The 57671-nt window shown below is 67.3% G+C and carries 46 protein-coding genes, 1 tRNA gene and 1 pseudogene (2 of these 48 only partly in view); 24 read left to right on the top strand and 24 right to left on the bottom strand.

Annotated features, from left to right (window positions below):
* Positions 1–934, top strand: partial view of a L,D-transpeptidase gene (locus LOK44_RS03950; RefSeq protein ID WP_372481167.1) — the 3' portion only. It extends 314 nt beyond the left edge of the window; the window shows 934 of its 1248 coding nt (coding positions 315–1248); the start codon falls outside the window, past its left edge; it ends in the stop codon at positions 932–934.
* Here the strand turns inward: LOK44_RS03950 and ripC are convergent.
* Positions 931–2016, bottom strand: coding sequence for a peptidoglycan hydrolase RipC (gene ripC / locus LOK44_RS03955; protein WP_237568727.1), 1086 nt, complete (start codon positions 2014–2016; stop codon positions 931–933). The two genes, LOK44_RS03950 and ripC, sit on opposite strands and share 4 nt — an antisense overlap.
* Before the next feature lie 311 nt (positions 2017–2327).
* On the opposite strand from ripC, the gene ctaE reads away from it, so the two are divergent.
* On the top strand, positions 2328–2921 hold the full coding sequence (gene ctaE / locus LOK44_RS03960; protein WP_163924497.1) for an aa3-type cytochrome oxidase subunit III: 594 nt from the start codon (positions 2328–2330) through the stop codon (positions 2919–2921).
* 367 nt (positions 2922–3288) lie between these two features.
* Here the strand turns inward: ctaE and LOK44_RS03965 are convergent.
* The 3 genes and pseudogenes from LOK44_RS03965 to LOK44_RS03975 all read right to left on the bottom strand — a co-directional run.
* Positions 3289–3743, bottom strand: a pseudogene (locus LOK44_RS03965) (hypothetical protein); the annotation flags it as partial.
* 140 nt (positions 3744–3883) lie between these two features.
* Positions 3884–4189, bottom strand: a complete 306-nt coding sequence (locus LOK44_RS30060) for a hypothetical protein (protein ID WP_372481168.1) — start codon at positions 4187–4189, stop codon at positions 3884–3886.
* A 601-nt stretch (positions 4190–4790) separates the two neighbouring features.
* Positions 4791–5183 carry a hypothetical protein gene (locus LOK44_RS03975; protein ID WP_237568728.1) on the bottom strand — a complete coding sequence of 131 codons (393 nt, stop codon included), beginning with the start codon at positions 5181–5183 and terminating at the stop codon, positions 4791–4793.
* Positions 5184–5505: 322 nt separating this feature from the next.
* On the opposite strand from LOK44_RS03975, the gene mobF reads away from it, so the two are divergent.
* From mobF to LOK44_RS04000, 5 genes are all read left to right on the top strand, one after another.
* Positions 5506–11358, top strand: coding sequence for a MobF family relaxase (mobF, locus tag LOK44_RS03980; RefSeq protein WP_237568967.1), 5853 nt, complete (start codon positions 5506–5508; stop codon positions 11356–11358).
* A 329-nt stretch (positions 11359–11687) separates the two neighbouring features.
* On the top strand, positions 11688–13208 hold the full coding sequence (locus tag LOK44_RS03985; RefSeq protein WP_237568729.1) for an AlbA family DNA-binding domain-containing protein: 1521 nt from the start codon (positions 11688–11690) through the stop codon (positions 13206–13208).
* A 190-nt stretch (positions 13209–13398) separates the two neighbouring features.
* Entirely contained in the window at positions 13399–13617 is a 219-nt protein-coding gene (locus LOK44_RS03990; RefSeq protein WP_237568730.1) for an immunoglobulin domain-containing protein, read from the top strand.
* A 1023-nt stretch (positions 13618–14640) separates the two neighbouring features.
* Positions 14641–14823 (top strand): helix-turn-helix domain-containing protein, encoded by a 183-nt coding sequence (locus LOK44_RS03995; RefSeq protein ID WP_232170627.1) that lies wholly within the window; start codon positions 14641–14643, stop codon positions 14821–14823.
* 156 nt (positions 14824–14979) lie between these two features.
* Positions 14980–16374, top strand: a complete 1395-nt coding sequence (locus LOK44_RS04000; RefSeq protein ID WP_237568731.1) for a site-specific integrase — start codon at positions 14980–14982, stop codon at positions 16372–16374.
* 329 nt (positions 16375–16703) lie between these two features.
* Here the strand turns inward: LOK44_RS04000 and LOK44_RS04005 are convergent, their stop codons facing one another.
* The 5 genes from LOK44_RS04005 to LOK44_RS04025 form a co-directional block, all read right to left on the bottom strand.
* A complete protein-coding gene (locus LOK44_RS04005) occupies positions 16704–17771 on the bottom strand; it encodes a Fic family protein (RefSeq protein WP_237568732.1) in 1068 nt (355 codons plus the stop codon).
* Between the two features lie 335 nt (positions 17772–18106).
* A tRNA-Val gene (locus tag LOK44_RS04010) sits at positions 18107–18181 on the bottom strand.
* 47 nt (positions 18182–18228) lie between these two features.
* Positions 18229–18693 carry a peroxiredoxin gene (locus tag LOK44_RS04015; protein ID WP_237568968.1) on the bottom strand — a complete coding sequence of 155 codons (465 nt, stop codon included), beginning with the start codon at positions 18691–18693 and terminating at the stop codon, positions 18229–18231.
* Positions 18694–18699: 6 nt separating this feature from the next.
* Positions 18700–19122 (bottom strand): DUF3052 domain-containing protein, encoded by a 423-nt coding sequence (locus tag LOK44_RS04020; RefSeq protein WP_163924489.1) that lies wholly within the window; start codon positions 19120–19122, stop codon positions 18700–18702.
* Between the two features lie 95 nt (positions 19123–19217).
* Positions 19218–19793: an Rv2240c family protein gene (locus tag LOK44_RS04025; RefSeq protein WP_237568733.1), complete on the bottom strand. Its 576-nt coding sequence runs from the start codon at positions 19791–19793 to the stop codon at positions 19218–19220.
* 149 nt (positions 19794–19942) lie between these two features.
* Here LOK44_RS04025 and aceE point away from each other — a divergent pair, with 149 nt between their 5' ends.
* From aceE to LOK44_RS04060, 7 genes are all read left to right on the top strand, one after another.
* Entirely contained in the window at positions 19943–22732 is a 2790-nt protein-coding gene (aceE, locus tag LOK44_RS04030; protein WP_237568734.1) for a pyruvate dehydrogenase (acetyl-transferring), homodimeric type, read from the top strand.
* A 61-nt stretch (positions 22733–22793) separates the two neighbouring features.
* Positions 22794–24077: a PucR family transcriptional regulator gene (locus LOK44_RS04035; protein WP_237568735.1), complete on the top strand. Its 1284-nt coding sequence runs from the start codon at positions 22794–22796 to the stop codon at positions 24075–24077.
* Positions 24078–24229: 152 nt separating this feature from the next.
* Positions 24230–25138, top strand: a complete 909-nt coding sequence (locus LOK44_RS04040; RefSeq protein ID WP_237568969.1) for an ACP S-malonyltransferase — start codon at positions 24230–24232, stop codon at positions 25136–25138.
* Between the two features lie 93 nt (positions 25139–25231).
* Positions 25232–25525 carry a meromycolate extension acyl carrier protein AcpM gene (acpM, locus tag LOK44_RS04045; protein ID WP_237568736.1) on the top strand — a complete coding sequence of 98 codons (294 nt, stop codon included), beginning with the start codon at positions 25232–25234 and terminating at the stop codon, positions 25523–25525.
* Entirely contained in the window at positions 25522–26772 is a 1251-nt protein-coding gene (gene kasA, locus LOK44_RS04050) for a 3-oxoacyl-ACP synthase KasA (protein WP_237568737.1), read from the top strand. The genes acpM and kasA overlap by 4 nt, the downstream gene beginning before the upstream one ends.
* Before the next feature lie 35 nt (positions 26773–26807).
* On the top strand, positions 26808–28058 hold the full coding sequence (locus tag LOK44_RS04055) for a KasA/KasB family beta-ketoacyl-ACP synthase (protein WP_237568738.1): 1251 nt from the start codon (positions 26808–26810) through the stop codon (positions 28056–28058).
* 64 nt (positions 28059–28122) lie between these two features.
* Complete coding sequence (locus LOK44_RS04060) at positions 28123–29556, top strand: acyl-CoA carboxylase subunit beta (RefSeq protein ID WP_237568739.1); 1434 nt, start codon at positions 28123–28125, stop codon at positions 29554–29556.
* Between the two features lie 89 nt (positions 29557–29645).
* On the opposite strand, the gene LOK44_RS04065 is transcribed toward LOK44_RS04060, so the two are convergent.
* Together LOK44_RS04065 and LOK44_RS04070 are read right to left on the bottom strand one after the other, a co-directional pair.
* Positions 29646–31181, bottom strand: a complete 1536-nt coding sequence (locus LOK44_RS04065; RefSeq protein ID WP_237568740.1) for a glycerol-3-phosphate dehydrogenase/oxidase — start codon at positions 31179–31181, stop codon at positions 29646–29648.
* Positions 31178–31762 carry a TetR/AcrR family transcriptional regulator gene (locus tag LOK44_RS04070; RefSeq protein ID WP_372481187.1) on the bottom strand — a complete coding sequence of 195 codons (585 nt, stop codon included), beginning with the start codon at positions 31760–31762 and terminating at the stop codon, positions 31178–31180. Before LOK44_RS04070 ends, LOK44_RS04065 begins: the two co-directional genes overlap by 4 nt.
* Before the next feature lie 50 nt (positions 31763–31812).
* Here LOK44_RS04070 and LOK44_RS04075 point away from each other — a divergent pair, with 50 nt between their 5' ends.
* Positions 31813–33393 (top strand): FAD-binding oxidoreductase, encoded by a 1581-nt coding sequence (locus LOK44_RS04075; protein ID WP_237568970.1) that lies wholly within the window; start codon positions 31813–31815, stop codon positions 33391–33393.
* Positions 33390–34283, top strand: coding sequence for a diacylglycerol kinase (locus tag LOK44_RS04080; RefSeq protein ID WP_237568742.1), 894 nt, complete (start codon positions 33390–33392; stop codon positions 34281–34283). Before LOK44_RS04075 ends, LOK44_RS04080 begins: the two co-directional genes overlap by 4 nt.
* Positions 34284–34318: 35 nt before the next feature.
* Here LOK44_RS04080 and LOK44_RS04085 read toward each other — a convergent pair whose 3' ends face one another.
* The 3 genes from LOK44_RS04085 to LOK44_RS04095 all read right to left on the bottom strand — a co-directional run bounded on the left by LOK44_RS04085 (position 34319) and on the right by LOK44_RS04095 (position 36846).
* Positions 34319–34831 (bottom strand): DUF3145 domain-containing protein, encoded by a 513-nt coding sequence (locus LOK44_RS04085; RefSeq protein ID WP_237568743.1) that lies wholly within the window; start codon positions 34829–34831, stop codon positions 34319–34321.
* Positions 34832–34941: 110 nt separating this feature from the next.
* On the bottom strand, positions 34942–35766 hold the full coding sequence (locus tag LOK44_RS04090) for a serine hydrolase domain-containing protein (protein WP_237568744.1): 825 nt from the start codon (positions 35764–35766) through the stop codon (positions 34942–34944).
* Between the two features lie 12 nt (positions 35767–35778).
* Positions 35779–36846: a class I SAM-dependent methyltransferase gene (locus tag LOK44_RS04095; protein WP_237568745.1), complete on the bottom strand. Its 1068-nt coding sequence runs from the start codon at positions 36844–36846 to the stop codon at positions 35779–35781.
* A 179-nt stretch (positions 36847–37025) separates the two neighbouring features.
* Here LOK44_RS04095 and LOK44_RS04100 point away from each other — a divergent pair, with 179 nt between their 5' ends.
* Both LOK44_RS04100 and LOK44_RS04105 read left to right on the top strand, forming a co-directional pair.
* The gene (locus LOK44_RS04100) at positions 37026–38111 is read left to right on the top strand and encodes an S-(hydroxymethyl)mycothiol dehydrogenase (protein WP_237568746.1); all 1086 of its coding nucleotides are present in this window, start codon (positions 37026–37028) and stop codon (positions 38109–38111) included.
* On the top strand, positions 38108–38731 hold the full coding sequence (locus LOK44_RS04105) for an MBL fold metallo-hydrolase (protein WP_237568747.1): 624 nt from the start codon (positions 38108–38110) through the stop codon (positions 38729–38731). Before LOK44_RS04100 ends, LOK44_RS04105 begins: the two co-directional genes overlap by 4 nt.
* Here the strand turns inward: LOK44_RS04105 and LOK44_RS04110 are convergent, their stop codons facing one another.
* Complete coding sequence (locus LOK44_RS04110; RefSeq protein ID WP_237568748.1) at positions 38732–39466, bottom strand: SHOCT domain-containing protein; 735 nt, start codon at positions 39464–39466, stop codon at positions 38732–38734.
* 45 nt (positions 39467–39511) lie between these two features.
* On the opposite strand from LOK44_RS04110, the gene LOK44_RS04115 reads away from it, so the two are divergent.
* Complete coding sequence (locus tag LOK44_RS04115; protein ID WP_237568749.1) at positions 39512–40594, top strand: class I SAM-dependent methyltransferase; 1083 nt, start codon at positions 39512–39514, stop codon at positions 40592–40594.
* Between the two features lie 3 nt (positions 40595–40597).
* On the opposite strand, the gene LOK44_RS04120 is transcribed toward LOK44_RS04115, so the two are convergent.
* The 6 genes from LOK44_RS04120 to LOK44_RS04145 form a co-directional block, all read right to left on the bottom strand.
* Positions 40598–41569, bottom strand: coding sequence for a GlxA family transcriptional regulator (locus tag LOK44_RS04120; RefSeq protein ID WP_237568750.1), 972 nt, complete (start codon positions 41567–41569; stop codon positions 40598–40600).
* Between the two features lie 55 nt (positions 41570–41624).
* Entirely contained in the window at positions 41625–43370 is a 1746-nt protein-coding gene (locus tag LOK44_RS04125; RefSeq protein ID WP_237568751.1) for an acyl-CoA dehydrogenase family protein, read from the bottom strand.
* 11 nt (positions 43371–43381) lie between these two features.
* Positions 43382–45163 (bottom strand): Hsp70 family protein, encoded by a 1782-nt coding sequence (locus LOK44_RS04130; protein WP_237568752.1) that lies wholly within the window; start codon positions 45161–45163, stop codon positions 43382–43384.
* 1 nt (position 45164) lies between these two features.
* On the bottom strand, positions 45165–46238 hold the full coding sequence (locus LOK44_RS04135; RefSeq protein WP_237568753.1) for an NAD(P)H-dependent amine dehydrogenase family protein: 1074 nt from the start codon (positions 46236–46238) through the stop codon (positions 45165–45167).
* On the bottom strand, positions 46235–46978 hold the full coding sequence (locus LOK44_RS04140) for a potassium channel family protein (RefSeq protein WP_237568754.1): 744 nt from the start codon (positions 46976–46978) through the stop codon (positions 46235–46237). Before LOK44_RS04140 ends, LOK44_RS04135 begins: the two co-directional genes overlap by 4 nt.
* An 86-nt stretch (positions 46979–47064) precedes the next feature.
* On the bottom strand, positions 47065–47601 hold the full coding sequence (locus tag LOK44_RS04145; protein ID WP_237568755.1) for a hypothetical protein: 537 nt from the start codon (positions 47599–47601) through the stop codon (positions 47065–47067).
* Between the two features lie 97 nt (positions 47602–47698).
* On the opposite strand from LOK44_RS04145, the gene LOK44_RS04150 reads away from it, so the two are divergent.
* Both LOK44_RS04150 and LOK44_RS04155 read left to right on the top strand, forming a co-directional pair.
* Positions 47699–48439 (top strand): SDR family NAD(P)-dependent oxidoreductase, encoded by a 741-nt coding sequence (locus tag LOK44_RS04150; protein WP_237568756.1) that lies wholly within the window; start codon positions 47699–47701, stop codon positions 48437–48439.
* A 90-nt stretch (positions 48440–48529) separates the two neighbouring features.
* The gene (locus tag LOK44_RS04155; RefSeq protein WP_237568757.1) at positions 48530–51037 is read left to right on the top strand and encodes a glycogen/starch/alpha-glucan phosphorylase; all 2508 of its coding nucleotides are present in this window, start codon (positions 48530–48532) and stop codon (positions 51035–51037) included.
* Here the strand turns inward: LOK44_RS04155 and LOK44_RS04160 are convergent.
* Together LOK44_RS04160 and LOK44_RS04165 are read right to left on the bottom strand one after the other, a co-directional pair.
* A complete protein-coding gene (locus LOK44_RS04160) occupies positions 51034–51930 on the bottom strand; it encodes an LLM class flavin-dependent oxidoreductase (protein ID WP_237568971.1) in 897 nt (298 codons plus the stop codon). The two genes, LOK44_RS04155 and LOK44_RS04160, sit on opposite strands and share 4 nt — an antisense overlap.
* A 49-nt stretch (positions 51931–51979) precedes the next feature.
* Positions 51980–52624, bottom strand: a complete 645-nt coding sequence (locus LOK44_RS04165; RefSeq protein ID WP_237568758.1) for a TetR/AcrR family transcriptional regulator — start codon at positions 52622–52624, stop codon at positions 51980–51982.
* Between the two features lie 134 nt (positions 52625–52758).
* On the opposite strand from LOK44_RS04165, the gene LOK44_RS04170 reads away from it, so the two are divergent.
* Positions 52759–53958, top strand: coding sequence for a cytochrome P450 (locus LOK44_RS04170; protein ID WP_237568759.1), 1200 nt, complete (start codon positions 52759–52761; stop codon positions 53956–53958).
* On the opposite strand, the gene LOK44_RS04175 is transcribed toward LOK44_RS04170, so the two are convergent.
* The gene (locus LOK44_RS04175) at positions 53959–54384 is read right to left on the bottom strand and encodes a DUF732 domain-containing protein (RefSeq protein ID WP_163924463.1); all 426 of its coding nucleotides are present in this window, start codon (positions 54382–54384) and stop codon (positions 53959–53961) included.
* 220 nt (positions 54385–54604) lie between these two features.
* On the opposite strand from LOK44_RS04175, the gene LOK44_RS04180 reads away from it, so the two are divergent.
* Positions 54605–55036 carry an MmpS family transport accessory protein gene (locus tag LOK44_RS04180; RefSeq protein WP_163924462.1) on the top strand — a complete coding sequence of 144 codons (432 nt, stop codon included), beginning with the start codon at positions 54605–54607 and terminating at the stop codon, positions 55034–55036.
* Positions 55033–57671: the 5' portion of an MMPL/RND family transporter gene (locus LOK44_RS04185; protein ID WP_237568760.1), read on the top strand. The gene runs 265 nt beyond the window's last position; only the first 2639 of its 2904 coding nucleotides appear in the window; the start codon lies at positions 55033–55035; the stop codon falls past the right edge of the window. Before LOK44_RS04180 ends, LOK44_RS04185 begins: the two co-directional genes overlap by 4 nt.

Raw genomic sequence — 57671 nt, forward strand, 5'->3', positions numbered from 1 at the left:
GGTCGCGGGCGAAGTGAGCGCCGACGGCGTCACGTGGCGCTCTGCGGAGCCACTGGGTTACAACCGGACCTACACGTTGAACGCCGAGGCGCTCGGGCTCAGTGGCATCGCGCGCAGCAGCGCCACGTTCGAGACGCACTCGCCACAGGACCTCACGATGCCCTACGTGTTGCCCAACGAAGGCGAAGTCGTCGGCGTCGGGCAGCCCATCGCCGTGCGCTTCGACGAAGACATCCCCGACCGGCTCGCCGCTCAAGATGCGATCACCGTCACGACGAATCCTCCGGTCGAGGGCGCCTTCTACTGGCTAAGCGACCGCGAAGTCCGATGGCGCCCAGCGCAGTACTGGAACCCGGGGACCACGGTAGAAGTCAACGTCAAGGCCTACGGCGTCGACATGGGAGAAGGACTCTTCGGTCAAGACGACGCCTCCACGCGGTTCACGATCGGTGACGAAGTCATCGCCACTGCCGATGACACCACCAAGACGATGACCGTGCGTGTCAACGGCAACGTCGTCAAGACGATGCCCATCTCCATGGGCAAGGACAAGACGCCCACCGACAACGGCACCTACGTCATCGGTGATCGATATTCGTTTCTGGTCATGGACTCCTCGACCTATGGCGTGCCGGTGAATTCCCCCGACGGCTACCGCACCGAGGTCAACTGGGCCACTCAGATGTCCTATAGCGGAATCTACGTGCATGCCGCCCCATGGTCGGTCGGCAGCCAGGGCCGCGACAATGTCAGTCACGGATGCCTCAACGCCAGCACCGAGAACGGCAAGTGGTTCTACGACAACACCAAACGAGGCGACATCGTGGAGGTCGTCAACACGGTGGGGCCCACCTTGTCCGGTACCGATGGACTCGGCGACTGGAACATCCCCTGGGATCAGTGGAAAGCGGGCAACGCTGCGGTAACCGGCTAATACCGGCGCACGTTGTAGATCGGCGCCGACGAGATCGGCGCCACCTTCACCGGCGTGCCATAGGTGGAGGCGTGCACCATGTTGCCGTTGCCGATGTAGATGCCCGCGTGTGAGGCGTCCGAATAGAAGGTGACGATGTCTCCGGGCTGCACTTCCGCGGTCGCCACGGGTTGTCCGCCCGCCGCAAGCGCCTGACTCGACCGCGGGAGCGACTTGCCGCTCTGCAGAAACGCCCACTTGATGAGCCCCGAGCAGTCGAAGGCATCCGGCCCTGTCGCACCCCACGAGTAAGGCGCACCCACTCGGGTCAGCGCCGCCTGCACCACCATCGCCCCCTCGGGTGAGTTAGGCGGACTCGGCGCCACCGGCGGTGTCGCTTCGGGCAACGCCACGATGACAGGGTCTGCCGGGGGCGGGGGGGCGGGCGGCATCGGCCCAGGGTCGGCAAGCGCTGCACGTTGACCCGGAGTCAACGCCCGATACAACGCCTCCACTTCGGCGACCTGCGCACGTAGGCGGCTCTGCTTGGATTGCAGGCTGGCGCGGACCGCTGACGCCTGTTCCGCGGCTGTGCGTGCTGCCATCGCCGACGATTGCGCCGCGCGCGCGGCCTCGTCGGCACGGTTGGACGCGTCGCGAAAGGCGACTACCCGGTCAGAAACGTGAGTGGCCATCACCCGGCTCGTCGTGAGTCCATCGAGCAGGCGTTGCGGAGACTGCGCGGTCAACGCAGCACCGACCATGCTGGTCGAGCCTCCCATATACGCCGCAGCCGCTACCTCGTTCACCGCGGCCTGATACCGACCAAGGTCGGCTCGCGCTGCGGTCATCGCCCCGAGTTCAGCGCGTTCGAGACCCTCGGCCGCGCGCTGTGCCGCGACTTTCGATTCGAGGTCCAGTTCGGCCGAATACACCGCTTCCGAAGTCCGCTCGGCTTCCCGAGAAAGCTCCGTCATTTTAGCCAAGGCATCAGCAGCCGGGTCGGCCCACGCTCTCTCCGCCGAGTCACCAAGCGACAGTGCCAACACGAACGCCACGACGAGAGCGCCCGCCGAACGGCATGCCCCGGCAGGGCGATTCATCCTCAAGACATCAGTCCTAACACCGCAGGGAGATCTATGGTCTAGCTACGTAGGTCACGGAAAGATTACGAGCAACGTCGTCCGATGTCCACGCCCCCGGCCATATCCATCGGCGCGTGCGCACCCGACACGAGTTCACCTTCCTGTCGAGGCCACGGAAAAATTGTGACTGCCGCTGCTGATTCAAGACTCCGGTTCAGCAGCGTCCCAGCGCCGCAGCGACCGCAATCCACGGTGTGCGATAGTAGGTAGCGACATAGTAGGTAGCGTCCTAGTAGATTGTCTGCGGGCTTGGCTCGACGAGGAACGACATGACAACCGGCACGGCAATCACGGCACGAGTTCATTCATTGAATCGGCCCAACATGGTCTCTGTCGGAACCATCGTGTGGTTGTCGAGCGAGCTGATGTTCTTCGCCGGTCTATTTGCGATGTACTTCACCGCTCGCGCCCAAGCCGACGAGTGGCCGCCGCCGCCCACCGAGCTGAACCTCGCCCTCGCGGTGCCGGTGACCCTGGTCCTCGTTGCGTCCTCATTCACCTGTCAGATGGGCGTCTTCGCCGCCGAACGCGGCGACGTGTTCGGCCTCCGCCGGTGGTATGTCGTCACCTTCCTGATGGGCCTGTTCTTCGTCCTCGGCCAGGGATACGAGTACGTGAGCCTGGTGCGTGAGGGAACCACGATCGCCGGCAGCGCATATGGATCGGTGTTCTACCTCGCTACGGGCTTTCACGGGTTGCACGTGATTGGTGGTCTCGTCGCCTTCGTCTTGCTGCTTGTGCGCACGCGTATGAGCAAGTTCACCCCCGCCCAAGCGACGGCGGCCATCGTGGTGTCCTACTACTGGCACTTCGTCGACATCGTGTGGATCGCGCTGTTCGCCGTTATCTACTTCGTGAGATGATCGATGCCACGCTGCGTTCCCCCGACTACGTTCGACGGCGAACCGCATGGGCTCCCGTCCTGCTGGCAGCCACCGCAGCACTGTTAGGACTTGCCTCCATCGCTGCGCCAGCTGCCGCGGCTGAACCGTCCTCGGTGCAGGGCACCTCCTCGACAGCCCCACCAAGCTCGGCCGACCCAACACCGACCACCCATTCCTACGACGACGCGCACACCGGCGAACAACCCGAAGGTGCCAGCCCCGCTCTGTGGATCCTGGCGGGCGCGGTCGCCGGGCTGATCGCAATCGCAGTCGTCATGCTGAGGGCGGGCAAACCCCCACGCCATCACCTCATTCGAGGTCCGTAACCAGTGCGCGAACCGCGCGATCAGCCGCCGAACAACAGATACAGGCCCAGGAAGGTGTGTCCGACCATCGTGAGCATCATTGCCAATTGGCCACTGATCTGATGCCGTCGCGTAAGCAGACGCAGCGCCCGGTCGTGCGCGGCAACGACGGCCACGATGTGTCCAAGGACGACGCAGGACACCTTGATCAACCACTTCACCGACGGATGGGCCGACAGCACGTACACCACGTCGGACCGGTCCAACCCCAGCAGATGCCACCCTCGCCCAGTGGATGGGCCAGACGGACGATCGTTTCCTGACCACGCTCAACCGACTACGACAAATGGTGGGCGAAGATGTAGCCCACCACTATTGGTATCGAAGAGTGCGTCAGCTCGCCGGGTAGCCGCTAACGGCTTTCTCGATCTACGCCGCCGGTAGCGCGTGCGGCGGCCCAGAACGCGACACCGACGACCGTCGCGAACACGACGAGTAGCTGTGACGGTACGCAAGAGCGACGCAGCCTAAGCCTCGCTCGGCACAGGTACCGATGGCGGCAGAGCCACCTACGGGGTCGCCTGGCCAATCCGCTGCCGCCACACCCAGCCTTCTACCCGTCCGCCAGAACGAGACTTACTCAGCGGTGGGCTGGTCGCGAAGCAGCGCCGCTTGCACCGCGGCGGCATCCCAGCCATCGCGCACCGCGTCGCGCAGCGCCACCGATCGTGCGCGCCGCACACCGCGACTGTCGAAGCGCCGCACCGCATGGCGGCCGCCGCCGCGACGCATCCGCGCCATCCGCTCCATGTTGTCGCCCTGGGAACCCGACACGACGTGCTGTCGCACGTCGGCATCGGCCGTGATCTTCACGCACACCGGGTTGTCGCATTCGTGCAAACCCAGCACCCCCGCAGCCACGGTTCCGCTTGCGATCGCCAACGCGTAACGGTGCGGCCGCACGCAGAACCCCACGCCGTCGCGCGTGAGGTAGAACCGGCCGTAGCCATCGGCGCCGATGGCACCGATCCAGATGTCGCAGTCCGAACGCGTTGGCCCGCAGACGACGTGACTGTCGAAGCGCGCGATCTCCGCGGCGTGCCGACGCCGATCAACGATTAGTTGGCCAGCGCTTCGCGTGGCCGCTGACCCTACGTCCGTGCACTGACGTTCAGCACGCCCCACGGCGGGCGTCGGCGCCCCGCCGCACGCGCGCCGCGGGGAGCTACTGGTTCGGCGTGGCATCTGATGTCCCGTCCAACAGTGCCTGTCGCCTCTCCAGCTCGCGCTCGATGATGGACCCCGCGCGCTCGACGTTGCGAGGGTCTGCGCGCACGTGGCGCAGCGCGTCGTCGGTGTGCGCGACGGCGAGCGGATCCCACTCGGGGGTGGTGAAACCCTCTTAGTCGTGCACCACGATCGGCGCCTCATGGCTCAATGGTCGCCCTCCGGTGGCCTCCTGCATCAGGCCGTGGCCGCATTCGGCTCGGCGTCACCGGGGTAGGCAACCCCCCGCGCTCGTCGCTCTTCTCGCCGACGTCGCCTAGTGCGCATGCGAACCGTTGCTGGGCATGGACTTCTCGTCTCTCGGAGCGTGCCGCAGCATGGTCCGAACGATTCCGATTCCGACGTCTGTCCGTGCGGCGATGGTCGTCAGCGTCTCACCACGGTCCTGCATGCGTGCGACCGCTGCGCCTGCCTTCGCCCGGTGCGTGGCCACTCGCTTGGCAGCGTCGGCGTCGACCTGCGCGCGCAGCTGGGCCAGGCGCTCGTTCTTCCAGACCTCGACCTCGGAGAGCTTGCCGACCTCGTAGAGGAAGTTCGTGGCGTCGTCGATGTTCGCCTTGTCCCGCGCCGCGCGCGCTTCATTGGCGCGCCGGTTCGCTTCCACGGCCCGTCGCCGGGCTTCCAACTTGGACGTTCCTGCTGCTGTCATGACCGGGACACTAAAACCGGTCGGGCTGGACGTGCCACCACCACAGCCACATTCGCCGTCCACCAATTTTTTCGTCGGCGCCCCTGCCGCAGCACCGCACCTCACTCACCCACCGCGCAGCCCGCCCGTTCACCAGCGCCGCACCGCCCGCTCAGCTCACCCCCTCACAGCCACCTCCCACGGCCCAACGACAGACCACACACCTCTTGCACTCAGGAAGCCCGGCAGTCTAAGAGTTTTCTAAGAACCTCCGGTTTGGTGGTGGCTTCGCCAACCCCGGAGTTCGTAGCGTGCGGCGCATGCGGACACCGGCGTGCGCGTCATGGTGATGACGCTGCACAAGCTGACCGCCGGGGACGGATACCTGTACCTGGTGCGGCAGGTCGCTGCCTCCGACAGCACCGAGCGGGGCCGCTCGACCCTGGCTGACTACTACTCCGCCAAGGGTGAATCGCCGGGACGCTGGATGGGACGCGGCCTGGCCGCTCTGTCCGACACCGGTCGCAGCGAGGTCAGTCCGCAAGCCCGCGAGGAACTTTGGACTGTCGACGAGGGATCGAGCGTCGATGAATCGCAGATGCGCAACCTCTACGGGGTGGGATTGCATCCCAACGCTGACCGCATCTCGACCTACGTCAACAGTCACGGATCGGGCGCGCCGCGGGCAGCCGGTCGGCTTGGGCGTAAGTTCCACGTCCGCGACGGCGAGCCAGAGTTCGCGCGCCGTTTGGCGGTGGCTTTCCGCGACCACAACGCCGAAGTCGGCGCGCATTGGAACGCCACCATCGGCCCCGAGATCCGCTCGCAGATCCGCACTCGGGTCGCCGTGGAGTTGTTCGGCGAGGAGTACGGTCGCCCGCCCGCCGATGACCGCGAACTATCCGGGTTCATCGCCCGCAACACCCGCGCGAAGACCACCGCTGTGGCCGGCTATGACCTGACGTTCTCGCCGGTGAAATCCGTCTCGGCACTGTGGGCCATAGCCCCGTTACCGGTGTCCGAGCAGATCGAAGCCGCTCACGATGCGGCCGTGGCCGACGTCCTGGAATGGCTGCAAGATCAGGCCGCATTCACCCGCACCGGCGCCGGTGGTATCGCCCAGGTCGACACCGAAGGGCTCATCGCCGCGGTGTTCACCCACCGCGATTCCCGCGCCGGGGATCCCGACCTGCACACCCACGTCGCGATCTCCAACAAGGTGTCCTATGTCGACGCCAACGGGGTGCGCCGCTGGCTCGCTTTGGACGGCCAACCCCTGCACCGCGTCACCGTCGCGGCCTCGGAGTTGTACAACACCCGACTGGAAGCCCATTTGATCTCCAGGCTGGGTGTGCGCTTCGCCGAACAGTCCCGTGGGCGGGGCAAGCGCCCGGTGCGTGAAATCGTCGGAATGTCAGCGAAATTGATGGAGCGATGGTCAAGTCGCCGTGCAGCGATCAAGGCCCGCACCGCCGAGCTGGCCAAGCAGTTTCAGACCGATCACGGACGCGAACCAACCAACGTCGAGATCATCGCACTGGCCCAGCAAGCAACCCTGGAATCGCGCGAGGCCAAGCACGAGCCGCGCTCACTCGGCGAACAGCGTCAGGAGTGGCACACCCAAGCCGTCGAGGTCCTTGGAGAACGCGGCGTGAACCAGATGCTGGCCGACACGTTGGCCGCACCGCAGACCACCCGCGAGACCGTCACGATCGACGAGGAATGGATCGCGTCGCGCGCTGGCGAACTCATCGCCACGGTGTCCGAAACCCGGGCCACCTGGCAGCGCCACCACGTGCGCGCCGAAGCGCTGCGCATGGCGCGCGGCCACGACGTGGCGCACGATGTCGCACTGGTCGAAAGACTCACCGATACCGCCCTCGGAGAGGGCTTCTCGGTACCGCACGCCCGCGTCGAAGACGCCGAGCTGGGTGAGCCTGTCGCATTGCGTCGCCGCGACGGTGCCAGCGTCTACCGCCGCCACGGCGTCGCGCTCTACACCAGCAAGGAAACACTGGCCGCCGAGCAGCGGATCCTGGACGCGGTGCACCGCGGCGACGGACGTGTCGCAAGCGCCGCCGACGTCGAACTGGCGCTCGCCGATTCGACGGCGCGAGGGCGCACACTCAACCCCGGCCAGGCCGCACTGGTCACCGAAATGGCCACCGCGGGGCGTCGTGTCGCACTCGCACTCGCCCCGGCCGGAACCGGCAAAACCACGGCCATGGCAGCGCTGGCGCACGCGTGGCGCAGCTCGGGCGGACACGTCATCGGATTGGCCCCCACCGCCGACGCGGCGATCGTGCTCGGGGAGGACCTGGGCGCCACCACTGACACCTTGAACAAGTACGTGTGGTCGGCCGATCCGGCCAGGGCCGCGACGTCCCGTGTGCCCGAATGGTTCACCCACGTTGGGCCCGACACGTTGATCGTGGTCGATGAGGCCGGCAAGGCCGCTACCGCCGGGCTGGACGCGATGATCACCGACGCGCTGCGCAAGGGCGCCAGCGTGCGCCTGATCGGTGATGACGGACAGCTCTCGTCGATCTCGGCCGGCGGCATTCTGCGCGACATTGCCGAGGCCACCGACGCCCTCACCCTGAGCGAAGTCGTGCGGTTCACGTCCCCGGCCGAAGCGGCCGCCGGCCTCGCGCTGCACGACGCCGACCCGGCCGGAATCGGCTTCTACATCGACCATCACCGCATCCACGTCGGCACCGACGAGACCGCCGCCGACATGGCCTATCAGGCCTGGCGCGCCGACCTCGCTGCCGGCGGGGATTCGATCCTGCTCGCCCCGACCAACGACGTCATCAACGAGCTCAACGCCCGCGCCCGCCTCGACCGTCTGGCCACCGACCCCGAGGCCGCCAAGGCGCCCACGGTCGTGCTGGCCGATCAGCTGCACGCCAGCGTCGGAGACACCATCCGCACCCGCAAGAACAACCGCCGAATCACGATCGGACGCAACGATTTCGTGCGCAACGGCTACCGCTACACCATCACCGAAGTCCTGCCCGAGGGCGGCGTGGAAGCCCGCCATCTGCGCAGCGGGCGCATCGTGACGCTGCCGGCGGACTACATCGCAGAACACGTCACGCTGGGATACGCGGCCACCATCGACTCCGCACAGGGTTTGACCGCCGGCGGCCGCGACACCAGGGGCACCTGCCACATCGTCGGCTCCGACATGCTGACCCGCCAACACCTCTACGTCGCGCTGACCCGCGGCACCGACGAAAACCACCTCTACCTGTCCACGGCCGAGGGCGACCCGCACCGACTGCTCTCCCCCAAGGCCACCCACCCCGAAACCGCGGTCGACGTGCTGACCAGGATCTTGGCCCGCGACGGCGCCCAGGTCTCGGCGACCACCGCCGCCCGCGAGGCCGCCGACCCCGCCATGCGTCTGCAGGCGGCGGCCGATATGTACTACGACGCACTCGGTGCCGCCGCCGAGAACCGTCTCGGCGTCGGTGCCCGTGATCGTCTCGATGCCATTGCCGACGCGGTGATCCCGCAGTTGAGCCAGCGTGAGGCCTGGCCAGTGCTGCGCCGCAACCTGTCCGTCCTGGCCCTGCGTGGGGCTGACCCGCGCGAGCTGCTCACCGAGGCGCTGGCCAAGGGCAGCGTCTCCGACGCCGCGGACCCCGCCGCGGTGCTCGATCACCGCATCGACCCCGCCGGAACGCATTCCTCCGGCATCGGGGTGCTGCGCTGGCTTCCCGCCGTCCCCCGAGCACTGGCCGACGACCCGCAGTGGGGCGGCTATCTGGCCCGCCGCGAGGCACTCGTGGAGAGTTTGGCCGAGGAGATCCGCGAGCGCGCACGCGGCTGGACCAATGCGACCGCCCCCGCCTGGGCGCGCCCCCTGATCACGGTGAACCCGGTCCTGACCGCAGAAATCGCGGTGTTCCGCGCCGCCACCGGAGTCGCCGAGGCCGAAACCCGCATCACCGGTGCCCGCCAATTCCCGGTGCGCACCCGCGGTGTGCAGGCCGCGCTGCAGCGCCAGGCCGCTACCGACATCGGCCGCCGCAGCGCCGATACCTCCCGCTGGAATGACGTCATCGACGGCATCGACCCGCGCTTGCGCGCGGATGCCTACTGGCCGCAACTGGCCGCTCAGCTGGTTCAGGCCGCCCGTATCACCCCGCACCTGCGCCAGATCATCACCACCGCGGCAGAGCAAGGGCCGCTGCCTGACGAGCTGCCCGTGGCCGCACTGTGGTGGCGTATCTCCGGCGCGCTGTCTCCGACCGCCACCTTGGCCACCACCCATTCGCGGCTTCGCCCGCCCTGGGTCACCGATATCGACGTCGTGTTCGGGACCGCGCTCGCCGAAACCATCACCTCTGACCCCGCCTGGCCCGGGCTGGTGGCCGCGATCAGTGCCGCTGACCCGCACAAGTGGACACCGCGGGATCTGTTGCACGTCGCCGCCGAGCAGCTCGCCGACGCCATTGACGAGGACCATCCGATCCCGCCCGGCGATTACGCCCGGCTCATCACCTACACCGTCGATTCGTTCACCCATCGCCTCCAGGCCCGCCTCGGCGTGGACTTCGAGGACCTGCCCACCCCCGAGGATGCGCCGCCGGACCCCGCCGAGGAAGCACTGTTTCCGCCCGACCCGCAAGCTCCCCACGTGCACGTCGAGGAGCACCCGCCCGTCGACGACTACTTCAACCTCGCTGCGCCCGAAGACGCCGACGCCGTCGAATACGGGTCAGAAGAATATGCCGGTCTGCAATTTGAAGACCTCTCAGCACATCGCCCTACACCCGAATGGGGCACGACTATGGACGCATTTGCCGCGCTGCGCGCCGAATACCGGAATGTCTGCGACGAAATCCAAACTCTTGCCGCCGCTATTCGCGCCGGAAATGGCCCGGCGCTGCGCGCCGCCGTCGACGAACTGGTGCGCATGCGCCGCCAGGTCGATGCCGATCGCCCCTACAGCCACGCCGTCACCGACGTGATGGAGCAGTGGGCCGACGCCGACGGCGCCTACAACGACACCCTGCGTCTGATCGAGCACTCGCGCACCCAGCTCGACCTCCTACTGACCAACCCCGACGCCGACGAACTCGACATCATCTCGGCCCGCCAGCAGATCGCCTTCTACACCGACCTGCTCCCCGACCAGCCACCCGCTCTGCAGTTCCAGCAGGCCCTGGCCAACGCCCAGGCCGCCCGCGCCGCGGCCGCCGGCGGCGCCGACAAGATCGTCAACGAGCGCGACATCGCCGCCGCCCGCCGCGACGCCGAACGCGCCGACCTTGCCACCCTCAACGCGCTGCGGGTACGGCGCCCGGTGCTGCGCCGCGAACTTGAACGCGCCGAGCGCGACATCGCCACCGCGTTCGCCGCCGCCCAGACCGCCACCTCCGACACCCTCGAACAGCTCCTCGACTCGGCACGCTCGGAAGTCGCTCTCCTCCAGGTCGCCGGCCACCTGGACCCCAAGCGCACTCCGCTGCTCATCCCCGACGCCGCACTGTCCGGCCTCGAACCCCAGACCGCCGACCGCCTCAAATCCGTGGCCGCGCAACCCTATCGACTCGCCGTCATCCGCGCCGACATCACCGACAGCGAAACCGCCGCAGCCCTCTACACCCTGCGCAACGCCGCCAACGCCGAAGACCGCAAGGTGCTGTGGCTCGCGCCCAACGACGCCAGCTCGACCCCCGCCCACGACGCCGAACTGGCTGACACCATCACCACCATCGAGCACGCCCACCAGCAGGTCAGTGAGCAGCAATGGGCACTGCCGCCCGGCGCCATCGTCGTCATCGAGGATCCCGCGGCGGCTGAGTCCGGCCAGCTCGTCGACCTCGCCCGCCACGCCGCGGCCGCAGATGCCCGACTCATCCTTCTCGAACCCCGCACCAGCCGCGGGCCCAGCTCGTCGGCGGTGCAGCTGCTCACGCGATCGCTGCCCTGGAACCACACCCTCACGACCACCACGTCAGCGCCGGAAGATCCGCTCCTGGCGTCGACGCCGGCAGTCATGCTGGCCGACCGCCTCGGCCGCGCACGCCTCAGCGAACCGTGGCAGCAGCTGCTCAGCCAGTACGACACCGCAGCCTCGGCGGTCCGCTCCGCCCAGCGTCGCCACCTCGCCCTGGGATGGCGTACCCAAGCCCGCTCGGCCGACCGCGACCCCGCCCTCGGCGCCAGCATCGACGACTAACAGCCACGAATCCGGCTCTGGTGGTCGACTTTTGCGCGCACCGCCCGCCAGCATCCCGTGGCGAGCCGCCCGACGGGACCCGCTGCCGCGTTCGAAGCTTCGGTAAGAAGGCCAGCACGACAGAGTTGCCCTGCCGGCGGGTTGACGGCGCTACCCGGGACATCGGCGAGCCCTCTTCTCGTTCGAATTAGAACTAGGCGAGGGTGGGTTGGCCGAACAAACCGACCCTCCCGATTGAGCGTCATGCCCCACTTGACACAGGCCTCATCCAGGTGTCGCCGGGTAGGCTCGCAGTGCAGTAAGCGGGGGCAGACGCAAGGGGGCTGCGAGTGATCGTTCCTGACGGCCGGACGGACTACGACAAGCTACTTGAACTGCTCGGCAACCCAGAAGAAACCCACCTCGACCTCAAGTCGAAGGTCGACATGTCGGATCAGCTGGATCGACTGAAGTTCATCAAAGACGCCGTGACAATGGCAAACCGACCGCCGGGCGGCTACATCTTGATCGGTGTCGACGACAGCGGCGACCCCTGCATGCCCATCGGCACGACCACCGACCGCAAGCAGTTTGACGGCGCTCGGTTGGGTAGTCGTACACGTGCCTACATCGAGGGCGAGATCCACGTCCTCGTTCAGGTTCATGAGCACGAAGGCAACGAAGTTGTGTTGATTTTCGTCGAGCACCCTCGCGACAAGCTGCCACTACCGATGAGCAAGGACGGCCAGTACAACGGAGACGACAACAGGTCGGCAACCGTCTTCCGAACGGGCGATACTTTCGTCAGAGAAGGCGCCGAGAACGTCCCTCTACGCCACGCGCACTGGCATGACATCCTGTCCGCCTACGCTGACCAAATTCGAAGCGATGCAAGCGGTTTCGCCCAACGGCTGCTGCAAGAATTCATCAGTTCCCGAGAGAATCCGACCGGCGCCGCCCGCGACGACGACGTACCGCTGTTGATGGACATGGACGAACCCACGTTCGCCGGCGCCGCCAGCGCTCTGCTGCGGACCGGCAATGACGTCAGAATCCGACAGTTTCTATCCACGCTGGGCCGATCGCTCGATCCCAACGGCACCGTGGCGGACTACGAAGCAGCACTGGACAAGTGGGTCGTATTGTGCGCGCAAGCAATCTATTTCGAGCGATCCGACATCGCTGAACTCGCAATCAAACGGGTCAGCGACGCCTACAACCAACTAGGCGTGCGGTCCGATGACACGCTCAGACGCCTGGCCGTCGTCGTCCGGATCTACGTGCTGGGAAGTCTCGCGGTCCGCCTGGAGGCATGGCGGACCGTCCACGCGCTGGCGCTCCGTCCGGCACCGGCGAACGTGCACGACACCGGATATGTTTATTCGTCGTGGATCCGTCACGGCCAGGTTGACGCCAGCCGCGCCGACCTCACCAACGACGATCGCCGCGGCTACCTAATCTCCGGCGCCCGCGAACTGATGGCGGCACACCCGACGATGCGACCAGACATCACCGACGACCAGATTCCCGCCGAGGTGACCGCCACCGACACGCTGCTCAACTCTACGTGCGAGTTCGACCTCGCGTACTGCTTCATCGTCTACGCCGAAGGCACTGACCACGGAGAAGCGTGGCCGTCGTCGATCGTCTTCGACGAAGATCGTTCCAAACCAATGGCACTGCGCATCGTCGCGGACCCCGACGTTCGCCGCGCAATGTTTCCCGACTCCGACGACGCGACCCTCGCCCAGGCGATGGCCGACGTGTACCACCGTGCAGTGACCGAGTCGGGCAGCAATTACGGCGCACGATGGTGGGGTATGCCTGGCTCCGTCGTCGCGTTCGTCAACGCCCACGGGTCTGCCGAATAGCCGAGCAGCGCAAGGGCTGACGGAACGCCGCCGTTCTCGGCGACCGCCTCTGTAGGTGCCATCCACCGGCGCTTTGCTACGCTATGGGGAGAACGGTGTGGTGACTGGTTGGTTTGTTGTCGGAACCGCGGCCGGGTGGGTGGCCGCCCGGAGCTTCACACCTGAATAAGCTGGAGCGGTCGGAACGTGGGTGGAAGCCCTCGCCACGATCGTTACTATCATTCGGGCCGTCCGATCGTTCCAGTCGCAAACGCCCGACGGCAGGGTGCCTTGGCTCGCAGCGAGCGATACCAGCGCGGCGTCGGCCCGCGACGCCGATCTGGCCGACGCCATCACCACGATCTGTCATGCCCACCGGCAGGTCAGCCAACACCAGCGGGCAATGCCGCCCGGGACCATCGTCGTGTAGACGACCCCGCGGCCGCCGAGCCCGACCAGCTCGCAGACGTCGCCCGCCACGCCGCAGACGCTCGGATAATCTCCTCGGCCACGGCGACAGCCGTGGGCCCAGCTCCCCCGCGCTGCGGCTCTCCACTCACTCGCTGCCCTGGAACTCGGCGCTCACGGTGGGCCCGTCCACGCTCGAAAGCCCACGCATGCGGTCGATTTCAGCAGTCATGCTGGCCGACCGCCTCGACCGCAGCCGCCTCAACGAATCGTGGGAACAACTACTCACCCACTACGACACCGCGGCTCGCAAGGTCCGGTCCGCCCAACGCCGCCACGTCGCCCTGGGATGGCGAACCCAAGTCCGATCGGCCCACCGTGACCCGCCCTCGGCGCCAGCAACGACTAACAGCCACCAGGGCGGCTCTAGTGGCGGACTTCCGCGACTGACTGGCCGTCATGAGATCCATACGAGCAAGACTCAACGTGTCAACAGGGTTTGCACACGGAAGCTAAATCAAACCGCTTCAGACGTACTTGGTGAAGTACTTCTACAAAGCTCGCCAGGCAGCGGACGCAAACAACCGCCCATGAGTGCACGTCGCGTTGCGCGCCACGGCTCGCGCAAGGCGTTAAGTCGCGTCCTGGGTATAGAGCGCGACACCCTGATGGCTGACGAAACATGCCGTCTAGATCCGAGGCGGCCCGACCGACTACCCATCCTGTGCGTCGGTCAGGCCGAAAGTCGTCGATCGATGACGACAACGGCGGACATGTGAAGAATTTGCCCTGACGGCCAATCCAATATGGCTCAGCTGGTGGACCTCATTCCGCCCGGAGTCATACGTTCACGTCATGCAATACCACGCCGGGGACCGTACGCCGGGTAGCGACCCGTTGGCCTGTGGCCAGGTCGCACCGTCGGTGATCGTTCTGATCGCACTGCGACAGTTGTCCACAAACCCTGCCATCACGCCGCTGTTTCAGCAGTACGTGGTCAACGTCCCCGAGCTACGACGCGCTTCAGATCGAGGAGGTGAAACAATTGAGCACCAACATCTTTGACGGTTTACCGCTGCTACTTGCAGTTCCTCAAGCCGCTGCAATCCTCGGCATCAGCCGGGCGGCAGCGTATCGGCTCGCCGCCTCGGGCGAACTGCCGGTGCGCCGACTTGGCGGCCGCGTCTACGTCGTTACCGCAGAGCTACAACAGCTGATTGCGTCGTAAGCCGCCGCGCCCTCCGATTGGCGTCGCGAGCGGTCCACGACGATTAGATTGAGCGTTAGGTGAGGCGAATCCAGTCCGCCGCGCGCACCTGTCGCAGGCCTGAGGCAACATTGGATGGAACCACTCGGGTGCAGACGGGTGTCGGCAGGAGGGCAGATGACTACCACTGACGAGCCAGGTACCAAACGCGCCCGTCGCGCGGAGCCGATCACCAGACACACCGCAATGAACGGCGCAGTCAGTTATAGGTTTCAGGTCGACGTCGGCATCCAGCCCAACGGCACCCGCGACAGGCAGCGATTCACCTTTCCCACGCTTGCGGAAGCGCGTCGCGAATACCGGAGAATCACCACCGAGGTGGCAGCCGGCGCATTCGTTAAACGCGATCCCACGACTGTCGCTGAGTATCTGATCCGGTGGCTCGACAGCAGACGCGACGTGCGTCCCAACACCCTCACCGGATACCGGCATTCTCTAAAGCCTGTCATCGACACTCTCGGGAGTATGGGTCTTCAACAGCTGCGCACCGCGGACATCGACGCTCTGGTGACGTTGCGACTGAGCGGCGCGCCGGTCACCCAGCGCGACAGAAGAGGCCGTCGCGCAGCAGAAGTCCTCACTTTCTTGCGAGGCCAGCCCGAAGGGGCGCAGTACAACGAGATCCTGGCGGCCCTCGGTGAACCAGGTATCAGGTCCCTTGACCGGCTTGTGACTTCGGGTGGCGTGGTGCGGAAAGGGCGCGGTCGCTACGTCGCCGCCGAACCAAGTGACCCACAGCGCCCCCGGGTTCGAGGCAGCGTCAGTCCGAGAACTGTGGTCACCATGCTGGTCGTGCTGTCGTCCGCCCTCGACGACGCGATGCGGGAAGGTCTGGTCGCGCGGAATGTGGCGCGCTTGGTAAAGCGCCCGACAGTCGAACACCACGAAATGCAAAGCTGGACCCCTGAACAGGCCGGCCAGTTCCGGCATCACGTGCGTGACGACCGTCTGAACGCCTGCTGGTTGTTGACCCTCGCCGGACTTCGCCGCTCGGAAGTACTCGGCCTCAGATGGTCTGACGTCGATTTCGATGCTGGCACCGTGTCCGTCGCTCAGGGCCGCGTGGTGGTCGAAGGCACAGGCACAGTCACCGGCGACCCAAAGTCAAAGCGCTCGCGCCGGGCGCTCCCGATGCCCGTCGACGTCCTTACAGCGCTCCGTACCTTCAGGCTTCGCCAAGCCGAGGAACGCCTCGCAATCGGTTCGCAGTATCCCGACACCGGACTCGTTGCCGTCAACGCGGACGGCTCCCCCGTCCGGCCGGAGACATACTCATCCCAGTTCGCTCAGCACGCGAAAGACGCTGGCGTGCCGGTCATTCGGCTACACGATGTGCGGCACACCGCCGCCACCATGCTGCTCGACGGCGGCACCACACCGTCGGCGACGGCAAAGTGGCTGGGCCACGATCCGGCGATCACGCTGCGGGTGTATGGACACGTCTATGACGATGCACTCGCCGCGGCGGGTGATGCGCTGATGGGACGGTCGCGCACTAGCGGCGAGCCGTAGGCGGGGCGGACGCCAGGGCTACACGCCGGTGTTACCGCGTGCCTCAACCCATTTGATTAGACGGCGGCGGCGTTCTGCGATGCGCTCGGGATTCTGCTCCGCGCCACGCTCGGCGGCGTCGGCTTCCTCCCACGCACGACGCATGTCAGCGTCACGGAACTCCAAAGTCTTCGCCATCACTCACCCTCTTCGGACGTCGCCAGCATAGCTGCGCTTCCCGACACAACACGTTAGGCATCTGCGACACCGTTCAAAGCGAAGCGCCTAGAGCCGCCTACTTCCGCCTTGGCGCGACAGCAACGGGACCGAGGAGCGAGTTGAGCGGTCGATTAACCGCGTCGGCCGGCGCGCGCGGCGAAAGCATCGAGCGCGGCGAGTACTTCTGGAGAACGCCACACTCTGTTGCGGGGCCCGTTGGTTGTCTCGACGAGAATTCCTGCTTTCGTGAGCGGGTTGAGATAGCGGTGAGCATTGGTCGACTCGACGCCCAGTTCTTGCGCCAGTAGTACGGCGTTCAGGACCGGGCGGCGAGTCAACAAGTCGGCGACCTTCCACACCGCGGAGTCGGACCGCGCGGAGATCACACCGTTCCAGTTTTCCCGGATCTCGCGAAGTTCGACGACCAGTTGTCGCCCGTTGGCGATCGCCAGAATGGTGGCTCGCGAGAAGCTCTCGACAATCGGCGCGGCGTCACCGTCGCGATAGCTCGTCAATGCGGCGAAGTACGCGCCGGTGTCGGCCAACAGCCCGGCTGAGACCGGCACCGTAACCTGCCGCGTCAATCCCTTATCGCGCAGCATCGCTTGCACTAATGCGCGCCCTGTCCGGCCGTTGCCGTCGGTAAAGGGGTGGATGGTCTCGAACTGTGCGTGACTCACCGCGATCTGCGGCAGCGCGGGCACGTCGGCCCGGTGGGCGAACGCGATCAGATCGCTGATCGCCCCAGGGATCAGCTCATGACGCGGGCCGACAAACGTCGCGCCGATCGGGGTGGACCCACTTCCGATCCACACTGGCTCGGTGCGGAACTCGCCTGGGGTGTGGCGGGGATCGTTGATCATCAAGGCGCGGTGCATCGTCCGGATAGTGTCCGCGTTCAAGGTGTCAGACAGGGCGACCGCTGCCTGCATCGCAGCGGTGTTGGCGACGACCATGGCCGCGTTTCGCTTGGACTTTCCACCGGGCAGCTCGGCCTCACCGATTGCGCGCGCCGAGGCGGTCAGGTTCTCAATCTGCGAACTCGCGGCGGATTCCGACCGCAGCAACACTGATGCGAACGGAGCGATCTCGCCGCCGAGTTCGGCGTCAAACCGTGCAATCTCGCGGCTGGCTGACTCAGCGTCGGCCAACACAAACGATGGCAGCTCCAAAACTAGTTCGGCAATGCTGGCGGGCACCGTGGGGTGATAGGTGCCGTACTTGGGTAGCGCTCGCCCCGCATGCCTCCTGCTCTGCGGCTCCCAACGGACGTCCTCGCGAGTCACAGAGCTAAGTGAAGTCACCACCGCAGTCTAACTTCACTTATTTGTCTAAGTGAAGTCCGAAGACGCATCTGACTTCAGTTAGCGGGATCGCCTGGGGTGTCTACAACCAACTGGCGCCTCCGCGTGTAAGTCAAGTCCAAGGCCCGTTGGGCTCACCCGTTCGAAATCTCTTGGCACACTCTTGGCACACCGGGGGTTTTGAAAAGCGCCCAGCTTCTGGGTTACAAGCCTCTGAGCTGGAGTTATAATGGTGGGCGCGGAGGGTTTCGAACCCCCGACCGCTGGTGTGTAAAACCAGAGCTCTACCACTGAGCTACACGCCCGTGCTCGGGGGAGGCTACACGGCGACGCGGCGTCACCGGAAATCCCCTCAGCGGGCAGGCAGGGCCGCGAGCGCCCCGGTCCACACCGCCCGATCGCGCAGTTCCCCCGGCTGCTTCATCTCCGCGAACGCGATCCTCCCGGACGCGTCGACGACGAACGTGCCGCGGTTCGGGTAGCCGGTCTGCGGGTTGAACACGCCGTAGTCCTCGGCCACCGCGCCGTGCGGCCAGAAGTCGGACAGCACCGGAAACGTGAACCCGTTCTGCGTGGCCCAGGCCCGGTGCGTGGGCGGTGGCCCGACCGAGATCGCCAGCGTCCGGGTGGCGTCGTTCTGGAAGTCGTCCAGATGGTCGCGTATCTCCCCCAGCTCGCCCTGGCAGACCGGGGTGAACGCCAAGGGAAAGAACACGAGCAGGACGTTGTGCAACCCGCGGAAGGCGCTCAGGGTGACGGGCTGGCCCGCCTGATCCTTCAGCGTGAAGTCCGGCGCGCCGGTGCCTGCCTCAAGCAGCGCCACTCACCTCCGGCTGGCGGCCTTCGACTTCGGCTGCACCAGTCGACTCGCGATCCAGTCGCCCAGATTCGCCGACGAGGTCTGCACCAACCCTGCGGTCGGTGCCGACTCGGCGATCTCCGCCGGCTGCACGTGCCCGGGTTTGCCGGTCTTGGGTGTCACCACCCAGATGACGCCGTCGTCCGCGAGCGGCGTGATGGCATCCATCAGCCGGTCGACGAGGTCACCGTCGTCGTCGCGCCACCACAGAAGCACGACGTCGACAACCTCGTCGGAGTCCTCATCGAGGAGTTCGCCGCCACAGGCGTCCTCGATGTCCGCCCGGATGTCGTCGTCGCTGTCTTCATCCCAGCCAAGCTCCTGGATGACATGGTCCTTTTCGATGCCCAGCCTCTGGGCGTAGTTCGGCGAGTCCGCCGCAACCACCCTGTCCTCCTTATGCCAGCGGGTCCGACACCCGCTTTCGTCGGCCCTATAGTTGCACGCTACGGCTCAACCCACGCGCCTGGCGCGCGAGTTGGTCAATATGCGGCGTCGCAAAGGTCCAACGCGGCGGTCTGCGAATCGTTCACCCGGGTGACCGCGGCGTTGAACTCGTCGACCCCCGCGTCCCCTTCGATCGCCGCGGCAAGTGCTCGCGCGGCATCCACCCATCCGAGGAGCGACGCCTGCAATTCCGGCGTCAACGGGTCCGCGACGCTGCCTTCCACCAGATCTGCGCTGCGGTTGAGCGCGTCGATCGCCGGGCCGGCCTTGACCACGACGTCTGGCGAGTCCTCGTTGTAGGCGCCGACGTAGACGTTCACGGCGGCGATGGCATCGACGCTGCTCGAGCTGAGGGCCTCGCACGCGGTGTGCACGGCCTCGGTCGATGCCGACGCCTGACGCTCGGATTCGCGCGCCACGGAACTCGACACCGATGCCTCGCTGGAGGCCGACGCCGACGCGCGGTACAGCGGCACGTCGGAGCCGTCGAGCGTCGCCGAGCCGTCCGTGACGCTCTGACAGCCCGCGACCACCATGGCCAGCCCAGCGACGACGCCCACGGCCCGACCAGCGGCGCGCGGGCTGCCGGCCCGCAGCCGTCGACCGATCATGGTCATCAGACGTTACCGGTCGGCCGGGTGGACCGCCGGTCATCTCGCTACGACGACCCAGGTGGTTGGGGTGAGGCAGGATGGAGGACGATGGACATGCAGTCCACCAGGGCCACGAGCCCGAGCACCCGCCAACCAAGGAGCGGAAGTTGACCACCGAGTTCGCACGCCAGGACCTGGCCCAAAACTCAAGCAACACAACAGAACCCGATCGTGTTCGCGTCATCCGCGAAGGCGTCGCCTCATACCTACCCGACATCGACTCGGACGAGACGGCCGAGTGGCTCGAATCGTTCGACGCACTGCTCGAGCGGTCCGGCCCGTCGCGCGCCCGGTACCTGATGCTGCGCCTGCTGGAGCGCGCCGGCGAACAACGCGTCGCGATCCCGGCGCTCACGTCGACCGACTACGTGAACACGATCCCGACCGAGTTGGAGCCCTGGTTCCCCGGTGACGAGGACGTCGAGCGTCGCTACCGCGCCTGGATCCGATGGAACGCCGCGATCATGGTGCACCGCGCGCAGCGGCCCGGAGTCGGTGTGGGCGGCCACATCTCGACCTACGCCTCGTCGGCCGCGCTCTACGAGGTGGGGTTCAACCACTTCTTCCGCGGCAAGAGCCACCCCGGCGGCGGCGACCAGATCTTCATCCAGGGCCACGCCTCCCCCGGCATCTACGCGCGCGCCTTCCTCGAGGGCCGGCTAACCGCCGACCAACTGGATGGTTTCCGCCAGGAGCACAGCCATCCCGGTGGCGGCCTGCCGTCCTACCCCCACCCCCGGCTGATGCCGGACTTCTGGGAGTTCCCGACGGTGTCGATGGGCCTGGGGCCCATGAACGCCATCTATCAGGCCCGGTTCAACCACTACATGGCCGACCGCGGCTTGAAGGACACCACCAATCAGCACGTGTGGGCGTTCCTCGGCGACGGCGAGATGGACGAACCGGAGTCGCGCGGACTCATCCAGGTGGCTGCCAACGAAGGGCTCGACAACCTGACCTTCGTCGTCAACTGCAACCTGCAGCGCCTCGATGGCCCGGTGCGCGGCAACGGCAAGATCATCCAGGAGTTGGAGTCGTTCTTCCGTGGCGCCGGCTGGAACGTCATCAAGGTGGTGTGGGGCCGCGAGTGGGACGCACTGCTGCACGCCGACCGCGACGGCGCGCTGGTGAACCTGATGAACACCACGCCCGACGGTGACTACCAGACCTACAAGGCCAACGACGGCAGCTACGTGCGCGATCACTTCTTCGGTCGTGACCCGCGCACCAAGGCGCTGGTGGAACCGATGACCGACGCCGAGATCTGGAACCTCAAGCGCGGCGGCCACGACTACCGCAAGGTGTACGCCGCCTACCGCGCCGCGATGGAGCACAAGGGTCAGCCCACGGTGATCCTGGCCAAGACCATCAAGGGCTACACCCTGGGCAAGCACTTCGAGGGTCGCAACGCCACCCACCAGATGAAGAAGCTCGCACTGCAAGACCTCAAGGACTTCCGCGACGCCCAGCGCATCCCGATCGGCGACGAACAGCTCGAGGAGAACCCGTACCTCCCGCCGTACTACCACCCCGGGCCCAACGCACCCGAGATCCGCTACCTGCTCGACCGTCGCCGCACCCTCGGCGGCTTCCTGCCGGAGCGCCGCACCAAGATGAAGTCGCTCAAGCTGCCACCGCGCGACACCTACAAAGCGCTCAAGAAGGGGTCGGGCAACCAGGAGGTCGCCACCACCATGGCGACGGTCCGCACGTTCAAGGAGCTGTTGCGCGACAAGGAGATCGGCAAGCGCATCGTGCCGATTATCCCCGACGAGGCCCGCACGTTCGGCATGGACTCGTGGTTCCCGAGCCTGAAGATCTACAACCGCAACGGCCAGCTCTACACCGCCGTGGACGCCGAACTGATGTTGGCGTACAAGGAGAGCGAGATCGGCCAGATCCTGCACGAGGGCATCAACGAGGCCGGGTCCACGGCGTCGTTCACCTCGGTCGGCACCTCGTACGCGACCCACGACGAGCCGATGATCCCGGTCTACATCTTCTACTCGATGTTCGGGTTCCAGCGCACCGGCGACGGGCTGTGGGCTGCCGCCGACCAGATGGCCAAGGGCTTCGTGCTGGGCGCCACGGCCGGTCGCACCACGCTGACCGGTGAGGGCCTGCAGCATGCCGACGGACACTCGCTGCTGTTGGCGTCGACGAACCCGGCCGTGGTGACCTACGACCCGGCGTTCGCCTACGAGATCGCCTACATCGTCGAAGAGGGTCTGCGGCGCATGTACGGCGACGCCCCCGAGAACGTCTTCTACTACATGACGATCTACAACGAGCCCTACGTTCAGCCCGCCGAGCCGGAGAACTTCGATCCCGAGGGTCTGTTGCGGGGCATCTACCGGTACCGGGCGGCGAAGGAGAAGCGCAGCAACGTCGCGCAGATCCTCACCTCCGGCGTCGCGATGCCCGAGGCGTTGCGTGCCGCCGATCTGCTGGCCGCCGAGTGGGACGTCGCCGCCGACGTCTGGTCGGTGACCAGCTGGGGCGAACTGAACCGCGACGGCGTCGCCATCGACCGGGAGGCCCTGCGGCACCCGGACAAGCAGGCCGGTCAGGCGTACGTGACCAAGGTGCTCGCCGACACGGCGGGCCCGGCGATCGCCGTGTCGGACTGGATGCGGGCCGTCCCGGAGCAGATCCGCCCCTGGGTGCCCAACACATACGTCACTCTGGGCACCGACGGCTTCGGGTTCTCCGACACCCGGCCCGCGGCGCGGCGCTACTTCAACACCGACGCCGAGTCGGTCGTGGTCGCCGTGCTCTCGGCCCTGGCCCGCGACGGTGAGATCGATCCGTCGGTCGCGGTGGCTGCTGCCAAGCAGTACAAGATCGACGACGTCCTGGCCGCAGGCGTCTCGTTCAAGGACACCGGGAGCGCCTGAGCCTCGACATCAGTCGGCGCCCTTGGAGGAATCTGCCAGATCCTTGGCGTAGCTTTTAGGGATGACTGACAAAGCCGTGGTCGACGACTCGGCCAGCAGGTCGTCGCTGGAGTTGCTGGACTCCGTCCCGGAATCGCTGCTTCGACGCGTGAAGCAGCATTCCGGGCGGCTGTCCACCGAGGCCATCCACGTCATGGGTGAGCGGCTGCCATTCTTCGCCGAACTCGAGGCGTCGCAGCGGGCCAGCGTCCAGCTCGTCGTCCAGACGGCGCTGGTGAACTTCGCCGAGTGGATGCGCGATCCGCGCGGCGACGTGGGATACACCGCCGAGGCCTTCGCGCTGGTGCCCCAAGAGTTGACCCGTCGCATCGCACTGCGACAGACCGTGGACATGGTGCGGGTGACCATGGAGCACTTCGAGGAAGCGGTGCCGGTGCTGGCGCGCAACCAGGACCAGCGGACCGCGCTGACCATCGGCATCCTGCGCTACAGCCGCAACCTCGCCTTCGCCGCCGCCTCCGGGTACGCCGACGCCGCGGAGGCACGCGGCGCGTGGGACACGCGGATGGAGGCCAACATCGTCGACGCGGTGGTCCGCGGCGACATCGGCCCGGGACTCCAGTCGCAGGCCGCCGCGCTCAACTGGGATGCCACGGCCCCGGCGACCGTCGTGGTCGGCCTACCCAACCCGGCCCGGGTGGAGTACACCAGCGAGGACGTTCACGCCATCGTCAACCGGCACGGACGCGTCGCGCTGACCGACGTGCACGGCACCTGGTTGGTGGCCATCGTGTCGGGCCAACTCTCGCCGACCGACCGGTTCCTCGCGGACCTGATGAACGTGTTCGGGGACGGCCCGGTCGTCATCGGGCCGGTCGCCACGTCGCTGTCCGGCGCGCACTACAGCGCCAACGAGGCCATGGCGGGCATGAACGCGGTGGCCGGGTGGAGTGGCGCGCCGCGGCCCGTGCCGGCTCGCGAACTGCTGCCCGAACGAGCCCTCGCCGGGGACCGCACGGCCATCGCCGTCCTGGAAACCGAGGTGATGCGACCGCTGGCCGACGCCGGACCCGCGCTCGCCGAGACCCTCGACGCATACCTCGATTCAGGGGGTGCGATCGAGGCGTGCGCGCGCAAATTGTTCGTTCATCCAAACACGGTTCGCTACCGCCTGAAACGCATCACCGACTTCACGGGCAGGGATCCCACGGTGCCGCGCGACGCGTACATCCTGCGGGTCGCGACGACCCTCGGCCGCCTGAGCCGTGAGGTCTCCCACACCAGCACGGTAAACAGGGCCATGGTGGAGCTGACGCCGCTATCTACTTCGTTTCGCGGACAGTGACGTCGCTGCGGATGTCGCGGCTGTATATCGGGAATGTCCCATCACGTGCGGTTTTGTAGACTTCCCACAAAAACATAAGACGAGGTTCATAATCTCTTACACCGCACAAACCGGTCTTCACAGTGTTCTCTTAATCCGTGCCCCAAGAACCCGTGCTTGCGCTGCTCGCGCCAGGACAAGGATCGCAGACCCCAGGCATGCTCTCCCCGTGGCTCGAACTGCCCGGCGCGCAGGAGCGTCTGGGCTCCTGGTCTGAGGCGATCGGCCTCGACCTGGTCCGGCTGGGCACCACGGCAACGGCCGAGGAGATCACCGACACCGCGATCACCCAGCCGCTGGTGGTCGCCGCGACGCTGCTGGCCTTCGACGAGGTGACCAAGCGCGGACTGCTCAACGGCAAGACGACCGTGACGGCCGGCCACTCGGTCGGCGAGATTGCGGCCTACTCGATCGCAGGCGTGCTCGCCGCCGACGACGCCGTCACCCTCGCCGCCACCCGCGGCGCGGAGATGGCCAAGGCGTGCGCCACCGAGCCCACCGGCATGGCCGCGGTGCTCGGCGGCGACGAGGCCGAGGTGCTCGCCCGTCTCGACGCGCTCGACCTGGTCCCCGCCAACCGCAATGCCGCGGGGCAGATCGTCGCCGCGGGCGCGATCTCGGCGCTCGACAAGCTCGTCGAGGACCCGCCGGCGAAGGCGCGCGTGCGCAAGCTCGCGACGGCCGGCGCGTTCCACACCCACTACATGGCCTCCGCGCTCGACGGCTACTCGGCCGCCGCGCAGTCCGTGACCGCCGGTGAGCCGTCCACCACGCTGCTGTCGAACGCCGACGGCCAACCGGTCGAATCGGCCGCCGACGCGATGACCAAGCTGGTCGCCCAGTTGACCCGACCCGTGCGCTGGGACCTGTGCACGGCGACGCTGGGTCAGCGCGAGGTCACCGCGATCATCGAGTTCCCACCCGCCGGGACGCTCGTCGGGATCGCGAAACGAGAACTTCGGGGAGTGCCGACGCACGCCGTCAAGACCCCCGCAGACCTGGACGGGCTCACGGAGATCTAACCGGGCCCGCCAGACCGCACCACAACGTCTTCAAGGCGTGACAACGGCTCTCCACCGTGGAGAGCCGATCATCAAGAAACAGAAGGAGCCATCGTGGCCGCCACTCAGCAGGAAATCATCTCCGGTCTCGCCGAGATCATCGAAGAGGTCACCGGCATCGAGCCCTCCGAGGTCACCCCGGAGAAGTCGTTCGTCGACGACCTGGACATCGACTCGCTGTCGATGGTCGAGATCGCCGTTCAGACCGAGGACAAGTACGGCGTGAAGATCCCCGACGAGGACCTCGCGGGCCTGCGCACCGTCGGTGACGTCGTCGCCTACATCCAGAAGCTCGAGGAAGAGAACCCCGAGGCAGCCGCAGCACTGCGCGACAAGTTCACCTCGTGACCCGCCCTTCCACTGCTAACGGCGGTTTCCCCAACGTCGTCGTGACCGCCGTCACGGCGACCACCTCGATCGCACCGGACATCGAGAGCACGTGGAAGGGACTGCTGGCAGGGCAGAGCGGCATCCGCATCCTCGAGGACGACTTCGTCGAGAAGTGGGACCTGGCCGTCAAGATCGGCGGGCACCTCGCGGAGCCCCTCGACCCTCTGATGAGCCGCCTCGAGATGCGACGCATGTCCTACGTGCAGCGGATGTCGAAGTACCTCGGCAATCAGCTGTGGGACAGCATCGGGCGTCCGGAGGTCGATCCCGACCGGTTCTCGGTCGTGATCGGCACCGGCCTCGGTGGCGGCGAGAAGATCGTCGAGATGTACGACGCGATGAACGAGGGTGGACCCCGCAAGGTGTCCCCCCTGGCCGTTCAGATGGTGATGCCCAACGGTGCCGCCGCAGTCGTCGGCCTCGAGCTGGGCGCGCGGGCCGGGGTCATCACCCCCGTGTCGGCGTGTTCGTCGGGCTCGGAGGGCATCGCCCACGCGTGGCGTCAGATCGTCATGGGTGACGCGGACATCGCCGTCTGCGGTGGCGTCGAAGGCGGTATCGAGGCGCTGCCGATCGCGGCGTTCTCGATGATGCGCGCGATGTCGACCCGCAACGAGGACCCGGAGGCCGCGTCGCGTCCGTTCGACAAGGACCGCGACGGGTTCGTCTTCGGCGAGGCCGGCGCGCTCATGGTCATCGAGACCGAGGAGCACGCCCTGGCTCGCGGCGCGAAGCCACTGGCCAGGCTGATGGGCGCCGGCATCTCGTCGGACGCGTACCACATGGTGGCGCCGGCACCGGACGGTCTTCGGGCCGCCAGCGCGATGAAGCGTGCGATGGAGACCGCCGGCCTGTCGCCGTCGGACATCGACCACGTCAACGCGCACGCCACGTCCACCTCGATCGGCGACGTCGCCGAGGCGAACGCCATCCGGAACGCCGGTGTGGAGAACGCCGCGGTGTACGCCCCGAAGTCGGCGCTCGGCCACTCGATCGGCGCCGTCGGCGCACTGGAGTCGATCCTGACGGTCCTGGCACTGCGTGACGGCGTCATCCCGCCGACACTGAACTACGAGACGCCCGACCCCGAGATCGATCTCGATGTCGTCGCGGGTGAGCCTCGGTATGGCGACTACCAGTACGCCATCAACAACTCGTTCGGTTTCGGTGGACACAATGTCGCTCTGGCCTTCGGTCGCTACTGACCGTCGCCGGATCTAGAGGGAGTGTCTTAGCAGTAATGGCAGGAATGTCGTCAGACGGTTTGCCCAACGTGGTCGTCACTGGTTTCGCCATGACGACCGCGTTGGCGACCGACGCCGAGGGCACCTGGAAGCGTCTCCTCGACGGCAACAGCGGCATCCGCACGCTGGACGACGATTTCATCGACCTGTACGACCTGCCCGTCCGCATCGGCGGGCATCTCCTGGAGGACTTCAACGGGGACCTGACCCCCGAGGAGATCGACCGGTTCTCCTACCTCCAGAAGATGGCCACCGTGATCGGCAGGCGGGCGTGGGAACACGCCGGCTCGCCGGAAGTCGACACCAAGCGTCTGATGGTGTCGATCGGCACGGGCATGGGTTCCAGCGAGGAACTGCTGTACGCCTACGACGGCATGCGGGAGAAGGGCCTCCAAGGCGTCTCCCCGATGGCGGTGCAGACGTACATGCCGAACTCCCCCGCCGCGACGGTGGGGCTCGAGCGCAACGCTCGGGCGGGTGTGGTGACGCCAGTGTCGGCGTGCGCATCCGGTTCGGAGGGCATCGCCAATGCCTGGCGCAGCATCGTCGTCGGTGACGCCGACATCGCGATCTGCGGCGGCCTCGAGACCCGCATCGAAGCGGTGCCGATCGCCGCATTCGCGCAGATGCGCATCGTGTTGTCCACCACCAACGACGACCCCGCGGGTGCGTGCCGCCCGTTCGACAAGGACCGCAACGGCTTCGTCTTCGGCGAAGGTGGCGCGCTCATGGTCATCGAGACCGAGGAGCACGCCAAGGCACGCGGCGCGAACATCCTCGCCCGACTGATGGGCGCGGCCGTGACGTCCGACGGGTACCACATCGTGGCGCCCGACCCGTCAGGCGAGCAGGCCGGCAGGGCGATCACGCGGGCCATCCAGCTCGCCGGGCTCACCCCCGGCGACATCGACCACGTCAACGCGCATGCGACCGGAACCTCGGTCGGCGACGTGGCGGAGGGCAAGGCGATCAACAACGCCCTCGGCAGCAACAGGCCTGCGGTGTACGCGCCGAAGTCGGCACTCGGTCACTCGGTGGGCGCAGTCGGTGCGGTCGAGGCGGTTCTCACCGTGCTGGCCCTGCGCGACGGCGTCGTTCCGCCTACCTTGAACTTGCGCAACCTCGATCCGGACATCGACCTCGACGTGGTCGCCGGAGAGCCCCGACAGGCTGATTTCCAGTACGCGATCAAGAATTCATTCGGATTCGGCGGGCACAACGTCGCTCTCGCCTTCGGGAAGTACTGAAGCACGCACGGCACGAAACCAACAGCGCCTTGAAGCGAAGCGTTACGAAACCAGGAGACTTGAGATGACGACAGTGGCCAATCCGGAAGCCCCCGGGAACGTAGGCGAATCCCTCGACCCGCGCGACCCGATGTTGCGCCTCTCCACCTTCTTCGACGACGGCAGCGTCGAACTGCTGCACGAGCGGGACAAGTCCGGCGTCCTCGCCGCGGCGGGCACCGTGAACGGCGTGCGCACCGTTGCCTTCTGCACCGACGGCACCGTCATGGGTGGCGCGATGGGCGTCGACGGCTGCAAGCACATCGTCGACGCGTACGACACCGCCATCGAGGAGCAGAGCCCGATCATCGGCATCTGGCACTCCGGCGGCGCCCGGCTGGCCGAGGGCGTCAAGGCGCTGCACGCGGTCGGTCTCGTCTTCGAGGCGATGATCCGGGCGTCGGGCTACATCCCGCAGATCTCCGTGGTCGTCGGCTTCGCAGCGGGTGGCGCCGCCTACGGCCCCGCGCTCACCGACGTCGTGATCATGGCGCCGGAGGGCCGCGTGTTCGTCACCGGCCCCGACGTCGTGCGCAGCGTCACCGGCGAGGACGTCGACATGGCGTCCCTCGGCGGACCCGACACCCACCACAAGAAGTCCGGCGTCTGCCACATCGTCGCCGACGACGAACTCGACGCCTACGAGCGTGGCCGCCGCCTGGTCGGCCTGTTCTGCCAGCAGGGACACTTCGACCGCAGCAAGGCCGAGGCGGGCGACACCGACCTCGCCGCGCTGCTGCCCGACTCCCCCCGGCGCGCCTACGACGTGCACCCGCTGGTGGGTGCGCTGCTCGACGAGGATGCTCCGTTCGAGGAGTTCCAGGCCAAGTGGGCACCGTCGATGGTCGTCGGCCTAGGCAGGCTCGCGGGTCGCAGCGTCGGCGTGCTCGCCAACAACCCGCTGCGCCTGGGCGGTTGCCTGAACTCCGAGAGCGCCGAGAAGGCCGCCCGCTTCGTGCGGCTGTGCGACGCGTTCGGCATCCCGATCGTCGTGGTCGTCGACGTGCCCGGCTACCTGCCAGGCGTCGACCAGGAGTGGGGCGGCGTGGTTCGCCGTGGCGCCAAATTGCTGCACGCGTTCGGTGAGGCGACGGTCCCCCGCGTGACGCTGGTGACCCGCAAGATCTACGGCGGCGCGTACATCGCGATGAACTCGCGGTCGCTGGGCGCCACCAAGGTGTTCGCGTGGCCCGACGCCGAGGTCGCCGTCATGGGTGCCAAGGCCGCGGTCGGAATCCTGCACAAGCGCAAGCTGGCCGCCGCCGCTCCCGAGGACCGCGAGGCCTTGCACGAGGAACTGGCCGCCGAGCACGAGCGGATCGCGGGCGGCGTGGACAGCGCCATCGAGATCGGCGTCGTCGACGCGAAGATCGACCCGGCCCACACCCGCAGCGTCGTGACGCAGGCACTCGCCGAGGCGCCCGCGCGCCGCGGCCGCCACAAGAACATCCCGCTGTAAGCCCGGGGCTTCCCTCGCGAGCAGACGCCAAGTCGCACGAATCCACCAGGATTCGTGCGATTTGGCGTCTGTTGGGCGTCAGCTCGCGGTCAGCGCGCCGCGAACATCTCCTCTGCGACGCCCACGACCCGCGAGCGATCCGCTGCCACCAGGCCGATTCGCGTCCGGCGGTCCAGCACGTCGTCGACGGTCAGCGCACCCTCGTGGGTGACCGCATACTCGAATTCCGCTCGCAGCACGTCGATTCCATCGGCGACTGGCTCGGTGGGCCGCGGACACGTCGCGCGTGCGATCACGTTGGGCGCCTCGGCGCCGAAGCGGGCGACCAGTGACGACGGCAATTCGACCGGTGACCGCAGCGTCGCCACCGGGTTGGCGGGCGCGCCCACCAGCGGGAGGTTGCGCGTGCGGCACGGCCCGGCGGACAGCCCGCGCACCGCGATCGCCCGGTCCAGCACATCCTCGGCCATGTAGCGATACTCGGTGAGCTTGCCGCCGATCACGCTCACGACGCCGTTGGCGGACTCGCTCACCGCGTGGTCGCGCGATACGTCTGCCGTATGCCCGCTGCCGGTGTCGATCAGGGGCCGCAACCCGGCGTACGCGCCGATGACGTCGGCCATCGTCAACGCCGCGTCGAGAGCGGTGTTGACGGTGTCGAGTAGAAAGGCGATCTCGTCCGGCGTCGGCTCCGGCACATCGGGGATTGGTCCGGGCGCGTCCTCGTCGGTGAGGCCGAGGTACACCCGGCCCAGCTGCTCGGGCATCGCGAAGACGAACCGGTTGACCGCGCCGGGAATCGGGACCGTGAGCGCGGCGGTGGGGTTGCCGAACGTCGCCGCATCGAACACGAGGTGCGTGCCGCGGCTGGGGCGCAAGCGGATCGACGGGTCGACCTCACCGGCCCACACCCCGGTCGCGTTGATCACCGCGCGCGCCGACACGTCGAGCGATTCGCCGGTCAGCTCGTCGGTCAGCCGGACCGAGGTGCCGGTCGCGTGCGACGCCGACACCCGGGTCAGCACCCGCGCGCCGTGCTGCGCGGCGGTGCGGGCGACGGCCGTGACGAGGCGCGCGTCGTCGATGAGCTGCCCGTCGTAGGCGAGGAAGGCGCCGTCGAGCCCTTCCCTTCGCACCGTCGGCGACAGTTCCGCGGAACGACGGGCGTCGATGCGCCGGGACCGTGGCAGCGTCGCTGCGGACGTCCCCGCCAACCTGCGCAGACCGTCACCCGCGGTGAAGCCGACGCGAACCAGCGCCCGCGACGACCTGCTCATCGATGGCAGCAGCGGCACCAATTGCGGCATTGCCGTGACCAGGTGAGGGGCGTTGCGAGACATGAGGATTCCGCGTTCGACTGCGCTGCGCCGCGCGATGCCGAAGTTGCCGGTCGCGAGGTAGCGCAGGCCTCCGTGCACCAGCTTGGAACTCCACCGGCTGGTGCCGAAGGCCAGGTCGTGCTTCTCGACGAGCACCACCGCCAGTCCCCTGGTCGCTGCATCGAGCGCGATGCCCGTCCCGGTGATGCCCCCGCCGATGACGACGACGTCGACCGGTCCCCCGTCACCGAGCGCTCTGAGGTCGGCGGTGCGGCGGGCGGCGTTGAGTGCGGTCGGGCTGGTCATGGCTTGAGGTATCCGTTCAGGGCGTGGGCCAGTTCGGTGGTGAGTGCGTCGGCGTCGAGGATCGGTTCGACGGAGTCGGCGGACAGGATCGTCGACTGCGTGATGAGCAGGCACATCGCCGCCAGCCGACGCGGGTCGCCGGTGCGCACGCTGCCCTCGCGCTGGGCCGCCATGATCTCTTCGGCGACGGCGTCGAGCAGGATCTGCTGGCTGGTGCCGAGTCGTTCCGAGAGATAGACCATCGCGAGGTCGGGCGCCTGGTGCAGCACGGTCATGATCACGGGTTCGTGGCGCAGCCGGTCGGCGAGTTCGATCACCCGCTCCACCAGGTGCTCTCGGCCCCTACCCGCACTGGGGACCTCGTCGAGTGCGCGGGTGATCCGCAGGGTCAGCAGCGCCGCGAGGATCGAGCGGGTGTCGGGGAAACGCCGGTACACGGTAGGTCGACTGACACCCGCACGACGGGCGATCTCGGCGAGCGTGACGCGGTCGACCCCATAGGCGACGACGCACTCCGCTGCGGCGTCGAGGATGCGGTCCGCCACCTGCGCGGGCGGCGCTGCGTTACTGATTGACATGATCTGTAATACTGTAACGCATGACTCTCGTGGACGACCAGTCGATGCCCCCAATGAAGTGGAACGCCTGGGGGGATCCCGCTGCCGCCAAGCCGCTCTCCGACGGCATTCGCACCCTGCTGAACCAGGCACTCGGCGTCGACACGACACCGCGGACCGAGCTGACCGCCGATCAGGTCCGACTGCGCCCGTCGGCCCTCTCGGACGCCGACGCCGGCGCGTTGCGCGAGATCGTCGGCACCGAACACTGCGTGGTCGACGACCTCGGCAGGCTGCTGCGCGCGGGCGGGAAGTCGACGCTGGACCTGTTGCGCCGCCGAGATAGTGGCGTTCAGGACGCGCCAGACGCCGTCGTCCTGCCCGCCGATGACGACGAAGTGGCCGCGGTGCTCGCGACGTGCGCGCAACGCAGGATCGCCGTCGTCCCGTTCGGCGGCGGCACAAGCGTGGTCGGCGGACTCGACCCGCTCCGCGGCGACTTTCACGCCGTCGTCTCGCTGGATCTGCGACGCCTCGACGCCCTGCACGATCTCGATGAGACCTCCGGCGAGGCCGAATTCGGCGCGGGCGTGACTGGCCCCGACGCCGAACGGCTGCTCGGCGCACGCGGGTTCTCGCTCGGGCACTACCCGCAGAGCTTCCAGTTCGCCACCATCGGCGGGTTCGCTGCGACGCGGTCGTCGGGTCAGGATTCCGCGGGCTACGGCCGATTCGACGACATGGTCCGCGGACTGCGCCTCGTGACTCCCGCAGGCGTTCTCGACCTCGGCCGCGCACCGGCTTCGGCGGCGGGACCCGATCTGCGCCAACTCATCGTCGGCTCCGAGGGCACCTTCGGCGTGATCACCCGGGTGCGGGTGCGCGTTCACCCAGCCCCCGAGACGACGCGCTACGAGGCGTGGTCGTTCCCCGACTTCGCAACGGGCGCATCCGCTCTGCGAGCCGTGGTGCAGACCGGCACCGGGCCGACGGTGATCAGATTGTCCGATGAAGCCGAGACCGGGGTCAACCTGGCCACCACCGAGGCGATCGGCGAGCAAACGGTCACCGGCGGATGCCTTGCCATCACGGCGTTCGAGGGCACCACTGCTCACGCCGAGAGCAGACACGCCGAGACGCGCGCCGTACTCGAGGCTGCCGGCGGCACGTCGCTGGGCGAGGCGCCCGCGAAGGCCTGGGAGCACGGCCGGTTCGGTGCACCGTATCTGCGCGACTCGCTGCTCTCGGCCGGGGCGCTGTGCGAGACCCTGGAGACTGCCACCAACTGGTCGAACGTCATGACGCTCAAGGCCGCTGTGACCGACGCGCTGACGGAGTCGCTCGCCGAATCGGGGACGGCCGCCTTGGTTATGTGCCACATTTCGCACGTGTACCCGACCGGCGCCTCGCTGTACTTCACCGTGGTCGCCGGGCAACGGGGCGATGCGATCGAGCAGTGGCGCGCCGCCAAGACCGCGGCCTCGGACGCGATGGTCCGCTGCGGGGCGACGATCACCCACCATCACGCCGTCGGCGCCGATCACCGCCCCTGGATGCGCGACGAGATCGGCGACCTGGGCGTCGAGGTGCTGCGTGCCGTGAAGGGCGTACTCGATCCCGTGGGAATCATGAACCCCGGCAAGCTGATTCCGTGAACCGGGTCACCGTCCTCACCAATCCGGCATCGGGGCACGGCAACGCGCCGCACGCCGCGCAGCGAGCCGTCGCGCGGTTCCAGCAGCGCGGTGTCGACGTGTGCGAGATCGTGGGCCGCGATGCCGTGCACGCCCGCAGGCTGCTCGACGACGAACTCGCCCGCGGCACCGACGCATTGGTGGTGGTCGGCGGCGACGGCATCGTCTCCGTGGCGCTGCAGGCGTTGGCTCTTGGCGACGTCCCGCTGGGCATCGTCCCGGCAGGCACCGGCAACGACCATGCGCGCGAATTCGGCCTGCCCACCGGGGATCCCGCGGCAGCCGTGGACGCCATCGTCGACGGCAGGACCGAACGCGTGGACCTCGGCCGCATCCGCGGCGCCGACGGCACCGACCGCTGGTTCGGCACGGTGATGGCGGCCGGCTTCGACTCGCTGGTCACCGATCGCACCAACCGCATGCGGTGGCCGCACGGCCGGATGCGGTACAACGTCGCGATGGTCGCCGAGTTGTCGCAGCTACGCCTGCTGCCGTTCCGCCTGACCTTCGACGGTGGCCCGGAAGTCGTCACGGAACTCACGCTCGCGGCGTTCGGCAACACCAGGAGCTACGGCGGCGGAATGTTGATCTGCCCGGGCGCCGACCACTCCGACGGGATGCTCGACGCGACGATGGTGCGATCGGCGTCGCGCACCAAGCTGATTCGACTCTTCCCAACGGTCTTCAAGGGCACCCACGTCGACCTCGACGAGGTGAGCACGGCGCGGGCAAAGGTGATCACCGTCGACTGCCCGGGCATCAACGCCTACGCCGACGGTGAGTTGGTGTGTCCGCTACCGGTGGAGGTGTCGGCGGTCGCAGGCGCGCTGACGATCCTGCGACCGCGCTGACGGGGCCTACCCGACTCCCAGCCGAATGTCGTCGGCTACCCGACTCCGCGGTTCAGCCAGCTGACCTCGCCGGTGTCGCCGCCGCCGCGGTACGGCTCGAGCGCCTCGTCCCACGCCGTGCCCAGCACGGTGTCGAGTTCGGCGGCAAGGGTTTCGGCGCCCGATCGCATGAGTCCGCGCAGGCGCATCTCGCCGACCATGACGTCGCCGTTGGCGCTCATCGCGCCGTTCCATAGTCCGAGCTGGGGGGTGTGGCACCACCGGTGACCGTCGACGCCCTCACTGGGGTCTTCGGTGACCTCGAAGCGCAGGACCGACCAGGCGCGCAGTGCGTTCGCCAAGGAAGCACCGGTGCCCACGGGTCCACGCCAGTTGGTGATGGCGCGGAGTTGTCCGGGCATGGCGGGTTGAGGGGTCCACTTCAGGTTGGCGCGCGCCGACAGGGTCGACGACAACGCCCACTCGACGTGGGGACACACCGCCGCGGGTGAGGCGTGGACGTACACCACACCTGTCGTCGCGTCGGCGAACTGGTTCGACGCACGCATATCTGCTCCTTAAGGCTCCACCTGGGACGTCTTCCCCAACGGCCTGGCGTTACCTAACTGATGCAGATGTTTCGTGCGTGTCTATTGTGCCTTGTGGGACCGGTGTTGCGCTAGTGTGCTTCGAAATCTCTCAGGACTCCATCAGAAATCGCCGGCCAGACGGTCTGCGTCCAGTCGCCGAAGTCGCGGTCGGTGAGGACGACGAGGGCCAGGTCGGCCGCCGGATCCACCCACAGGAACGTGCCCGACTGACCGAAGTGCCCGTACGTCGCTGCCGAGTTCTGCGCGCCCGTCCAGTGCGGCGACTTGCCGTCGCGCAACTCGAAGCCCAGCCCCCAGTCGTTGGGCCGCTGCGTGCCGAAGCCCGGCAGCACCCCGGCCAAGCCGGGAAATTGGACGGTCGTCGCCTCGCCGTGGAGCTGCGGCGACACCAGCTCGGGCCGCAGCAGTTCCCGCGCGAACACGGCGAGGTCGGCGGTCGTCGACTCCCCGCCGTAGCCGGCCTCCTCGACGCCACCCGCGAGCGTCGTCGACGTCATGCCGAGCGGATCGAGCACCGCCTCGCGCAGATAGTCGGCGAACTCGATGCCCGACTCCTCCTGCAGCGTGCGGGCGAGGACGGCGAAGCCCTCGTTGGAGTAGACGCGCCGGGTGCCGGGCGTCGCGATCACGTCGGCCGACCGCATCGACAGGCCGGAGGTGTGCGCGAGCAGGTGCCGCACCGTGGAGCCAGGTGGCCCGGCGGGCGCATCGAGGTCGAGCGCGCCTTCCTCGATCGCGACGTGGGCGGCCCGGGCCACCAGGAGCTTGGTCACCGACGCAAGCGGGAAACGCCGGTCGACGTCCCCGTGCTCGGCCAACGTGCCGACCGGACTGACGGCGGCTGCCGCTGCATTGGGCACCGGCCACTCGTCGACCTGAGCCAGCACGTTCATCGCGCCAAGACTCTACTTGCGGCACACGTAGTAGTAGTTCAACGGGTCGCCATCGATTTCGCTGACGTCGACATCGTGGAAGCCAGCGTCGGCGAGCATGGACGTCGCGAGTTGGCGGCCCCACACGGTGCCCAGCCCGGCGCCGTCGAGTCCGAGCGAGACGCTCATGCAGTGCATCGTCGACACGGTGTAGAGATAGGACGCCATCGGCACGCCGATGTTGTCCTCCAGCCGACTCGACGCTTTGATGTCGACCATCAGCAGGACCCCGCCCGGCCGCAGAGCGCGGTGAATGTTGGTCAGCACCCGGGCGGGCTGCGCCTGGTCGTGGATGGCGTCGAACACGGTGATGACGTCGAAGGCCTCGACGACGTCCAGTTCGGCGACGTCCTTTGCGACGAACGATGCGTTGGACAGGCCGAGGGCCTGGGATTCCGCTCGGCCGACGGCCAGACCCTCGTCGGAGAAGTCGATACCGGTGAAGCGGCTGGCTGGAAATGCTTGCGCCATCAAGTTGATGGCGTGCCCGCTCCCACAGCCGATGTCGGCGGCGTCGGCACCGACGGCCAATTGGCTGGGCAGACCGTCGACCAGCGGCAGGATCACGTCTACGAGGGCCGCGTCGAACACCTCGCCACTGTCCTCGGCCATCAGAGTGTGGAAACGCGGGTAGGCGCTGTACGGCAGACCCCCGCCGCGGCGAAAGCAGTCGAGGATCTTCTGCTCGACCTCTCCGAGCAGCGGGATGAACTGTGCGACGCGGGCCAGGTTGTCCGGACCTGCGGCGCGGACGAGAACTGCCGCGTGTTCTCGTGGCAGCGAATAGGTCTCGGCTCCGGGGTCATAGTCCACGACTCGGGCGACGGCGATGCCGCCCAGCCATTCGCGCACGTAGCGTTCATTCAGCCCGGCCGCGTCGGCAATCTGCGTGCTGGTGGCCGGGGGCAGGTCGGACATGGTGTCGAACAAGCCGGTCTGGTGTCCGATCGACAGCAGGATGGCCAGGCTTGCGCTGTCGATCGCGCCGACGACGCGTTCCGCGAACTGTTCGGTCTTGGTGGCGTCGCGACTCGTGATCATGCTCAAACGCTATGCCACCACGCCTTCCTCGTGAATCGGCAAGATGCCGCATTTCCCGCGTCGCCGGCTACGGCACTCGTGCTGGTGGGCCCATCCCACGGCCGCGGTACGCGCCGGGATTCCACGGGGTCGCTCCACTCCGCCAGTGCGCGAGCACCCTCACCCATTAAGTTGATGGCATGAGTCAGACAGTGCGCGGCGTGATCAGCCGGAGCAAGAAGCAGCCCGTCGAACTGGTCGACATCGTCATCCCCGACCCGGGTCCCGGCGAGGTGGTGGTGGACATCATCGCCTGCGGCGTCTGCCACACCGATCTGACCTACCGCGAAGGCGGCATCAACGACGAGTACCCCTTCCTGCTCGGCCACGAGGCCGCGGGCACCGTCGAGTCCGTGGGCACCGGCGTGACCGCCGTCGAGCCCGGCGACTTCGTGGTGCTGAACTGGCGCGCGGTCTGCGGCCAGTGCCGGGCCTGCAAGCGCGGCAGGCCGTGGTACTGCTTCGACACCCACAACGCCGCGCAGAAGATGACGCTGACCGACGGCACCGAACTGACTCCGGCGCTGGGCATCGGCGCGTTCGCCGACAAGACCCTGGTGCACGAGGGCCAGTGCACCAAGGTGGATCCGGAGGCCGACCCCGCCGTGGCCGGTCTGTTGGGCTGCGGGGTCATGGCCGGGATCGGCGCGGCAATAAACACCGGCGCCGTCGAGCGCAACGACACCGTCGCGGTGATCGGCTGCGGTGGCGTCGGTGACGCCGCCATCGCCGGCGCCGCACTCGTCGGCGCCAAGCGGATCATCGCGGTCGACACCGACGACAAGAAGCTCGAGTGGGCCCGTGACTTCGGCGCCACGCACACGATCAACGCCAAGGAGCTCGACGTCGTCGAGACCATCCAGGACCTCACCGACGGCAATGGCGCCGACGTCGTCATCGACGCGGTCGGGCGGCCCGAGACGTGGAAGCAGGCGTTCTACGCCCGCGACCTGGCCGGAACGGTGGTCCTGGTGGGTGTCCCCACTCCGGACATGACGCTGGAGATGCCGCTGGTCGACTTCTTCTCCCGCGGCGGGTCGCTGAAGTCATCCTGGTACGGCGACTGCCTGCCCGAGCGCGACTTCCCCACCCTCATCAGCCTGTATCGCGAGGGCCGGCTTCCGCTGGAGAGATTCGTGTCCGAGCGCATCGGTCTCGACGGCATCGAGGACGCCTTCCACAAGATGCACGCCGGTGAGGTCCTACGTTCCGTGGTGATCCTGTGACGAACATCGAGCGGATCGTCACCAGCGGCACGTTCGAACTCGACGGTGGCAGCTGGGACGTCGACAACAACATCTGGGTGGTGGGCGACGAGTCCGACGTCGTGGTCTTCGACGCCGCACACACCGCGCAGCCGATCATCGACGCGGTGCGGGGACGCAACGTCGTCGCCGTGATCTGCACGCACGGACACAACGACCACATCACCGTGGCGCCCGAGTTGGGCAAGGCGCTCGACGCACCCGTGCTGATGCACCCCGCCGACGACATGCTCTGGCGAACGACCCACCCGGACAGCGAGTTCCGCAGCGTCGAGGACGGGCTCGTCCTGCAGGCGGGTAGCGTGGAGATCCGCGCGCTGCACACCCCCGGCCACTCCCCCGGTTCGGTGTGCTGGTTCGCTCCCGACCTGCAGGCGGTGTTCAGCGGGGACACGCTGTTCAACGGCGGACCGGGCGCGACCGGGCGGTCCTACTCCGACTTCCCGACCATCCTCGAGTCGATCTCGAAACGCCTCGGCATGCTGCCCGGCGAGACGGCGGTCTATACGGGCCACGGCGACACCACGACCATCGGCGACGAGATCGTGCACTACGACGAGTGGGTCGCCCGCGGGCACTAGTCAGCGCCCGTCCAGCACCCGCTTCTTCTCGGCCGCGAACTCGTCCTCGGTCAGCGCGCCCGAATCACGCAGGCGGGCAAGAGTGTTCAGCTGTTCGAGGCGGACGCCCTGGTCGGTCGGCACGTAGGCACCGGCGGCGCCGACCGGCGGTGGATGGAACCCGTCCGGCGGCGGAGGGAACGCGACCGGCGACGCACGCATGGCGATCCTCGCCGCCCACGCGCGGACGATGAGCAGATCCACCAGCGCGATTCCGAAGACCACCCCGAACACGACGGGCAGATGGCCGTAGGGGGTGCCGTGGCCGAAGGCCAGCGTGGGATTGACGTAGGCACTCACCTGCCCCTCGGTGGTGATCCCGTAGGTGCCATCGGCGGGGATCTGGGCCACCCAGACCCGTACGCGCGCGTCGTTGTTGACGGTCGTGGTGCCACCGATGTCCTCGGTGAGCACCGGGTCCGGGACTCCGTCGGGTGGCTCGATGGCGACGGACATCTGGGGCACCGGCAAGCCGCCGCTGCCGCTGCCGATCACCAACGTGTGGAAGGTGATGATCACCTCGCCCTCGGGGAGGTACACGGTGTCCGAGCCGGGGATGCTCACCTCGCCATAGGCGTCGTACTCGTCGAAGACGAAGGCGTTGAGGACCATCGTGGCGATGAACCCGACGAGCGAGCCGAGCAACGCCACCACCGCCATCACGGTGAGCACGCGTGCCGCGGTTGCCCGATTCATGGCCGCAGTCTGTCACGACCCCGGATTTGGAGCTAACGTTTCCTCATGCCGGAGTCCAGCAACGTGGTGCGGCCGGAGCCCAAGGACAGCGCCTGGTACAGCGCTGCCTCGCGGCTGCAGGCTGCCGGATTGCAGGAGGCGATAAGTCTTTTCGAGCAGGCCGCCGAGGTGGTGCCGATCCCGCGCGTCCCGCGGCCGATCGTGATCGCCGACTACGGGGCGGGCACCGGTCACAACTCGGTGCTGCCGGTGTGTGCGGCGATCGCGGTGTTGCGCAAGCGGACCCGGCCGGAGCACTCCATCCTGGTGACCCACACCGACGTGCCGGACAATGACTTCACCGCGCTGTTCCGCACGCTCAGCGACGACCCGGACAGCTACCTGCAGCGCGACAAGGCGGCGTTCGCGTCGGCGGTCGGCCGCTCGTACTACGGGCAGATCCTGCCGTCGAACAGCGTGAACCTGGCCTGGTCGTCGTGGGCGCTGCAGTGGATGGGTGGGGATCCGATGCCGGTCGGAGATCACCTGCTGGCCGCCTACAGCGGGGACGACGGCGTCCGCCGTGCGCATGCGAAGCGGGCTGCCTATGACTGGCACGAGTTCGTGGCGTTCCGCGGTCGCGAACTCGCTCCGGGTGGCCGGTTGGTCGTGCTGACCCTTGGGGTGGACGAGGACGGTCAGCTGGGGTTCGGGCCGCTGCTCGACGCGATGGGAGACACGCTCGCCGAATTCGAGGGCGACGCAGTGATCGGCGCCGACGAGCACGCACGGATGGCCATCCCGATCGTGGGCCGCACCGGCAAGGACTTCGAGTCACCCTTCGCGCCCTCGGGCACGTTCGAGAAGCTGTCGATCATCCACATGGAGTTGTTCGACGCAGAGGACAGGTTCTGGAAGCAGTACCAGGCCGATGGGAAGGCCGATGCGTTCGGACTGCAGTGGGCGGCATTCCTGCGCAACGCGCTGTTCCCGACGCTCGCCGAGGCACTCGATCAGGACCGCCCGGTCGAACCGTTCTTCGATCGGCTGGAGTCGGGCATCGCCAGCCGCTTGGCCGCCGCGCCGCAGCGGATACGAATTCCGTTGGCGCTGTTGGTGCTCGAGAAGCGCAACCGCACCGACGACTGACTCTCAGGACGCGGCGCGCTCACGGAAGGTGCTGCGATACCCCTGCGGCGACACCCCGGCGAGCCGTCGAAACTGCTCGCGGAAGTTGGCCGGCGACGTGAAGCCGACCTCCCTGCCGATCCGTTCGACGCCCAGATCGGTGGTCTCGAGCATCTGCTGGGCGTGCCGCACGCGCACCCCCGCCAGCCACTGGATCGGGGTCTGCCCCGTCTCGGACTGGAAGCGCCGGTTGAGCGTGCGGATGCTGACCGACGCGTGGGCGGCGATGTCGCCGAGGGCCAGGTCGCGGTGCGCCTCCTGCTCGATCCACTCGAGAACGCCGTCGAGTTCGGTGCGCCTGCCCATGGCGTGGGCGATGGTCACCGACGCGAGGTTGCGGACGATGAACTGGGCCTGTCCGCCGGTGCGGTGCAAGGGCGCCACCGCAAGCCGGGCAGCCTGGGCGGCGGCGGCCGCACCATGGTCGCGCTGCACCATGTGCAGGCAGAGGTCGAGACCCGCCGACGCGCCGGCCGAGGTCAGCACGTCCCCGTCGTCGACGTAGAGCACGTCGGGCTCGAGAAGGACGCTGGGGTATCTCGCCCTGAATGCCTCGGTGGCCACCCAATGCGTGGTCGCTCGTCGCCCGTCGAGCAGTCCCGCGTCGGCCAGCGTGAACGCACCCGAACAGATGGAGGCCACCCGCGTGCCGACGGCGTGGGCGGCGCGCAGGGCGTCGAGCACCTGGGGCGGCGGCGGAGTGGAGACGTCGTTGCGACCGGGCACGATGACGGTGTCGGCGAACTCCAGCGCGTCGAGCCCATGATCGGTGGCGATCCGCATGGGTCCCGCGTCCACCTCGGGTGCGCTGCCGCACACCAGGATTCGGTAGCCGGGCCCGCCGTCGGGCGACTCCGCGCGACCGAACACCTCCACGGGAGTCGAGAGATCGAAGGCGACGACGTCGGGCAGCGCGAGGACGGCGACGGTGTGCACGCCTCGAAGGCTACCAGACGTCGTGGCAAGATAGCGTTGCCGATACAGGATCTAGTCAGGGTGCCATCTCGTAGGCGCCGTCGTAGGACCTGACCCGCTGCCACACGCGGTCGAACCGCTCCCCGTCGGGAACCGGCTTGCGGACGGCTCCGAGCGCCCAGCTCTGCTGCGCCTCGGTCGAGGTCGGCTTGCCGTGCAGCGCAACCGCATAGGCGCTGAAGTCGCGGACCTGGAAGTCGAAGATCGAATCCACGATGTCGCCGTCGAGACCGGTCAGCTCGGCTTGTTCGAGGATCAGCTGGCCGTACACGATGAGTGAGAACAGATGGCCGACGTCGAGCATGAAGTCGAGGTCCTTGGCCTGCGCCGCATCGGGTGCGGCGGTGACGAGCAACTCGCGGAACGCTAGGGCCTGGTCGTAGAAGACTGCGACGTTGGGGATGTGGGCGTGGCGTTCGTAGACCGGGGTCCAGTCGGCGAACTGGACCTGGCCGGCTCCGCGGGTCGGCCCCTGCTGCCAGAAGAAGACGTCGTCGGCGGGATCGTTGCGGGTCGGGATGGCCGGGTACTCCCGGGGATTGAGCATGTAGTTCGGCATGAACTTGAGCACCAGGCCGACGTTGACGTGGACGGTGCCCTCCAGCCGCGGGAGGCAGCCGATGAGCTGCGCGACCTCGCGGAACATCGTGTTCTTCTCGTAGCCCTTGGCCGCGATGACGTCGTGCAGCGACCGCATCACCGTCTCGCCCTCCATGGTGACCTTGGCCTTGGTCATGGGATTGAACAGGAGGTAGCGCCGGTCGTCCAGGCTCGCGCTGCGGAAGTAATCGACGGCGCGTCGGCTGAACGCCTTCATCGCGATCATGCGCGAGTAGGCGTCGACGAAGTTGACCCGGACGTGGCCGAAGTCGGTGACGGGGTTGCCGTAGAGGATGCGGTTCTGTGCGTGGGTGATGGCCTCGTAGAAGGCGTGTTCCGTCATCCCGATCGACGACGAGCACAGGTTGAACTTCCCGACGTTGACGGTGTTGAGTGCGGCACTGAACGCCTCGACACCGGTGTGCAGGATGTCCTCGGCACGCACGGGATAGTTCTCCAGCCGGAACGTGCTCACGTAGATCTGCATGTGCACGACGTTGTCGATCAGGTGGTAGTCCTCCTGGCGGCTGTCGGCGGCGAAGAAGACGTAGGCGTCCTGGCCTTCGACGTCACCGCGCCTGCCGAACACCGACACCAGGCTCGCGACGTTGCCGTTGCCGATGTAGTACTTCTCCCCCGACGCCCGGTAGAGGATGCCGTTGGCGCGGTCTTCCTCGCTCGCCGGGGTCAGCACCATGTCGGTGCTGTAGACGTCGGCGCCGTGCTCTCGCTCGGACAGCCCGAAGGCCAACACCTCGCCTGCGTCGAGATCGTCGGCGGCGCGCAGCTTGGCGTCCTTGTTCTCGCTCTGCCACACCGGCCCGAGCCCGAGGATGGTGACCTGCTCGGTGTACCAGTACGTGAGGCCATAGAACCCAAGGATCTCGGCGAGTGCGGCGTTGCGTGCGCCGTCCCACCGCTTGTCCGGGTTCCCGTCGGCGAACTCCGAAGGGGTCAGGAAGGTCGCGAACAGCTTCTCGCGCTTGACGAATTCGACGAACACGGCGGGCCATTGCGCCTTGAGGTCGTCGTCGAGGATGCGCTTCTTGCCTTGGCCCTCGAAGAAGTCGATGGTCGCGCGCAGCAGCCGACGCGTCTCGGCGTCGAACTCCTGCGGGTCGTAGGTGTGCGGGTCGAAGAGCAGACCGTCGGTGTCGGTCACGGGGTTCCTTTCTAGGGCGCGGGCAGTACCGGTGCGGGGACGAACGGCAGGCCGGGGATGGTGGGGTACGGCAGTGTCGGGATGATCGGTGGTTGGGTCGACGGCGGCGGTGGCGGCGGCTCGGTCGACGGCGGAGGCGGCGGCGGGGGTTCCGTCGACGGTGGAGGAGGCGGTGGTTCGGTACTCGGCGGCGGAGCCTCGGGTGCGGGTGGCGGCGCGGGTTGCCGGGTCACTGTCCGTTGCGCGGGCGGCGCGCGGTCCGCACCCGGTTCGTCCGGCGCAGGCGCGGGCGCGGGCACGGTGCTCTCGGGCACCGGGGTGGGTGCCGGTGGCGAGGTGGTCGTGGTGGGGTCCGACGGCGATGACGGCTCGTCGTCACTGCGGGTGAGCAGGACGGCGGCACCGATCGCGGCGAGGACCACCGCCAGCGCGATCGCCATGACCGCGAACGGGTTTCGGTACCACGCCCGGCGCCGCTCCTGCTCGGGCTCCTCGGTCTCGGCGAAGGCGAGCCGCGGGCGGGCACTTTCACCGGCGTCGGGCTCGTAGGGCTGCGGTTGGTAGGCCTGGGGTTCGTACGCCTCGGACGGGGCCACGTCCGGGACGTCGTCGGCGTCCGACCAGGCAAGCGCGCGAGAGTCGCTGGACTGGGTCGCCTCTCCCGCGACGGCCGATGCTGCTCCCGCACCAGCTGCGGCCACGGCGGCGGCTGCCGCGGCACCGGCAGCCGGCGCCATCGAGGTGGCGTCCTCGACGACGGTGCCGCGCACGGCGAGCAGTCCCCCGCCGATCGCGGCGGCGAGTTCGGGATGGGCGCCGGTGATGATGGGCACCCGGAGGTTCTCCGACAGCGTCGTCGTCACCAGCGGGATGCGGGCACCGCCGCCGACGGTCGCAACGGCCGCCAGGTCAGCGGGTCGAATCCCGATGCGCTGCAACGTCTGCTGCAGCTCTTCGACGAACGCGGCGAGGGGTTCTCGGATCGCCTCGTCGAGTTCGGTGCGAGTGACCCGGATGTCGCCGCCGTGCCCGGGCAGGTCGGCGGCGAGTGCCGTGACCGATGCCGTCGACAGACGCTCCTTGGCGGCACGGCACTGGGCCCGCAGCCGCGTGAGCGATCCGATGGCCGAGGTTCCGGTCAGGTCAAGCGATCCCGCCGACGACAGGCCGCCTACGACGTGGGTGAGCAGCGCCTGGTCCACCTGGTCACCGGAGAAGTCGAGATGGCGTTCGGTCGGCGCGAGAGGAGCGAATCCGTTCGCCGCGTCGGCGAGCGTGATGCTGGTACCGGTGCCGCCGAAGTCGCACACGGCGATCACCCCCCGCGCCGGTACGCCCGGTTGCTGCTGTAGGGCGGTCAGCGCAGCCGTGGCGTCGGGGCGCAGGTCCACCTGACGGGGCGCACGGAACTCCGGCATGCTGAGCAGCGTGCCGCGCAGGGCTTCGACGGCAGGGGGCCGCCAGTGCGCCGGGTAGGCGATGCCGACCGGCTCACCCCCTGCGCCGGAGTCGACCGAGCGCAGCATGGCCCGTAGCGCATCTGCGAGCAAGACGTCGGCGCGATGGCTCGAGCCGTCAGGGGCCAACAGCCCCACGGGGTCCCCCACCCTGTCGACGAAGTCGGTGAGGATCAGACCGCGTTCGGCGAGATTCGGGTTCTCGCTGGGGACACCGACTTCCGGCGGTCGGTGCGGGTACAGGGTGAGGACGGCGCTGCGCCGCACGGCCGCCCGGCCGACCGCCACGGCGGTGAGATTCGTGGCTCCGATCGAGAGGCCCAGGCCGTCGGTCACGTCAGCGAATCGTGCCGGTGCCCGCGATGAGCGGGAGATCCAGTGCCGTGACCCACCCCGGCGGTAGGTCGTTCACGGCGGGGACCGCGTTGAGGGCGCGCATGCCGGTGGCGAGGCAGCCGGCGGCCGCCGCGTCGCGCCCGGATCCGTCGGTGAAGCGGAATGCGGTCTCCTGGGTGATGCTCGGGCTGCCTTCGATCTCGACGCGGTAGACGTCGACGTCGTTGCCGGTGGGCCAGTCGGGCGCCGAGTCGGCGCCAACGCGGTTGACGTGTTCGAGCTGAATTCGCGTCTCGCCGTTGAAGACTCCGTTGATGGTGAAGCGGACGGCAGCGACGTTGCCCGGCTCGATGACCCCCTTGGCCGACTTGACCTCGACCGGCGTCACCCACTTGTCCCACGTGGTGGTGATCTCGTCGAGTTCGATGCCCGCTGCGTGGGCGATCATCGGAACCGTTGCGCCCCAGGCGAAGACGAGGATGTCCTTGTTCTCCAGCAGGGGTCGGTGCTCGGGCGGCTTGCCGATGCCCATCTCGAACTCGTAGTCACCCTCGTAGTTGGTGTAGTCGAGCAGCTCGGATGCGCGGACCTTGCGCACTTCGCCGCATAGGCCCATCAGCGTCATCGGGAAGAGGTCGTTGGCGAAGCCGGGGTCGATGCCGGTGGTCAGGCACGACGACTGGCCGGCCTCGCACGCCTGGCTGATCGGCTCGATCCAGTTCGGCGGATTCAGCTTCATCGCCGGCCACACCCACGGCGTCATCGACGTCGAACAGACGTCGATGCCGGCTCGCAGGAACCGCGTGATCAGTGCGATGTTGTCGTCTGCCTGCGCCGCGGTGGGCCCGTAGTGCACGAGCGCGTCGGGCCGCAGGGCGATCAGCGCGTCGACGTCGTCGGTGGCGGCCAACCCCAATGGTTCGTCGAGCCCACACAGTTCGCCGACGTCGCAGCCGACCTTGCCGGGGTTGGTCACGCCGACCCCGACCAGTTCGAAGAAGGGGTGCCTGGCGATCTCGGCGATCACCATCTTGCCCACGAAGCCCGTTCCCCAGACCACGACTCGCTTGGTCATGCGTCGCCACTGCCTTCCGTCGAGTTGGTCCGGCCTCGGCCATCGGATTCACCATAGGCGCGCGGAGCCTGATGATGGTTCGAGTCCACCAACTCGCGGATCTCTCGACGCAACTCCTCGAGCTGGGCTGCCGTAGCTGCCTTCTGCGCGGTGTCTTCTTCAGCGACGCGTTCGACGATCCAGGACGCAAGCGTGGCGGTGACGACACCCAACAGGCTGACCCCCGCCACCATTAGTGCCACCGCGACGAGCCGACCCACGAAGGTGGTCGGCACTGTGTCGCCGTAACCGACGGTCGTCACGGTGGTGAAGGACCACCACAGGGCGTCACCGAAGTTGACGATGTTGGGATTGGATCCGCGTTCAGCGTCCAGCATCGCCAGTGCCGACGCGTAGATGATGATTGCCGCACCGAATACGGTGTAGACGATGACCCTGCCTCGGATGGTCTGTCCGACGACCCGCTGCAGCGCCTTGATGACGACGGCGAGACTGAGGAGTCGGAGTGGCCGTAGGGCCGGCAGCGCAATGATGGCCAGATCGAACAGGTGGCGAACGAACCATCTCAAACGCGGTTTCGCCAAGCACAGACGCGCCATGTAATCGACCGCGAAGGTCGCGTAGGTCGTCCACAGCGCAACATCCACGGCGGTCTTGAATGCGCCGGTCGGTTCACTGAGTACATCGACGGAGAAGAGAATCAGGAACGCCATCGCCGCAATGGCCAGTGGCCATTCCATCCGGCGCTCGTACCGCGTCAACCGGGTTTGCCCATCGATCACGCAGCGACACTAACCGGGGAGGGTTGCGCCCATCTGACCGTCCCTCAGAAGCACCTCTTCAGTCCGCCCGGCTCGCAGTACAGCGGGTAGCGGTCGACGGGGATCGGCAGCGGACCCTTGTACGCCAGCGTGAACGGGTAGGTCAGGATGTTCGCCGCTACCTGGCCGTCGCACACGTCGCTGAAGGACACCGAGCGGGTGCCCGACATCGTGCGGTCGTCGAATTCGTACGTCTCCACGATCGGCGCCGTGGTTGCGCCGTCGGGACACGTCAGGCCGTCCTTCTTGTTCGTCGAGAACGTCCACACGCCGTTGGTGAGCCGGGCGTCGCCGCCTGCGACCTTGGTCGACGGGTTCGCGGCGACGTGCAGCCGGCACGCGACCGGCAGCTCCAGGTTCACCCGCAGGTCGCCGACGGTGGGCACGCAGCTGGGGTAGATCACCCAGTCGGCGACCACGTCGCCCTGGGTGTAGCCGTAGACGCCCTCCATGACCTGGTCGGCGCGGGCGGGGCCGGCGAACCCGAGCGCAGCGGTGGCCAGTGCAGTGGCGACGACGGCGAGGGTGCGGGTGAACCTCATGCCCAGCAGTATCGCAGCGAAGTCCAGCAACGTCCGCCGTTTGCCTCCGTGAGGGGGTTGCGTCGATGAGCGCTTGCGCGAAGAGCAGACTGTCGCGATGACGACACTCGAGGGCAAAGTCGCCCTGATCACCGGGGCATCGGCCGGATTGGGCGCCGCGACGGCCACACTGTTCGCGCAACGGGGAGCATCGGTGTTCGGCATCGCCCGTGACGCCGACCGGATGACCGAGGTGTTCGCCGACGTTCCGGGAGGCCGGTACTCGTCGGTCGACGTCACCTCGTCGGCGGCGTGCCGCCAGGCCGTCGAGGAGTGCGTCGAGGCGTTCGGCAGGCTCGACGTCCTGGTCAACGTCGCGGGCTTCCACCAGATGCGACACACCTCGACCATGACCGACGAGGACTGGGAACGCGACCTCGCCGTCAACCTGCACGGCCCGTTCTACCTGTCTCGCGCCGCTCTGCCGCACCTGCTGTCGGCCGGCGGCAACATCGTCAACGTCAGCTCGATCGCCGGCGTCGAGGGCGAGGTGTACTCAGCCGGGTACTGCGCGGCCAAGCACGGGCTCATCGGACTGACTCGCGCGATGGCGATCGAGTTCACCAAGGAGAAGCTGCGCGTGAACGCCGTCTGCCCGGGCGGCATGCCCACCGCGCAGACCACCGAGTTCGCCGCACCGGACAACGCCGACTGGGACCTCATCATGCGCATCGCCTCGCCGCGCGGCTTCATGGAGACCGTCGACGTCGCCAAGACCATCGCGTTCCTCGCCAGTGACGACGCGGCGGCCATCCACGGCGCGGTCTACCGGGTCGACAACGGCAAGGGTGCAGGCTGACGCCCCGCGGCGGACCGTCGTCGGGCTGCGTTCACGTGGCCGTCGTCCGTTGACCCTGCCAAGTGCACGCATCACTGCCACAATCGCGCGGTGACCGACGTCGTACAAACCCCCACCGAGTTCCCGGCAGACGCTTCGCACGTGCGGACCGGCTTGGACGCCGCGGACCTCCAGGAGGCGATCACCGATCACCTGCGGTACTCGATCGGTCGACCCGCTGCTGCGCTCAAGCCCGAGCACTACTACCGCGCGCTCGCCCTCGCGGTGCGCGACCGCATGCAGGACAACCGGGTCGCCTCGACGCAGACGTCGCTCGACCTCGGCAAGAAGGTGACCTGCTACCTGTCGGCCGAGTTCCTGATGGGTCCTCAGCTCGGGAACAACCTGCTGAACCTCGGCATCGAGGCCGCAGCGGGCGCCGCACTGTCCGCGCTCGGCCAGGATCTCGAGGAGGTGCTCGCGTGCGAACCGGAACCGGGACTCGGCAACGGCGGCCTCGGCAGGCTCGCCGCCTGCTACCTGGACTCGTTGGCCACCCTGGAGCGACCGGCGATCGGCTACGGCATCCGCTACGAGTTCGGCATCTTCCGGCAGGAGTTCTCCGACGGCTGGCAGGTCGAGCTGACCGACAACTGGTTGGCCAACGGGAACCCCTGGGAGATTGCCAAGCCCGACGTCAACTATCTGGTCAACTGGGGTGGCCACACCGAGCAGTACGTCGACGACCATGGCGCCGTACGCGTGCGGTGGTGGCCGAAGCAGGTCATCAAGGGCGTCGCGTACGACACTCCGATCCAGGGCTACGGCGTGCACACGTGCAACACGCTGACGCTGTGGAGTGCGCGCGCCGTCGAATCGTTCGCGCTCGACGCCTTCAACGACGGCGACTACTACCGCGCCGTCGAGGCAGAGGTGACGTCGGAGACCGTCACGAAGGTGCTCTACCCCAACGACGAACCCGAGGCAGGCAAGCGGCTCCGGCTGCTGCAGCAGTACTTCTTCGTGTCGTGCTCGCTGCAGCACGTCGTCCACATCATGGACGATCTGGCCGACGCGTCGCTGCACGATCTGCCCGAACGTTTCGCGTTGCAGCTCAACGACACTCATCCCTCGATCGGCGTGGCCGAACTGATGCGGATTCTGGTCGACGACCGCAGGCTCGACTGGGACGAGGCCTGGCGGATCACGGTGGCGACGTTCGGCTACACCAACCACACCCTGCTGCCAGAGGCGCTGGAGAAGTGGCCGCTGGGGCTGTTCCGGGAGTCACTGCCCCGACACCTGGAGATCATCTACGAGATCAACAGCCGCTTCCTCGACGAGGTGCGGGCGCACTTCCCGGGTGACGTCGACCGCGTGCGGCGCATGTCGCTGATCGGTGAGGACGGCGGGCACACCGTGCGGATGGCCCATCTCGCGACGGTCGGCAGCCACGCCATCAACGGCGTCGCGGCCCTGCACTCGGATCTGCTCAAGGCGAGCGTGCTCAAGGACTTCTACGAGTTGTGGCCCGAGCGGTTCTCCAACAAGACCAACGGGGTGACGCCGCGCCGCTTCCTGGCCCTGTCGAATCCCGGCCTGCGCTCGCTGCTGGACCGGACGATCGGCGACGGGTGGCTCACCCATCTCGACCGCCTGCGTGGGCTCGAGGCGTTCGTCGAGGATCCCGAGTTCCGCCAGCAGTGGCGTGATGTCAAGCGGGCGAACAAGTCTCGGCTCTCGGAGTACCTGAATTCGACGACCGGGGTCGAGTTGGACCCCACCTGGATGTTCGACATCCAGGTCAAGCGGATCCACGAGTACAAGCGTCAACACCTGTCGGTGCTGCACATCATCCGGCAGTACCTGCGGTTGAAGCAGAATCCCGGCCTCGAGATCGCGCCGCGGGCTTACGTCTTCGGCGGCAAGGCGGCGCCCGGTTACTTCATGGCGAAGCGGATCATAAAGCTGATCAACGCGGTCGGCGAGACGGTCAACAACGATCCCGAGGTCAGCAGGCACATGAAGGTCGTGTTCGTGCCGAACTTCAACGTGCAGAGCGCGCACCTGATCTACCCGGCCGCCAACCTCAGCGAGCAGATCTCGACCGCTGGCAAGGAGGCGTCGGGCACCGGCAACATGAAGTTCATGCTCAATGGGGCACTGACGATCGGCACGCTCGACGGTGCCAACGTCGAGATCCGCAAAGAGGCCGGGGCCGAGAACTTCTTCCTGTTCGGGTTGACCGAATCGGAGGTCGAGCAGGTCAAGCGCGACGGCTACCGCCCCGCCGAGTACGTCGAGCGCGACGACGAATTGAAGGCGGTGCTGGGCCTCATCTCCTCGGGCCAGTTCTCCCACGGCGACACCGAGGTGTTCCGGCCGCTCGTCGAGAACCTCACCAACTCCGACCCGTTCCTCGTCATGGCCGACTACGCGGCCTACGTCGAGTGCCAGGACCGGGTCGCCGCGGCGTGGCAGGACCCCGACGCCTGGTCGCGGATGTCGATCCTCAACACCGCGCGAAGCGGCAAGTTCTCGTCGGACCGGGCGATTGCGGAGTACTGCGACGACATCTGGAACGTTGGCCCGGTGACGGTGACGCACGGCGCCGACTAGAGCGCCGCGATCACCTCGGCCGCCAACAGGTCCAGGGTTTGGTCGGACGCACGGTCGTGGGTGAACAGCACGACCTGCCCGAAGCCCATCGCCGCGAGTTCGTGGATGCGGTCGACGACGTGCCCCGGTGTGCCCACCAGGCCACCCTCGCGGAGGCCGAAACCCGGTCCGCCGAACCGCTTCTCGGCCAGTGACCGGACGCCGGGTAGTGCGGCGTCGTCGGGCGCGAGCGCCATGACGGCCTCTACCGACAGCACGATCTCGGCGACGTCGCGACCGACGTCGGCGCAGGCCGATCGCAGGAGGTCGAGCTTGCGGTCGAGATCGTCGAGGGCGTACGTCGGCACGTTCCACACGTCGGCGTAGCGCGCGACGAGCGGCAGGGTGAACTTCTCGCCGACTCCGCCGACGACGATGGGCGGGCGCGGCCGCTGCACCGGGCCCGGCACGATCGGCATGCCGGTGACCGTGAAGTGCTTGCCCTGGAAGTCGACGGTCCCGTTCCCGAGCGCCTGGTGCAGAATCTCGAGCGTCTCGCCGAGCCGCTCGGACCGTTCACCGAACGTGCCCCACTCCATGCCCATGCGCCGGTGCTCGTCTTCGATCGATCCGCTGCCGATGCCGAGTTCCAGCCTGCCGCCCGAGATCTGGTCGAGTGTGGTGACCATCTTCGCGAGGACCGCGGGGTGACGGAACTGGTTGCACAGCACCATGTGTCCGACCCGCAGTCGCTCGGTGCGGGCCAGCAGGGCGGTAGCCAGCGTCCACGCCTCGAGCGACGGGATGTTGGGCACGCCTGGGCCGTACATGTGGTCGTAGAGCCACAGCGATCCGATGCCGAGGTCCTCGCAGCGCAGGGCGCGGTGCAGGACGTCGTCGAACGAGAACCCCATCTGCGGGACGTACACCCCGATGTCGAGTCCGCGGGTGTCGGTCACCGTGCTACCGGGCTTCCATGCCGCGCCAGACCTGCGCGACGAAGTTGTCCAGCATGAAAGTGCGGATTGCCTTGGACTGCTGGGTGGTGGTGAGCAGCGCATACAGGCCGAGCAGGAAGTACATGGCGCTCAGGCTGGCGTCGACGGATGGGTCCACCTCGCCGCGCTCGCGTGCGCGTTCGATCTCCTCGACGAGGACCACGATGATGGCGTGGTCGGTCCACTCGTCGTCGGGTGGACGCATGGGTGAGAAGTGCACGGCGAGAACGTCTTTGAACAAAAGGTGACCAAGTCGGCGTTCGGCGGCGACGACCACCCGCACGATCTCGGCCAGCAGATCGGGTAGCGCATCGGAGGTCTTTGCGAACCGCGTCATCTCGGCGGCGATGCGCTTCTCTTCCCGCCGTTCCAGCTCGAGCAGTACGTGTTCCTTGCTGGGAAAGTGGAAGTAGAAGGTGCCCCGGGCGACGCCGGCTGCCGCGACGATCGACCCGATGTCGGCCTCGGCCATGCCCGCCCGCTTGAACTCCTCGATCGCGGCGCCGAAGATCCGCTCATGGGTCTCGCGGCGCTGCAGATCCGTCGCCGTCGGCTTGCGCTGCGACTCGCTCACCCCGGCCTTTCCCGCCCTGCTCTGCACGCGTGCCACCCGCCAATCATTAGCCCCCGTCCCGGCCATCCGTCAACTGCCAGACCCACCGGTCATTGACATTCGTCAGCCAACCACTGACAGTTGTCAGTGGAACGGGCCGCGGTACGGGGCCCACGAACCGAAGGTTGGACATGACGGTCACCGACACCGCAGACGTGTACTTCGATCCCTACGACCAGGTCTTGAACAGCGATCCCTACCCGGTGCACCGGCGCCTGCGGGAGGAGGCGCCGCTCTACTACAACGAGCAGTACGACTTCTACGCGCTGAGCCGGTTCGACGACGTCAGCAAGGCACTGGTCGATCATCGGACGTTCAGCTCGGCGCGCGGCGTCATCCTGGAACTCATCAAGTCCGGCATCGAGATCCCGTCGGGCACGCTGGTCTTCGAGGACCCGCCGATCCACGACATCCATCGCAAGCTGGTGGCACGGATGTTCACCCCACGCAAGATCGCCGCGCTCGAGGAGAAGGTGCGGGCCTTCTGCGCCCAGAGCCTCGACCCGTTGGTCGGGACGGGCCGGTTCGACTTCATCGCCGACCTCGGTGCACAGATGCCGATGAAGACGATCGGCATGCTGCTGGGAATCCCCGAGTCGGACCAGGAGGCGATCCGGGATCACGGCAACGCGCAGATGAGGACCGAGGGCGGCGAACCGATGAAGATGGCGTCCGAAGGCCTCGACCCCGGCCAGGTGTTCGCCGAATACGTCGACTGGCGGGCACGCCATCCCTCCGACGACATCATGACCGACCTGCTCACCGTGGAGTTCACCGACGAGCACGGCGTCACCCGCAAGCTGACCCGCGACGAGTTGCTGATGTACCTGAACGTCGTCGCGACCGCGGGCAACGAGACGTCCACGCGGCTGATCGGGTGGGCGGGCAAGGTGCTCTCCGATCACCCCGACCAGCGGCGGCAACTGGTCGAGGACCGCTCACTGATCCCCCGGGCGATCGAGGAACTACTGCGCTTCGAGCCGCCGGCCCCCAACGTCGGCCGGTACGTCACCCGCGACGTCGACTACCACGGTCAGACGGTGCCGGAGGGCAGCGCGATCCTGTTGCTCGTCGGCGCCGCCAACCGCGACCACCGCCAATTCCCGCCCGACGGCGACGTGTTCGACATCCACCGGGAGACGCGGGCCCATCTGGCGTTCGGGGTCGGCGCGCACTACTGCCTTGGGTCGTCGCTGGCACGTCTCGAGGGGCGCATTGCGCTCGACGAGATCCTGAAGCGATTTCCGGAATGGGATCTCGACCCCGATGGGGCGGTGCTCACGGCGACGGCCGCGGTGCGCGGATTCGACGCCCTTCCGGCGAGGGTGTGACTAGCGCTCGGACGGCAGCGGTGGGCCTGCGGGTCCGGGATCGGCCTCGTCGATCGGCGCGGTACCGCCGCCGGTCTGTCCGGCGGCCAACCGGTCGAGAACGACCTGCTGGTCGGGGCAGTAGTACCGGATGGCCCCACCGAGGAACTGGTAGACCTGCTGCTCGGTGCTCTTCTTGTGCAGATTCAGCTTGAGGAAGGTGGCGGCCTCGTAGGCGTCGGCGTCGAGCCCGGTACGCATGCGCTTGCACACGATCTTGCCGATCCAGGCGTTGTAGTCCTTCTGCCCGTAGATGCCGTACGTGTTGAGTTCGGCGGTGAAGTCGGTGTCGACATCGGCGCTGGCAGGAGCCGCCAACGCGACGGTCGCGGCGCCCAGCGTCGCGATGACCACTCCCCTGACCCAGCGGATTGCATGTGTACCCATTTGTGGACTTACCCTATCCGACGACCGACGTGATTGACTTGCGTCGCAACCCCATTGATCCACCCCGGCACGGGCGTGGTCCCCGTCACACGACGGAGGTAGAAGTGGGAGTCGCCACGATTAACTTAACTAGGCTAATCTATCAGTTACGTTAGCTAATCTGTGACGCAGCTGAGACATCGGTGAGAAACATCGCATACGGGAATGGACGGGTGGAATGGTGACGGGCCTGCTGAAGAAGGCGTGGATTCCACTCCTCATAGTCGTGGTCGTGGCGGTGGCAGGTTTCACCGTCCAGCGCATCCGCACGTTCTTCGGCGCCGAGGGCATCACCGTTACCCCGGTCCAGTTCGCCGATGACCCTGAGCCGTTCGACCCCAAGGTCGTCACCTACGAGATCTTCGGCGAACCGGGTGCCTACGCGGACATCAACTACCTCGACCTCGACGCGAAGCCGCAGCGGGTCGACGGCGCGATGCTGCCCTGGTCGCTGACGCTGTCGACCACCGCGGCCGCCGCACAGCCGAACATCGTCGCCCAGGGCGACGGCAGCTCGATCACCTGCCGCGTCACCGTCGATGACGAGGTGAAGGAAGAAAGGACGTCGACCGGCTTGAACGCCCAGACATTCTGCCTGGTGAAGTCGGCATGACGACGCCGATCTACGATCCGCCGACCGACGCCTTCCCACCCGCGAAGCACCAGGGGAAGCCGTTCGTCCCCCGGATGATCCGGATGTTCGCCGTCCCGATCGTGATCGCCTGGGTCGCGGTGATCGCCGTGCTGAACGTGATCGTCCCGCAGCTCGAGACCGTCGGGCAGATGCGCGCGGTGTCGATGAGTCCCGCCGATGCGCCGTCGATGATCGCGATGAAGCGCGTCGGCCAGAATTTCCAGGAGGGCGAGTCCGACAGCTCGGCGATGATCGTCCTGGAGGGCGAGCAACCGCTGGGCGACGAGGCGCACGCCTACTACGACGAACTCATCAAGAAGCTGCGCGAGGACACCGAACACGTCCAGTCCATCCAGGACTTCTGGAGCGACCCGCTCACCGCGTCCGGTTCGCAGAGTTCCGACGGCAGGGCGGCCTACGTCCAGGTCAAGACCGCAGGCAACCAGGGCGAGACGCTCGCCAACGACTCCATCAAGGCCGTCCAGGAGATCGTCGACGGGGTTCAGCCCCCTGCCGGAGTGAAGGCGTACGTCACAGGCCCCGCCGCGCTGGCCGCGGATCAGCACATCGCCAGCGACCGCAGCATGACCATGATCGAAATCGCCACGTTCACGGTGATCATCGTGATGCTGCTGCTCGTCTACCGGTCGATCGTCACGGTGCTGTTGACGCTGGTCATGGTGGTGCTCTCGCTCGCGGCGTCGCGCGGCGTGGTGTCGTTCCTCGGCTACTACGAGATCATCGGCCTGTCGACCTTCGCGACCAACCTGCTGGTCACGCTCGCGATCGCCGCGGCAACCGACTACGCCATCTTCCTGATCGGCCGATATCAGGAAGCGCGAAGCATCGGCGAGGACCGCGAACAGGCGTACTACACGATGTTCGGTGGCACCGCCCACGTCGTGCTGGGCTCCGGCCTCACCATCGCAGGCGCCACGTTCTGCCTGTCCTTCACCCGGCTGCCCTACTTCCAGACCCTCGGCGTCCCGCTCGCCATCGGCATGGTGGTCTGCGTGCTGACCGCGCTGACCCTCGGGTCGGCCATCGTCACCATCGCCAGCCGGTTCGGTCTCCTCGAGCCCAAGCGTGCACTGCGCACCCGCGGCTGGCGCAAGATCGGTGCCGCGGTGGTGCGCTGGCCCGGACCCATCCTGGTGGCGACCGTCGCTCTGGCACTGATCGGCCTGCTGACACTGCCCGGCTACCGCACCAACTACAACGACCGCAGCTACCTGCCCGCGGACCTGCCTGCCAACCAGGGTTACGCGGCGGCGGACCGGCACTTCTCCCAGTCCCGAATGAACCCCGAGCTGCTGATGGTCGAGAGCGATCACGACCTGCGCAACTCGGCGGACTTCCTCGTCATCGACAAGATCGCCAAGGCGGTCTTCCGCGAGGAGGGCATCGCCCGGGTGCAGACCATCACCCGGCCCGACGGCAAGCCCATCGAGCACACCTCCATCCCCTTCCTGATCAGCATGCAGGGCACCACGCAGAAGCTGAACGAGAAGTACATGCAGGACATGATGGAGAACATCAAGAAGCAAGCCGACGACATGCAGACGACCATCGACTCGATGACGAAGATGTCGGCGCTGACGGCGCAGATGGCGGGCGTCACGCACGAGATGGTCGGCCAGATGAAGAACATGACGGTCGACATCGCCGAACTGCGCGACAACATCGCCAACTTCGACGACTTCTTCCGCCCGATCCGCAACTACTTCTACTGGGAACCCAAGTGCTACAACATCCCGGTCTGCTGGTCGATCAGATCGGTATTCGACACCCTTGACGGCATCAACACGATGACCGACGACATCCAGCAGTTGATGCCGCTCATGGAGCGGCTCGACACCCTGATGCCGCAGATGGTCGCGTTGATGCCCGAGATGATCACGACGATGAAGACCATGAAGACGATGCTGCTCACGCAGTACGCCACCCAGAAGGGCATGCAGGATCAGCAGGCCGAGGGTTCGGACAACTCGTCGGCGATGGGCGAGGCGTTCGACGCATCGATGAACGACGACTCGTTCTATCTGCCACCGGAGATCTTCGACAACGAGGACTTCAAGCGCGGCATGAAGAACTTCATCTCGCCCGACGGCAAGTCGGTGCGCTTCATGATCGTGCACGAGGGCGACCCGATGTCCCCAGAGGGCATCGAGCGGATCGACCGCATCAAGAACGCCGCCAAGGAGGCCATCAAGGGCACGCCGCTGGAGGGCTCGAAGGTCTACCTCGGCGGTACGGCCGCGGTGTTCAAGGACATGTCCGACGGCAACGACTACGACCTGCTGATCGCGGGCATCTCCGCGCTGGCGCTGATCTTCATCATCATGTTGCTGATCACCCGAAGCGTCGTCGCCTCGGCGGTGATCGTCGGAACGGTGGTGCTCTCACTGGGCGCATCGTTCGGCCTGTCGGTCCTGATCTGGCAGCACATCCTAGGCATCGAACTGCACTGGATGGTCATGGCGATGGCGGTGATCATCCTGCTCGCCGTGGGCGCCGACTACAACCTGTTGTTGGTCGCGCGCTTCAAGGAAGAGATACACGCGGGCTTGAACACCGGCATCATCCGATCCATGGGCGGTACCGGGTCGGTGGT

The organism is Mycolicibacterium lacusdiani (assembly GCF_021916785.1).
GTDB lineage: Bacteria > Actinomycetota > Actinomycetes > Mycobacteriales > Mycobacteriaceae > Mycobacterium > Mycobacterium lacusdiani.

Bases quoted from the DNA above. Each gene is read 5' to 3' on its own strand.
- ripC (WP_237568727.1), bottom strand. From the start codon at position 2,016: ATGAATCGCCCTGCCGGGGCATGCCGTTCGGCGGGCGCTCTCGTCGTG.
- ctaE (WP_163924497.1), top strand. From the start codon at position 2,328: ATGACAACCGGCACGGCAATCACGGCACGAGTTCATTCATTGAATCGG.
- LOK44_RS03975 (WP_237568728.1), bottom strand. From the start codon at position 5,183: ATGACAGCAGCAGGAACGTCCAAGTTGGAAGCCCGGCGACGGGCCGTG.
- mobF (WP_237568967.1), top strand. From the start codon at position 5,506: ATGGTGATGACGCTGCACAAGCTGACCGCCGGGGACGGATACCTGTAC.
- LOK44_RS04000 (WP_237568731.1), top strand. From the start codon at position 14,980: ATGACTACCACTGACGAGCCAGGTACCAAACGCGCCCGTCGCGCGGAG.
- LOK44_RS04025 (WP_237568733.1), bottom strand. From the start codon at position 19,793: ATGATCGGTCGACGGCTGCGGGCCGGCAGCCCGCGCGCCGCTGGTCGG.
- LOK44_RS04035 (WP_237568735.1), top strand. From the start codon at position 22,794: ATGACTGACAAAGCCGTGGTCGACGACTCGGCCAGCAGGTCGTCGCTG.
- LOK44_RS04055 (WP_237568738.1), top strand. From the start codon at position 26,808: ATGGCAGGAATGTCGTCAGACGGTTTGCCCAACGTGGTCGTCACTGGT.
- LOK44_RS04060 (WP_237568739.1), top strand. From the start codon at position 28,123: ATGACGACAGTGGCCAATCCGGAAGCCCCCGGGAACGTAGGCGAATCC.
- LOK44_RS04065 (WP_237568740.1), bottom strand. From the start codon at position 31,181: ATGACCAGCCCGACCGCACTCAACGCCGCCCGCCGCACCGCCGACCTC.
- LOK44_RS04075 (WP_237568970.1), top strand. From the start codon at position 31,813: ATGAAGTGGAACGCCTGGGGGGATCCCGCTGCCGCCAAGCCGCTCTCC.
- LOK44_RS04085 (WP_237568743.1), bottom strand. From the start codon at position 34,831: ATGCGTGCGTCGAACCAGTTCGCCGACGCGACGACAGGTGTGGTGTAC.
- LOK44_RS04090 (WP_237568744.1), bottom strand. From the start codon at position 35,766: ATGAACGTGCTGGCTCAGGTCGACGAGTGGCCGGTGCCCAATGCAGCG.
- LOK44_RS04095 (WP_237568745.1), bottom strand. From the start codon at position 36,846: ATGATCACGAGTCGCGACGCCACCAAGACCGAACAGTTCGCGGAACGC.
- LOK44_RS04100 (WP_237568746.1), top strand. From the start codon at position 37,026: ATGAGTCAGACAGTGCGCGGCGTGATCAGCCGGAGCAAGAAGCAGCCC.
- LOK44_RS04110 (WP_237568748.1), bottom strand. From the start codon at position 39,466: ATGAATCGGGCAACCGCGGCACGCGTGCTCACCGTGATGGCGGTGGTG.
- LOK44_RS04115 (WP_237568749.1), top strand. From the start codon at position 39,512: ATGCCGGAGTCCAGCAACGTGGTGCGGCCGGAGCCCAAGGACAGCGCC.
- LOK44_RS04135 (WP_237568753.1), bottom strand. From the start codon at position 46,238: ATGACCAAGCGAGTCGTGGTCTGGGGAACGGGCTTCGTGGGCAAGATG.
- LOK44_RS04140 (WP_237568754.1), bottom strand. From the start codon at position 46,978: ATGGAATGGCCACTGGCCATTGCGGCGATGGCGTTCCTGATTCTCTTC.
- LOK44_RS04145 (WP_237568755.1), bottom strand. From the start codon at position 47,601: ATGAGGTTCACCCGCACCCTCGCCGTCGTCGCCACTGCACTGGCCACC.
- LOK44_RS04150 (WP_237568756.1), top strand. From the start codon at position 47,699: ATGACGACACTCGAGGGCAAAGTCGCCCTGATCACCGGGGCATCGGCC.
- LOK44_RS04160 (WP_237568971.1), bottom strand. From the start codon at position 51,930: ATGGGGTTCTCGTTCGACGACGTCCTGCACCGCGCCCTGCGCTGCGAG.
- LOK44_RS04170 (WP_237568759.1), top strand. From the start codon at position 52,759: ATGACGGTCACCGACACCGCAGACGTGTACTTCGATCCCTACGACCAG.
- LOK44_RS04175 (WP_163924463.1), bottom strand. From the start codon at position 54,384: ATGGGTACACATGCAATCCGCTGGGTCAGGGGAGTGGTCATCGCGACG.